This is a genomic window from Paenarthrobacter sp. NPDC018779 (genome assembly GCF_044391085.1).
GTDB lineage: Bacteria > Actinomycetota > Actinomycetes > Actinomycetales > Micrococcaceae > Arthrobacter.
The window spans coordinates 112222-169892 of record NZ_JBIRZS010000005.1; the positions used below are offsets into that span (position 1 = coordinate 112222).

Genomic DNA, 57671 nt, shown 5'->3' on the forward strand with positions numbered 1-57671 from the left:
GAAACCCGAACGCCCGGCGTCTGGCTCACACCATTGCTGACAGACGAGCGAGTTCGGAACACGATCCTTCGTTCCGCGAAAAACGACCTCTTCATTGGGGGTTCCGAGGATGAACTTTGGGACGGCGGCCATAGGGGCGAGTCGAATGGGACATTCCTCGAGGTGGCCGAAGCGGACCATTCTTTGCAGGTCGGAAGCGACTGGCGAGCCTCCCAGGAAGCGCAGGCCAGGGTCTTCGAAAAGATCGAGGAATTCATCTTGGGACTCGGCGACGCTTGAGCCAGCGCCACCTAGACGAATTCAAGCACCACCTAATTTTCGTGAAACAGCACCTAATTTTGCCCGTTTGGGGCCGTGGAGCCCGATTTTCGCCACCTAGAGCCCATTATTGGCGGCATGCTGGGACCGAAGATGCGTCTAGCGATTGGTCTCAACGATGAAAGTCTTGTATCTAAGCGCAGCAGGTTTGCAGGTCCTGGCGGCCGTTATAGCCTTTGCCCATAATTCGCTCGTGGGTGTTCTCAACGTCATCGCGGCAGCGTGCTCGGTAGCCATGTGGGTGCTTGCCAAGAAGCGTGAGGCCAAGTCCCCCAAGACCTCGCCTTCGCTTTAGAGGACGGAACAGAAGTGCCGCGCCTGAAATCCGAGCGGAGTTACTGGCTGGGTCTATCCGCTGCCTATGGCGTTGCACTGGCCCTGCTGACGATGACCGATTTGCCGTGGCCTGGGTCGCTGCCTATCTTTGCCGCCTTGGTTGTTTTCATCGTTGTTCAGGGACTGCTCTACGGACAGTTTGATAAGGCTGTTTTGTACGAGGTGGACCCTAGGAAGGGCACAGCGGGAGCCCTCCTGACGTTTTTCCCTCTCGGAACGTACCTGATTCGAGGATCAGAAATTGCTCTTTGGGCCGGGCCTCTTTACGGTTTGATCGCTTCCGCCGGATCGTACGCGATTCTCAAGAAGTACGGCTACTTCTACCGGCCAGCTGTGCCGGCGACGGAACTAGGGAGTACAAAGTGACTTGCCAGCCGAGTGCCGCCTCCGTGTCTGCCGCGGCGGAGAGAGGCGACGTCCAGAATTAGTTCGTCAGGAATGGACCAGCGGTACCACTGGATAGTGGTGGCCACCGGCGATTGAGGAACTACGGCTGGGCAACCGACGGAGGCCAATACCCGCTGATCACAGGTCACGTCTTCAGAGCAGGACCTTGAGCCCGACTTTTTCAAGCAGCCCGTCAAAAGCGTACCGAAAATGGTACGGTTGAGCCACTGGAGGTATGTATGACCTATCGCAGGAAATTACGTGAACTCGCTTTCGAAACCCACGGAGTCATCACTACCGCTACGGCCGAATCAGTCGGAGTTCCCGCGGTAGAGGTCCGAAAGCTCGCCGCTCGTGGTGCGCTAACTCGTCTCGGGCATGGCGTGTACCGAATGGACGAGGCGCCTTACGGTGAATTTGATGAGTTCGCGCAAGCAGTCGCACTCGTTGGACCCGGAGCCCTTCTGGCAGACGAAACCGTACTGGCGGCGCACCATCTGGCTCACGTCAATCTCCGCCGGATACGGGTCGCTTCTCCGCGGCGCGTGCGTTCCCATCTTCCCGAAACCGTGGAGGTCATACGTCGCACTGTCCCCGCGCACCAACAAGCAAGCATAGAAGGCGTGCCAGCTATGGATGTGGAGAGTGCCATCCTTGGTTCCAGAGGCCGCATCATGACTGACCGGCTCGTTGAGGCCGCTCAGCAAGCTTGCGAAAAGGGCCTCTTGGATCGGAAAGCCGTAACTCGTATCGAAGTGGCTTTGCTTACGCTATGACAGAAGAGCAGACGTCAACCCAAGGTTCAAGACGGTCCGAGCTAAAGGAGCCTGGCGGAGTAACGGTGCTGCAACGGCGTTTAGGCGCTCTGGCCAGCAGCAAAAGGACAACGGTACGCCGTATTCAGTCCTTGGTAGCCAACGTCATTCTCTGCCAGATGCTGCCCGCTTCTGCGGTCAAGGGTGGCACCGGCATCAAACTGCGTCTTGGAGAAAGGCTCACGCGACAAACACCCGACCTGGACACTGCTTTCCGTGGTGGCAGGGAGGAATTCGAAGATGACCTAAGACGAAATCTGATTGAAGGGTGGTCTGATTTCACTGGGGATGTGGTCCGCGGAAAACAACGGCCACCGGGAGGAGTCCCGGTACCATATGTGATGCAGCCGTTCACCGTGAAACTCAAATACCACGGCCGCCCGTTTACGACCGTTGCTTTGGAAGTCGGGTACGACGAGCTTGCTGCGACGGAGGAACCCACGGAATTGGAACTGTCTGAAGAAGTGAAGGAAATCTTCGCCGCTTTGGGTCTTTCCGCGCCCACCCCCGTACCTGTGCTGCCTTTGCACCACCAGATTTCCCAGAAGCTGCACGCATGCACCGAACCCGGCAACCAGCGTGCTCACGATTTAGTTGACCTTCAACTTCTGGAGTCCATGGCCGATGACGCTTTGGTTGCCAGCACGACTCAGCGCTTGTTCGCATTCCGGGGTCAGCACGCGTGGCCAGCCAACGTAATTCCCGCTCTCAACTGGAGGGACCTCTACGCCGAAGCCATCGACGGAATCGAGGGCGTGGTGCGCCCTGGCTTGGATGAAGCTGTTGACTGGATCAACACGGTGTACATTCCACGGCTTGTCGCATCGTCAGAAAGCTGAGGACTAACCCAAAGACGGCAGGCGGGCCGCCTCTGTCTGCGCCCACCTGACCCTTGAGGGAACTACAAACCGACGTCCGCGATAACGACAAGTCCTTCGTCTCCCGGAAGGACAGAACCACGACCACCGCGGACTTAACCCAAGCCACGAGCAGCATCCGTTTCCGTCCGTAACGGTCACTCATGCGGGCACCAGCGGGCAAACCGCCGTGTACACCACGCCAGTGATCATCGATTCAGCCGACGAGTACCCCGAAGTCAACGTCGTGTACCCACTTCCTCTGCGCCGGATGTACTGCTGACCTGAATGAGCTCGAGTGGCCCGGTTTCAACCCCCGTCACCACGCTCCTGTTCCGCGCCGACTCTTCGACGGCGGCCAGCACCCGCTGCACCTGCAGCCCGTCATCGAACGACGGCGACGGCGCCTCACCGGAGCGGATCGCGCACAGGAAGTCCCGGATCTGGTGCGTGAACGTGTGTTCCCAGCCGATGATGTGCCCCTGCGGCCACCACGCCGCAGCGTAGGGGTGCTCGGGCTCATTCACGAGGATCCGCCGGAACCCCTGCTCCCGCACAGGCAGCGTAGCGTCCAGAAAGCCGAGCTCATTCAGGTTCTCCAGATCAAACGTCAGCGAACCCAACGACCCATAGATCTCAATCTTCAACGAGTTCTTCCGCCCGGTGGCAACTCGTGACGCTTCCACCGAGGCACTCACGCCGCCGGTCAGCCCCAAAGTGGCCCACGCGGCGTCGTCCACTGTCACGTTCTCCAGGCCCGACGGACCGGGCCGTTCGGCAACGTAAGTCCGCAGCGTCCCGGTCACTTCGGTCACGGTCTGCCCGGTGAGATGCTGGATCTGGTCAATGGCGTGGGAGGCGATATCGCCCAGGGCCCCGGAGCCGGCGGTCTCCTTCCGGAGCCGCCAGCTCATGGGGGTTTCGACGTCGGAAAGCCAGTCCTGCAGGTACGCGGCACGGACGTGCCGCACAGTTCCGAGACGACCTTCGGCAATCAACTCCCGGGCCAAGGCGAGCGCCGGTACGCGCCGGTAGTTGAACCCGACCATCGACTGCACACCCCGCTCCCGAGCCAAAGCAGCCGCAGTAGCCATCAGCTCCGCCTCACCCAAAGTGTTCGCGAGCGGCTTCTCCACGAGCACATGCTTCCCGGCTTCCAACGCTGCAATGGCGATGTCCGCGTGCATCCAACCCGGAGCGCAGATGTCCACGATGTCGATGTCGTCCCGCGAAATCACCGAGCGCCAGTCAGTGGCTGACTCAGCCCAGCCGTATTTTCCAGCAGCGAAAGCGACGGCAACCGCGTCCCGGCCAACCAGCACTCGCTGCTCGAAGGCCGGGACGTCGAAGAAGCTGCCCACATTCCGCCACGCGTTCGAGTGGGCCTTCCCCATGAACGCGTAGCCGATCGCGGCCACGCCCAAGGGACGGCCCGTGGACAACGGTCGGCAAAGAGGAAGAGAAGCACTCATGGCTAAGCCTCGAACCAACCACGCGCCGGGTTGGAAACCTCGGGCGCCTCGCGGAACACACCCGGCTGCGCCACCCAGCCCACACCGTTGGCGATGACTTTCTGGATCTGCGGCTGGTGGTACACGGGATATTCTTGGTCGCCGGGGCTGAAGTAGAAGATCCGGCCCTTGCCGCGCGAGAACGTTACGCCTGAGCGGAACACCTCTCCCCCGGTGAAGGAGCTGATGAAGATCAGGTCGTCGGGCTCGGGGATGTCGAACAGTTCGCCGTACATTTCCTGCTGCGGAATCACGATAGGGCTTTCAATGCCGGCAGCGATCGGGTGCGACGGCTTGACGGTCCACACCAGCTCACGCTCACCCTCATTGCGCCACTTCAGGGAGCACGTGGTCCCCAACAACCGGGTGAAGATCTTGGCGAAGTGTCCGGAGTGGAGCACCACCAGACCCATGCCGCCGAGCACATGCCGCTGCACGCGCTCAACAACTTCATCGGCGACTTCCTCATGGGCAATGTGTCCCCACCACAGCAACACGTCCGTCTGTGCAAGGACCTCCTCGGACAGCCCATGGTCCGGATCAGCCAACGTAGCTGTGGCGATCTCGGAGTCCGGGTAGAACCCGCGCAACCCTGCGGCGATGGCGCCGTGGATTCCTTCGGGGTACATCCCGCCGATGGTGGCGGGCTCGTTGCGCGCCTCATGGACGCCTTCGTTCCAGACAACAATTTTCAACTTGGACTCGGTCATGTCAGAGGCTCACTTCGCGTTGTTCCAGGGCGGATTTGTAGCAGGCATCGAGCACCAGCGCGCGGCTGAGCGCGAGCGATCCGTCGTGGCTTCCCCACACGGTCTCGCCGCCGCGGACGGCAGCAACAAAATCGTCGACGACGGCCTGGTGCGCCTTTCCGGGTTCGGCCACCACCTCGAAGTCGGCATTCTCGCCGTCCTTCTCGGTGAAGATGTGCACGTCTGCCACGGGGTTCTCGGAGGCGCCGACCGAGCGCAAGTCCGCTCCGCCGTCGGTCCCGTAAACGGTGAAGTCCATCAGGTCCCGTTCGTCACGATAACTGGCCCAGCCCGCTTCGAGAATCAAAGTTCCGCCGCCTTCCAAGCGGATGAACGCGGAGGCGAAGTCTTCCACTTCAAACTTGTGGCTGGAGTTCGACGCCGTATACCGTGCGTTGCCGCCGAGGCCGCGCGGACCAAGTTCGGAGTGGGTCGAGGCCGAAACTGCCAGGACCTTCGGCTCACCCAGCAGGTGCAGCGCATAGTCCAGGACGTGCACGCCGATGTCCGCCAGCGGACCACCGCCGGCGAGAGCAGGGTTGGTGAACCAGCTGCCGAGCATCGGAATGCCTTGGCGGCGCAGCCACGACGCCTTGGCGTAGTACGGACGGCCGAGGGTCCCGTCGTCGATCACTTTCTTGAGCGCCTGGATGTCGCCGCGGCGGCGGTGGTTGAACGCGACGTCCAGGACGCGCCCGGCCTTGCGGGCGGCGTCCACCATCTGTTGACCTTCGACGGCGTTGCGTGCGATCGGCTTCTCGCTCAGCACATGCAGTCCACGTTCAAGCGAAGCGATGGCGATGGGCGCGTGCAGGAAGGTGGGCACGGCGATGCTGACGGCGTCGAGTTCTTCGAGCTCGATCATGTCTTCCCAACGGGGCAGCGCGTGCGGAATGTTGTACTCGTCCTTCAGCTGGGCTAGGAGTTCCGGCTCCATGCCCGCGACGGCGACAATTTCGACGCCGTCAATGTTGCTGTACGCCTTGAGGTGCTGCTGGCCGGCCCAACCGATGCCCACAACTCCCACTTTGAGGGTTGCGGATGGGGCCTGCTGCTGAATGCTCACTTTGTTCCTGTTCTTTCTGGGTTTCTTGATGGTTTTGGTTAGCCCTTGACCGCGCCCGCGGTCATCCCCGACACGATGCGTTTCTGGCACACAAGGACCAGGATCACGAGCGGGACCGTGATGATCACGGAGGCGGCGCTGATGGTGCCGAGCGGTTGATCGAACTCGCTGGTTCCGCTGAAGAACGCGATCGCCACGGGCACCGGACGGGCTTCAGGCGACGTGGTCAGCGTGACGGCCAGGAGGAATTCGTTCCAGACCGAAATGAACACCAGGATCGCAGTGGTCGCGAGGCCGGGGACCGCCAAGGGAAGGATCACCTTGCGGAACGCGGTGAACGGCGTGGCACCGTCCATGTACGCGGATTCCTCGAGCTCCCGCGGGATCTCCTTGAAGAACGACGTCAGCGTGTAAATCGCCAGCGGCAACGCGAACGTCAGCTTCGGGATGATGAGGCCGAGCAACGTGTCGTACAGCCCGATTTCGCGCCAGATGGAGAACATCGGAGCCGCAATCGCGATGGCCGGGAACGTCGTCACCGAAAGGATCAGCGTCAGGATCATCGCCTTGCGACGCATCTTCAGACGCGCCAGCGCATACGCGGCGAAGGACGCGAACACCAGCGCCACGGTGGTAGTTACGACGGCGATAATCACCGAATTGCGCAAGGCTAGGAGAAATTCGGGGTTCTGGAAGACCACGAGGTAGTTCTCCAGGGTCGGCTGGCTCGGGAAGAGCTCGCCCTTGGAAAGGCTCGCGCCCTTCTTAAGGGAAGTGTTGACCAGCCAGTAGAACGGGATGAGCGAAAAGCCCATGACGGCCACCACGAACACCCACACCAGGGGATGGAGTTTCGCTTCCCCACGCACGCGGCGCTTCGGTGCCTTCTGCCCGGTGGCGGGTGCCGCCGTCGGGCGTTCTGCAGTCAGCGTGCTCATTGTTCCTCCTTCGCAACATCCCGGATGTTGCCGCCGCCGAAGCGGATGTAGATGACGGAGACCACCATGACGGTGAGGAAGGTCAGGATGGAGAGGGCCGAGCCTTCGCCCACCAGCCGGTTTTCGCGGAGTTCGCCGTAGGCCAGCATGGACATGGATTCGGTGCCGTTGGCGCCGCGGGTGAGGACGAACGGGAGGTCGAAGACGCGGAGGGCGTCCATGGTGCGGAAGATTGCGGCGAGGACTATAGCCGGACGGAGCAGCGGCAGCGTGATGTGAAGGAAGGTCTGCCATTTGCTGGCGCCGTCGAGTTCGGCGGCCTCGTAGGTTTCGGCGGAGATGACCTGCAGGCCGGCCAGGATGATGAGCGCCGCGAACGGGGTGGTTTTCCAGACGTCGGCCATGACGATCACGGCCATCGCGTAGCCGTGCTCACCGAGCCAGACGACGTCGCCGCCCGGCAGTCCCAGCGCGGAAAGGACGTTGGTGACCAGACCGAGGTTGGGCTGGAACATCGTTTGCCAGGTGATGGCGCTGACCACCGTGATGATCGCGTACGGCAGCAGGACAACGGTGCGCAGGACCGCGCGGCCCTTGAAGGCGAGGTTCAGCAGAAGGGCCATGGCGGTGCCGAGGACAAGCTCCAGGCTGACCGAGAGTCCCGCGAAGAGGAAGGTCTGGCCGAACGCGGCCCACCACTCTTGGCTTGCGAGGGCGCTGATGTAGTTTTCCAGGCCAACGAAGCGGGAGAGGCCTGCGGTGCGGACGCTGTACTGGTTCAGGGAGAGCCAGAGTGCGTAGCCGATCGGGACCGCCGCGACCAGCGCCATGAGGATCAGCGACGGGGCCGTCATGCGGAAGGCGAGGCGGCGTTCGGCCTGGTCGCGGCCGCTTACTCGGCTTGGCGCGATTGTTTTGGTGACCATGTTTTAGAAGCTCGCCTTGGCGGTGGTGATTTCGTCGGCCATCTTCTTTACGGCGTCCTCGGTGGAGGCGGTGCCGGAGAGGACGGCGTAGACGTTCTTGTAGATGGCCTGCGAGATCTGCGGGTAGACCGGCGAGATCGGGCGCGGCTTGGCACCCTTCACCGAGGCGAGGAGCTCGGTAGCGAACGGCATCTTCTGGAGTACGGCCGGGTCCGAGTACGCGGCCTCGTTGACCGGGGCCTGCGAGTAGTCCATGGCCACGTGCTTCTGCCAGTCCGGCGTCGTGGCGAAGTCGATGAACGCGACAGCCCCGGCCTGGTTGGTGGAGTGTGCCGAGATCGCGAGGTTCCAACCGCCGAGCACGCCCGACGCCTTGCCACCTTCCCACGCCGGCAGCGGCGCGACGCCGAAGCTGGAAGCCAGCGGGGTCGCGTTCAGCAGGCGGTACACGTGCGGCCAGTTGCGCTGGTATCCGAAGTTGCCGGACTCGTAGGCGAGGCGGGCCGGGTCCTCGTTGTAGGTGAGGACGGCGCGGTCGGCTGAACCATTCTTGAGGCCGTCGGTCATGAAGTTGAGGACGTCGCGGGTCTCCTGGGAGTCGATCTTGACGTTGCCCTGGTCATCCAGGACTTCGCCGCCCGCGCTGTAGAGCATCTCGAGGAAGTTCACGGTGAGGCCCTCGTACTGCTTGCCTTGGTAGACGAACCCATTGCCCGGTGCCTTGGCCGCCTCGGCATAGAGCTGCTGCCAGGTTTCGGGCTTGGCCACCTTGTCCTTCTGGTAGTAGATCAGGCCGGCGTTGGTGAAGAACGGCGAGGCCCAGTACTTGTCCTGGTACTTGGTGGTTTCCACAGTGGAGGGAATGAGCCGGTCCTTGTTGGCTTCCACCAGCTTGGTCTGGTCCAGCAACCAGCCCTGGGACGCGAACTCCGAGGTCCAGATGACGTCCGAGAGGAAGATGTCGCACTCGGTGGACTTGCCTTCGAGTCGCTGCACAATCTGCGTGCGGGCTTCGTCCGTCGTCGCGCCGATCTCGGTGTACTTGGCCGTGACCTTGCCGTTTGCCTTGGTGAACGCTTCCGCCGTGCCCTTGTAGATGCCGCTCGCGTCCTTCACGCCGCAGATGTTCACGGCACCGCTCGCATTAGCGCCCGACGCCGGATCGGCAACTGCCGCTTGCTCCGCACCTTGGGGAGCTGCTCCCCCGCCGCACGCGCTGAGGAGGAGGGCTGCGGCTATGGCGGTGGCGGCGAGGGTCTTGCGGGGTTTGTTCTGGAGCGGGAGAGCTGGTCGGTTCAAGTCCACAAGTGGCTCCTTTGGTGACTGTGGGGATGGGTGGCTCAGGGCGGGCTTTGGCTGTTGCTGGTCCTGAGTCTGGCTTCATTGCCGGGTGTTGTGCTGAGTGGTGGAATCGATTCCAAAAGATGCTTCGAAAAAAGGCCTTGCGGCCCGTGGAATCGATTCCAAAGTAGTTTTGCAGTGGTTGCTCCGGGCTGTCAACCCTTTTATCTGGTGGAGTCCCTGATGACGAGTTGGTGCGGGAAGAAGGTTCGGCCCTTGCGGTGCGCGCCCTCTACGGTCATCCGCTCCAGGAGCTCGGCGAAGGCCGCTCGGCCCATCTCGTACGCCGGCTGCCTGACCGTGGTCAGCTCCGGGACGCACATTTCCGCTTGGGCAGAGTCATCGAAACCAGCGACTGCGACATCTTGCGGGACTCTTAGCCCGGCGTCGGTCAGCTCGCGGACGCACCCGGCGGCGACGACATCTGTCCCGCAGAAGACGGCGTCGGGGAGGTCTTTGGATTCCAGGAGTTTCTTGGTGAGATTACGGCCGGCGTGGAAACCGAAGTTGCCTTCGCCGAGCAAGACCCGATCAGACTCCAGGCCTGCCTCCTTGAGCGCCTGGCGGAAGCCCTCTTCCCTGAGCCGACCTGAACGGGCACCCCTGTGGGCGAGCATGGCCAACTTCTTGGCGCCTGTGTCGATCAGGTGTTTGGTGATGTCGTAGGCTGCTTGGCGGTCATCGATGGACACCCCGAAGGCCGACTCGGCGTCGACGATTTCACAGACCTGGATGACGCTTTGTTGCTCGGCGACGGTGTTGACGTCCTCGTCCGGCATGGTTGGCGAGAAGATCACTAGGCCGTCCACTGAGCCGTTGCGGAGCATGTCGACGAGCTGCTGCTCGCGGTCACGGTCCCCGTCGGTGGCTGCGATGAGGCTGACGTAGCCGTTGTCCGCGGCTGCGTCTCCTACGCCGCGGAAAACTTCGCTGATGACTAGCGAATCGAGGTTCTTGGCGAGGGCCAGGACGCGCATGGTGCGGTCTCTTCTTAGGTCTCTCGCTGAGGCGAGGGGCCGGTAGCTGAGCTCCTTTATGGCGGCGTTGACCTTTTCCTTGGCCGACGCGCTGACCGCGGAGCTTCCATTCAAAACGCGCGACACCGTCCCCACGGACACGCCAGCAGTCCTGGCGACATCCTGAACTGTCGGCCGAGCCATTAGTTTGTCCTTCCGCGGATGGTTCTTGCGGTCACCTAACCGTCGTCTCCACCGGATCCCCAGCATAGCTGGGGCGGGGAAGAGTAGTTTGCGGGTCTACTGAACCTCCGAGCGGGCGCTCCCAAAGCTAATCGCTTGACGTAACTTGGGTATTGGAAGCATGACCATTTACTACATCAGTAGCCACGACAATACTTTAACAAGACCAACAGCTCGGCGGCGTCCCTGGCGCACCAAGACTAACTATGATAATGAGTCACAGTGGTTCGCCCAGAATTCTCTGGACGTAGCGAAGATCGCTCTTGCCACACATTTCGGACGGTCGCTTGCCCTAGGGTAGACGCCGAAAATCGTAATACGGGTGGGGTACTCGATACCACCCAAGCGCTGGTGTGTGGCCCTAAGGCCGTGCGAGGCGCATCCCTAATATACCTCCTGAACCCGTTTCCGCAACAGTGCGGAATGCAGATCCATGGACGTCCAGTTAGTAAACCAAGACTCTTGGAAATCCACCGCTTTTGCCAAAGCCGCATTACTGGCACCACCATAAAGGGCAAGAATCTTTTTCTTGGTCACAGAAGAGATATATGGTGAAGCCAGAGCATTTAGAACGTAAATAGGCTGTTCAGCAGTTCGTCGAGGAGACGAATCAAGCGTCACAATCCTTTCGAGCAACCACTGCTCAAGAGCGGAACGCAGTAGGGTATAATCCGTCCTGTCAGCCATGTATCGAAATGCCTCGGCAACAATCAGGGGATTGAACCAGTCCGGTATGGCAAGCTGCACACCATTAGTCGACCTGATGGCTAAGTAACGGCAGAGCTCAGCATGGTCTAATAAATAATGTTCTCCAAGTTCATTTAGAACTGAAAGAAGATAAAGGTTCTCAACAGTTGCGTGCTCACTTAGTGGATTGCGGTTCAACTGAATAAGAATGTCGTGATAAATCAGGTCATCAAGTGAGTCTCGCGCGCTAACCGCAAAGTTGGCCTGCTCCAAAAACTTCCGACAGAGAGTGATCAATCGAGCAAGCTTGATGGCAGGTGACACACGAGGTGAGCCGCCATAGACAAAAAAGCCTAATTCAAGCGCGCTGATCAACACTCGCATAATGACCGACTGTAGTTTCATGCGCCGCTCCCGAATCACATCATTGGGAACCTCCACACGTGGGGCAGTAACTGTCGTTCCGAATTTATTCAATACGGCTTCCACTTGTCTTTCAATGTCCGCAAGAGTGAAGTTGACGATATGGACTGGCTCTAGGTTCGTCTCTCGGAGGACAGTCTTGTAGAGCGCTATCATCCTGCGAGTAGACGAGGTGAATTCCAAGTTCAGAACTCTTAGCCCCGTTTCATCCATCTCCATCTCCAATTTGAAACACTTCGTCAACCCACCACGAAGTCGGTCTTTGGCGATCGACATGTCAGAAATGAAGGGAGTGGAGTGCACAGTCTCCTTAGCAGCGTTAAGATGGAACCGGAATGGTCGCAATTGATTTTCCAACTCGCCAACGATGATATCGCGCATGCCGGGGTCACGCATAAAAATAAAATAATCATCTACGTAACGGAGCACTTCATAGTCTTGACGATGAAGCATACCCCTGTTGCGGAGAGACATCTCGACCTCACGATCGATTCGCTGGAGCACCATCTCGGCAAAGATTCTTGACACCTCAGGACCTATGAGGATCCCGTGAGTCTCATTATCATTCATGCGTCTAATTACACCGTCGAAGTCATCCGCAAAGGTAGACGCATGCCCATCCCTATCTAGCTTGACTGACTCCTTGTCGAATAGGGCCCACGAGATTGAGTGCGTGTAGATACTGTCAAAACATCTCGATATGTCCAATCGGAGAATGTTTCCGAAGCGCTTTTCACTGGCGCGATATTCGTCAGACTCATAGAACTTGTGAATATTGTCATAGCGTTTATAGACGAAATATGATCGTATCTCATCATATTCATTTGACGAAGTTTCCACGCTTCCAGGGTTCGAATCACGTCGCTCATCAAATACACTATCGCGGAAGATCGTGTATCGGGTTAGGCGTTCTGGATGCCTGACTGAAAAGGGGCTGCGACTGGCGTGATACAGAATCGAGCTTTTATACTTTTCATAAAAAGGAATACTCGAAATCTGTGACATAGGATGGGGTAATGAAAGTCGTCGCGATCGATCACCGTGGCGTATTTGGAAGTGAAATGGCACAGTGGGGTTATCCAACTGCTTTCGCGGTATTAGATAGCTCCTTCCGCCAGCATTAATTTGCTCCGTAATCTGCACATTCTTCCCAAAGATTATTTTGAGTAGAGTCTTCAGTCCGGCGTCCGATGATCTGAAGGTGACTTCTTTATCCGTGAAGGTGACGTTTGTTTTATTAAGAAACTCATAAAACCCCGAATTACTAAATGTCACCGGTAATTCGTAGGGCAGTAGTTCGGAAAGGACAACCCGTGATGCTTTGTGGCGTATGTGAACTCTACGTTTCGTCACTGTATTTCCAAACTCTCACAATCTGCTGAAGGCGCTTCGGTGAAAAGACTGAGTATTTTCTGTGCTTGAAGCCTTCGGCAAATGAAATAGCGGACATTTCTGCATGCAGGCTCGGCGGTAGGGCTGCTGAGGCGAGAACCTTCTTGTAACAGACATCAAGAGCCAGAATACGCGATGAGGGTGTCGACAGCAGACTGTTGGAGAAGTAAATTCCGACGAGGGCTTGTCGCTTGTTGTTTGAAAGTCGAGTATTTCCTGCCAGAAAGCGCATTCGGTCAATTAGGATTCGATCGGCAGAGGCGTCCCCCTTTACACCGCCATGAGCCGCGAAGGAAGACTCAATTCGTTCCCTATACCTCTTCGCCCTGTTTGCTGATATGTCGACACTTACAGGGAACGCAGAAACGTCGAACTCGTAGCCCAAGTATGAGAGCCGTTTACGCTTAGCAGCGGAGGCTGCGGGGAGCAGGAGATACTGAGTCTTACCGGCGTTTAATGACAGTCCAATCGACTTGATGCATCCTCGCACGACCAATTTCCTCGCATCGCCCGGACCGTGATGGTGGCCGGCTGCGAAGACCAGCACGATGTCATCAACGTATCGGGCGTAGAACGTTACACCTTGCTGATTCGAGAGGACATCGTCAAGCTGGGATAGAAAGGCCTCAGCCAATGCCGTGCTGATGCCCAGGCCTCGAGGAAGGCCGATCGGTGATCCTGTCCAAGTTTCATGCTCAAGTAGCAGCGCATCAACGAACCTGCTAGTAGTCCGCGACAGTCCAGGTGTTCTTCTGAGCAGCTGGCGGAGTTGATCATGGGGAATGCTCTCGAAGAAGGCCTTGATGTCAGTTCGCATGACAAATTTCTGAGTTCTGTCGTTAAGGGCCAAGAAGAGCTGCTCAGCAACGAGGCCCCGATTTGGAGGCTTCAGGTGAAATGCCGACTTTAGATTCTGCTCTACCTGCCTGCAAATGAAGTACGATGCCGGATCGCGGCGATCAATTCTGTAAGTCTGTTTTCCTCTTACAACCTTGCTCGGTTTGAACCCAACGTTAAAGTTCCCTTTGTCTATACGATTGTTGACCTCCAACGCGATCATCGACAACTGATCTCGTAAAACGTCATCTCTCTTAACCTTGGCGAGCTCATACTGATCAACCAACTCATTGGCACCCCGGGATCTAACACCGCCCGTCCCCGACACACTCATGCGGAGCGACCGGCGCGCGTCCTCCAGATCTGCTATGGATGACGCCACGGCTGGAAAGTACCGCGCTAAATCCTCACCACGCCGGATCCTCAGATCCCAGATGCGTCTGAAGTTCTCGCTGGAAAAGCTCTGGTCTAACATGGTCCCCCTGCAGTCGTGAGTCCCATTGTAGGTTCAGCAACTCGGGCCCTGGTGATTAAAGCGACTGGACTATCGCTGAACTGTCTGGCGACTCAGCGCTCGTCAATACGACTCGTGAAGACGGAACCTACACAGCCCTATCCCGAGCAAGGGGCTTCCGGAACGCCTGGTATCCCAAACCCCCACCTCCCAACCCCCTTGACTCTCACCCCGACCTTTCCTAAACTTTTCATAAAGCAGAATCTAAATTCCACAAAGCGGAAACGATAGCCGAACGCCACGGCCGAAACGAAGCACAGCGGAAGGTAGATCAAAGCCCCTCCTCGGAAGGACCTACGATGACGTACACAGTGAACTGCTCCATCCTCCTGACGGAGCTGCCCTTGCTCGAGCGCCCCGCAGCCGCGAAGGCAGCAGGTTTTGACGCCGTCGAGTTCTGGTGGCCCTTCGAAACCTCCGTCCCCACCGACGCACAGGTAACCGAGTTCGAAACCGCCATCAAGGACGCCGGCGTTCAGCTCACGGGCCTCAACTTCAACGCCGGCAACATGCCCGGCGGCGACCGCGGCCTGGTTTCCTGGCCCGCACGTTCCACCGAGTTCCAGGACAACATCGATGTTGTCGCCGGCATCGGTGAGCGCCTGGGCTGCAAGGCCTTCAACGCCCTCTACGGCAACCGCGTCGACGGCGAATCGCCTGAGAAGCAGGACGCCATCGGTGCCGAGAACCTCGCAACCGCGGCGGCCGGCGTCGCACGTATCGGCGGAACTGTCCTCCTCGAGCCGGTGAGCGGCGCACCCAAGTACCCACTCCTCACGGCTGAAGACGCACTCAAGGTCATCGCCCGCGTCAAGGCAGAATCCGGCGCACAGAACGTCAAGCTCCTCGCCGACTTCTACCACCTGGCAGTCAACGGCGACGACGTCGAATCCGTCATCGAGAACCACGCCAAGGACTTCGGCCACATCCAGATCGCCGACAACCCCGGCCGCGGCGCCCCCGGCACCGGCACCCTCCCGCTCGGCGAATGGATCGCCCGCAGCCGCGAGCTCGGCTACGAAGGCTACATCGGCCTCGAGTACAAGGAACCGCAGGAAACGGCGTTCAGCTGGGCTATCCGCCAGCGCGCCAACGCCAACTAAGCACCGCGAACCCAACTAAGTAGCAGCAGAGCGCGTTTAGAAGGCTCAAAACGCGCACAAATGCGACCTAGTTGGGTAAGCACACCTGAGTTAGCGCACTCGGGTTAAAAGACACACACAGACTTTAGACACACAGACTTCCCCAGAAAGAGAACCACAATGAGCAACGTTGCAGTCATCGGCCTCGGAATCATGGGCCTGCCCATGGCCATCAACCTCGTCAAGGCCGGCCACACGGTCACCGGTTTCAACCGCAGCCAGGACAAGATCGACAAGCTCGTCTCCGAGGGCGGCCAGGGCGCCAGCAGCATCGCGGAGGCAGTCAAGGACGCCGACGTCGTCATCACCATGGTCCCGGACTCCCCCGATGTTGAGGGTGTTGTCACCGGCAAGGATGGCGTCTTCGCCAACGCCAAGCAGGGCACCTTGTGGATCGACGCTTCCAGCATCCGCCCGGACGTCGCCAAGCGCCTCTCCGAAGAAGCAGTGGCAGCCGGCATCCGCCCGCTCGACGCCCCGGTCTCCGGCGGCGAACAGGGCGCCATCGACGCCGTCCTGTCCATCATGGTCGGCGGCGAAGCAGCAGACTTCGAGGCAGCACAGGAAGTCCTCAACGCAGTGGGCAAGACCATCGTCCACGTCGGCCCGTCCGGCTCCGGCCAGACCGTCAAGGCAGCCAACCAGCTCATCGTCGCGGTCAACATCCAGGTCCTCGGCGAGGCCATCGCCTTCCTTGAGGCCTACGGCGTAGACACCGACGCAGCACTGAAGGTCCTCGGCGGCGGCTTGGCCGGCTCCAAGGTCCTCGACCAAAAGGGACAGAAGATGCTCGACCGCAACTTCGACCCCGGCTTCCGCCTCGCCCTCCACCACAAGGACCTGGGCATCGTCACCTCCGCAGCCCGCGAAGCCAACGTCGCCGTCCCGCTCGGCGCCGTCGTCGCACAGCTCGTCGCCGCAACCGTCAACCAGGGCGACGGCGGCCTGGACCACTCGGGCCTCTTCAAGCAGGTCCTCCAGCTCAGCGGCCGGAAGTAAGCACCCCGGCTAAAGCCGGAACAAGCACTAAAGCAGGGTACCCGCCGTCGTGAATTACGACGGCGGCTCCCTCACCACACCCAAAAACACCCCAGACTTCGCCCGCAAGGGCACCAAACTAGGAGTACACCATGGCTAAGATGCGCACCGTTGACGCGGCAGTCGCCATCCTGGAAAAGGAAGGCGCCACCGAGGCGTTCGGCCTGCCAGGCGCAGCAATCAACCCCTTCTACTCGGCAATGCGTGCCCACGGCGGCATCCGCCACACGCTGGCCCGCCACGTTGAAGGCGCCAGCCACATGGCCGACGGTTACAGCCGTGCAGCTGATGGCAACATCGGCATCTGCATCGGCACCTCGGGCCCTGCCGGCACGGACATGATCACGGGCCTCTACGCAGCGCAGGCTGACTCGATCCCGATGCTCTGCATCACCGGCCAGGCACCCGTTGCCAAGCTGCACAAGGAAGACTTCCAGGCCGTGGACATCGAGTCCATCGCCAAGCCGGTCACCAAGTTCGCCATGACCATCCTGGAACCGGGCCAGGTTCCCGGTGCGTTCCAGAAGGCCTTCCAGGTAATGCGCTCCGGTCGTCCGGGCCCGGTTCTGCTGGACCTGCCCATCGACGTTCAGATGGCCGAGATCGAGTTCGACATCGACGCCTACGAGCCCCTGCCGGTGGAGAAGCCCAAGGCTTCCCGCAAGCAGCTGGAAAAGGCCCTGGACATGCTGACCGCGGCCCAGCACCCGCTGATCGTTGCCGGCGGCGGCATCATCAACGCCGGCGCTTCGGCCCAGCTGGTTGAGCTGGCCGAGATCCTGAACGTGCCGGTGATCCCCACGCTGATGGGCTGGGGCGCCATCCCGGACGACCACCAGCTGATGGCCGGCATGGTTGGCCTGCAGACCTCGCACCGCTACGGCAACGAGACCTTCCTGCAGAGCGACTTCGTGATCGGCATCGGCAACCGTTGGGCCAACCGCCACACCGGCGGCCTGGAAACCTACACGGCCGGCCGCAAGTTCGTGCACATCGACATCGAGCCGACGCAGATCGGCCGCGTTTTCTCGCCGGACCTGGGCATTGCGTCCGACGCCGGTGCGGCGCTGGACGGTCTGCTGGAGCTGGCCCGCGAACGCCAGGCAGCAAAGACCCTGCCGGACTACTCGGGCTGGGTTGCCGAGTGCCAGGAGCGCAAGGGCTCCCTGCACCGCAAGACCAACTTCGACAACGTGCCCATCAAGCCGCAGCGCGTGTACCAGGAGATGAACAAGGCTTTCGGCCGCGACACCACCTACGTGTCCACCATCGGTCTGTCGCAGATCGCCGGCGCGCAGATGCTGCACGTGTTCGGTGCCCGCAAGTGGATCAACGCAGGCCAGGCCGGCCCGCTGGGCTGGACCGCTCCGGCAGCACTCGGCGTGGTTCGCGGCACCCCGGACGCCACCGTTGTGGCCCTGTCCGGTGACTACGATTTCCAGTTCATGATCGAGGAACTGGCCGTGGGCGCACAGTTCAACCTGCCGTACATCCACGTTGTGGTGAACAACAGCTATCTGGGCCTGATCCGTCAGAGCCAGCGCGGCTTCAACATGGAGCAGAACGTTTCCCTGGCCTTCGAGAACATCAACAGCCCGGAGACCAACGGCTACGGCGTTGACCACATCAAGGTTGCCGAGGGCTTGGGCTGCAAGGCCATCCGCGTTGAGAACCCGAACGACATGCCTGCCGCATTCGACAAGGCCAAGGCACTTATGGGCGAGTTCAAGGTTCCCGTGGTTGTTGAAGTGATCCTGGAAAAGATCACCAACATCTCCATGGGCGTTGAGATCAACGGCGTGAACGAGTTCGAAGAGCTGGCCGAGACGGCTGCGGACGCCCCCACGGCGATCCTGGCCAAGGCCTAACAGCCGCACACGGCCGCAAACGGCCCAAAGGCCGCCACGGCCAAACGAAACACACTAAAGGAGGCACCGGAATGCGTGTGGTCATCGCCCCGGACAAATTCAAGGGCTCGCTGTCCGCGCCCGAGGTCGCCGAGCACCTGGCAACAGGTCTGCTCGCCGGCTTCGGCACCAGCGGCATCGAGACAACACGCATTCCGGTGGCCGACGGCGGCGAAGGAACCATCGACGCCGCCATCGGCTCCGGCTTCACCCGCCGGACCACCACGGTCACCGGCCCGCTCGGCCAAGCTGTCAAAGCGGATTTCGCAGTCAAAAACACAGAAGCCGTGATCGAAATGGCAGCCGCTTCCGGTTTGGCCCTCCTCCCGGAAGGCCCCACGAGCGAAACCGCGAAGACGGCCACCAGCATCGGCACGGGTGAACTCATCCGCGCCGCCCTGGACCTCGGCTGCCGCAAGATCATCCTGGGCGTTGGAGGCAGCGCCAACACCGACGCCGGAGCCGGAGTCCTGCAGGGCCTCGGTGCCGTCTTCCTCGATGGGAACGGCAACGAGCTCCCCGGCGGCGGTGCCGCCCTCGCCCAGCTGAAGAGCATCGACTTCGCCAACTTCGATGTCCGCATCGAGGCAACAGAGTTCGTCTTGGCGTCCGACGTCGACAATCCCCTTTTGGGGGCCAGCGGAGCCCCAGCCATCTTCGGCCCGCAAAAAGGCGCGACGCCGGACGACGTCGCCGAACTGGACAGGGCACTACAAAACTTCGTCGACGTCCTCGCAGCAACCACCGGACCGGACGCCAAATATGCAGCCAAGGCACCGGGCGCAGGCGCTGCCGGCGGCGTCGGCTACATTGCCATCGCGGCCCTGAAGGCAGAGCGGCGGCCGGGCATCGACGTCGTACTTGAATTCACTGAACTCGAACAGAAACTGAAGGGCGCCGACCTGGTGATCACCGGCGAAGGCAGCCTGGACGAACAGAGCCTCCTGGGCAAGACGCCAATGGGCGTCAGCCGGGCGGCAGCAAAAGCCGGGGTACCCGTGATCGCAGTCTGCGGCCGGAGTACCCTGAGCCGGGAACAACTCACGGATGCCGGATTCCACACGGTCCACGCTTTGACCGACCTGGAAGAAGATGTCCAGAAATGTATCGCTGAAGCAGGTCCGTTGCTTGAACAATTAGGAAAGCACATAGGCGTGTACCTGGCAGAACGGACCGAAAACAAGGAGTACCTCAATGTCTGAAGCATTCGGCGCCTATGACCTCGTTATCCGGGGCCAGCGCATCCTCACCACGGCCGGCATCGCACCCCGCGAGGTTGGCATCCGCGACGGCGTCATCGTCGCCATTGAGCCCCTGGGCAACGGCCTGACGGGTACCGAGGTCATCCACCTCGCCGACGACGAGACCCTGATCCCCGGCCTGGTGGACACCCACGTCCACGTCAACGAGCCCGGCCGCACCGAATGGGAAGGCTTCGCATCGGCCACCCGTGCAGCCGCAGCCGGCGGTGTCACCACCATCATTGACATGCCGCTCAACAGCATCCCGCCGACTACCAGCGTGGACGGCCTGGAGCAGAAGCGCGTCGTAGCCAAGGACCAGGCATTCGTCGACGTCGGATTCTGGGGCGGTGCCATCCCGGGCAACAAGAGCGACCTCCGCCCGCTGCACGACGAAGGCGTCTTCGGCTTCAAGTGTTTCCTCCTGCACTCCGGCGTGGACGAGTTCCCGCACCTGGACGCGGATGAGATGGAAGAGGACATGAAGGAACTGAAGTCCTTCGACTCCCTCATGATCGTCCACGCCGAGGACTCCCACGCGATCGACCGCGCCCCGCACCCCGGCGGCGACCACTACGAGACCTTCCTCGCCTCCCGCCCGCGCGGTGCCGAGAACAAGGCCATCGCCGAGGTCATCGAACGCGCCCGCTGGACCGGCGCACGCGCCCACATCCTCCACCTCTCCTCCTCCGACGCGCTGCCCATGATCGCTTCGGCAAAGCGCGACGGCGTCAACCTCACCGTTGAGACGTGCCCGCACTACCTGACGCTCATGGCCGAGGAAATCCCGGATGGCGCTACCGCGTACAAGTGCTGCCCGCCCATCCGCGAAGCCTCCAACCGCGAGCTCCTGTGGAAGGGCCTGCAGGACGGCACCATCGACTGCATCGTCTCGGACCACTCCCCCTCCACCCTTGACCTCAAGGACCTGGAGAACGGCGACTTCGCTGTTGCCTGGGGCGGCGTCTCCTCCCTCCAGCTGGGCCTGTCCCTGATCTGGACCGAGGCACGCCACCGCGGCATCTCCCTGGAACAGGTTGTTGCCTGGATGTCGGAGAAGCCCGCCGCCCTGGCCCGCCTGCACAACAAGGGCCAGCTCGCCCTCGGCTACGACGCCGACTTCTCGATCTTCGCCCACGACGACGCCTACGTGGTGGACGTCAAGAAGCTCAAGCACAAGAACCCGATCACCCCGTACGACGGCCGTCCGCTCTCCGGCGTCGTCCGCAAGACCTACCTGCGGGGCTCGGAAATCGACTTCCAGAACCCCGGCGGCAAGCTGATCCGCCGCGGTAACGTTTAGGACCAACCGCCATGGCAGTCAATGCCTACGGTCCACCGCCGGCACGGTTCCCGGGACGCCAAACACGTCCCGGGGCCGCGCGGCGGCAGGGCCCCACACCACAGGGACTTACCTCCCCGGCTCTCACTGCCCACGGCCTGGCCCTTTGGGTCAATCCGGCCGAGGGCGATCCCGTAGACCCCAAGATTTGGGAACGGGCAGCACGAATGGTGCTCGCCCGGGCCATGAAACTTGCTCCGGAGGCGGAAGTCCGCATCTGGCCCGCCCCCGGAGCAGAGCACTCCGGCGTCGGCGACACTTCCTGGGGCGGCACTCCGCAGGAAACCGCCGACGCCGGTAACCACCTTTCCGGATCACGTTCCGTCTCGCTCGCGGACGCCCTCGCGGACGATTCCGAAGCAAGCGAAGCCAGCGGCAGCACCGCCGTCGAACCCGTAACGTTGGCGGCCCGGCGCAGCCAGCTTGCAATCGACCTCGCCGCTGAAGTAGTCCTGCTGGACGGTGAGCCGGTTGCCTTTACTGGCATGGAATACAAGCTGTTGCGCTACCTCGTGGTGAACTGCTCCCGGGCTATTTCACGTGAAGAATTGCAACGCTTCCTGGAGTCATTTGACCTCCCGGGCGCAGCTTTCCGCTCGATCGACGTTTATGTTGGAAGAGTGCGGCGCAAGCTTGGCAATGCCCGTTACACCGTCTCCACCGTCCGTGGTGGTGGCTACCAGTTCGTGCCCGGCCCTTATGCCACGGTGCGCGGACCCGCGGAATACAGCATCTGATTTTGCTGTTCTACATCTCGATTCCGCTTTTTTGTATGACCAAACGCCGGTGCACACCGGTTGAACGTAAAGGATCGCCATGACCCAGAAACTCCTCGTCGGAACGCAAGCCCCTGACTTCGCGCTTCTCGACGCCGACGGCACCAAGGTCTCGCTGTCCGACTACCGCGGACGCAACGTGATTGTGTACTTCTACCCGCAGGCCGCCACCCCCGGCTGCACCACGGAGGCCTGCGACTTCCGTGACAACCTGGCCACCCTGCAGGGCAAGGGCTACGACGTCATCGGCATCTCCCCCGACGCCCCCGAGGCACTGGCCTCCTTCACCGGCGACTTCGCGCTGACGTTCCCGCTGCTCTCCGACGAAGACCACGCTGTTGCGCTGGCCTACGGCGCTTGGGGCGAAAAGCTGGTCAACGGCGAGATCGTCGAGGGCCTGGTCCGCTCCACGGTGGTCCTGGACGGCGAAGGCAAGGTCACACACACCCAGTACCAGGTCAAGGCCCAGGGCCACGTCCAGGCCCTCCGCGAAGAACTCGGCGTCTAACCCTCTCTCACCGAACCCCCCTCCCAACCCGACGCTCTCTCACGGAACCCCCGTTTTGGGGGATCCCTCTCTCACGGAACCCCCGTTTTGGGAGATCCCTCTCTCACGGAACCGCCCTTCCTGGGCATCCCTCTCTCACGAAATCACCCCTTTCGGAGAGCCCTCTCGCACCTGACTGAACAACATTTGTAACGCCCGCTCGCGCAATGTGAGCGGGCGTTCATGTTGGTTGACTAAACGTGACAAAATCCACTGGACATTAGTTAATGGAGCCATGGTCTCAACCTCGCCCCAACGCCATGCCGTAGTCGTCGAAGATGACGAAGACATCCGTGGCCTCCTCGTGGTGGTCCTCGAGCAACTCGACTTCATCGTCACCGAAGCCCCGGACGGATTGACCGGCGTCGAGGCCGTGAAGAACACCAACGCCGAGCTGATCACCCTGGACATCAACCTCCCGGACATCGACGGCATGGAGGTCTGCCGCAGGGTCCGTGAATTCTCCGACGCCTACGTCCTGATGCTCACCGCCCGCGCCGACGAACTGGACCGCCTCACCGGCCTGGACACCGGCGCCGACGACTACCTCACCAAGCCCTTCAGCCCCAAGGAACTCCAGGCCCGCATCAGGGCCCTTTTCCGCCGCGCACGCACGCCCGCCCAGCCCACGGAAGACCCCCGCCAAACCGACGAACTGGCGCGCGCCGCCGTCGTACAGAAGAGCCTCCTGCCGCAGGAGAAGGTGCGGCTGGATGATTACGACGTCGCCGGGTCCTTCCGCCCATCGCGCAGCGTGGGTGGGGACTTCTACGACTGGTACCAAACCGCCGACGGCATGCACCTCACGTTCGCCGACGCCATGGGCAAAGGCATGGGCGCAGCACTCATCGCCGCTACGGTGCGCGCTGTGATGCGCTCCGTGGCAGACAACCCCGCGATCGATTCCGCTTTCGCCTCCGCAGGAGCCACCATCGCCTCGGACCTGGACCAGTCGGGCTCGTTCGTGACCATGTTCCACGCGCGGCTGGACAGCGCTTCCGGCCGGCTTAGCTATATCGACGCCGGTCATGGACTTGGGCTGCACATCCCCGCCCAGGGTGCCGCCCGCCGCTTGGTTTCAGCGGGTCCGCCGGTGGGAATCCTCGAAGACGAAGTCTGGCCCGCAGCCCAACTCACCCTGGAGCCAGGGGACTCGCTGGTGATCGTCAGTGACGGAATCCTGGACGCCCACGCTTCGCTGGAGGACTTCATCCGGAACGTGGAGAAGGCAGCCCGCAACGAGGGAAGCTCGGAGGAAATCTGTGCCGCCCTTCTGGAACTGGCACCGGCCGCCACGGCGGAAGACGACGTGACCGCCGTCGTGGTTCGACGGAAACCAACCGGACAGTAAGCCACCAAAGGGGGATCGTGACTCGTTTCTGGACTCGTTTGATCGTTGTCCTCACCGTCATTCTCGGCGTGAACTACGTTGCCTGGCGGTGGCTGGCCTCGCTCAACTGGGAGGCGTGGTGGATTGCCGTCCCGCTGGTCATCGCGGAGACGTACAGCCTCATTGACGTGATGCTGTTCGGGCTGACGGTGTGGAACCTCAAGATCCGCAAGCCGCCTCCCCCTGCCCCGGCCGATGCCACCGTGGACGTATTCATCACCACGTACAACGAGCCCTTCGACCTGGTGATGACCACGGCATTGGCTGCCAAGGAGATCCGCTGGCCGCACAGCACCTGGATCCTCGACGACGGAAACCGGCCGGAAATGCGCGAACTCGCCGAAGCCAACGGGATCGGCTACGTCACGCGCACCGCCGACTGGACACCGGACATGCCGCGCCACGCCAAAGCCGGGAACCTGAACAACGCGCTCATGCTCACCTCGGGCGAGTACCTACTGATTCTCGACGCCGACCAGATCCCCGAGCCGGACATCCTGGACAAGACGCTGGGCTACTTCAACGACGACCGCGTTGCCTTGGTCCAGACACCCCAGTACTTCATCAACGTGCCCGCCGACGATCCCCTCGGCAGCCAGGCCCCCCTGTTCTACGGACCCATCCAGCAAGGCAAGGACGGCTGGAACGCGGCGTTCTTCTGCGGCTCCAACGCCATCCTGCGCCGCGAAGCCCTCATGCAGCTGGGCCTGGTGGGCTACGTGAAAGCCACGGAACAGAGCATCAAGCGGGCGTTGGCTGCGTCCAAACAGGCCATCAAGAAAGCCCGCCGCTCCCCTGAGGCCGGGAACCCGCTCGTGGAGCAGATGCTGAACGAAGTTGAGGCCGCCACCAACACGGCCCAGCAGGAGCTCGAAGCACGGGTATCCCTCAGCGAGATCACGTACCGGGTCCGCCGCAAAGTCGACGAAGCCGTGCGGACCCTCGTGGCCGCGGACTTCTCCGCGCTGCAGGCCGACCTTGAGGAAATCGCCGCGATGGAACTCGCGCACGTCGGCGAGGGTGGCGTAACCACGGTGGCAAGTGACGCCGTCGACCGTATGTCCGGACGCGACTGGTCACCGCTGGGTGCGCTGGAATCCGTCCACGCGGTCCTCGACGCCATCTCCGTGGAACGCACCGACGAGGCGCAGCCCATCATGCCGCTGGCCACCATCTCCGTCACGGAGGACATGGCCACCGCAATGCGCCTGCACGGACTGGGATGGAAGAGCGTGTACCACCACGAGATCCTCGCCAACGGACTGGCTCCGGAAGACCTCAAAACCATGCTCACCCAGCGCCTCCGTTGGGCCCAGGGCACCATGCAGGTGCTCCTCCGCGAAAACCCGCTGGTGCAACGCGGTCTCTCCTGGGGTCAGCGGCTTATGTACTTTTCCACCATGTGGACCTACCTGAGCGGCTTCGCGGCCGTCGTGTACTTCGCGGCGCCCATCATCTACCTCACCCTGGGCATCCTCCCCGTCACCAGCCTCAGCTTCGACTTCTTTGTCCGCTTCATCCCGTTCATGGTGGTGAACCAGTTGCTGTTCCTCGTGGCCGGGCACGGCATCCCCACGTGGCGCGGCCAGCAATACAGCCTCGCGTTGTTCCCCACCTGGATCCAGTCATGCACGACGGCGGCACGCAACGTTTGGTTCGGCCGCCCCCTTGGGTTTGCGGTCACCCCGAAGGCGCGACAGAGCGGCGGGCCGAGTTGGAGCCTCATCCGGCCGCAGATCATCGTTGCCGTACTCCTGGCTATTGCCCTGGTGGTGGGTATGGCCCGACTATTCACCGGTCTCTCTGAGCCGCTGGGAACGCTGGTCAACGTGGCGTGGGTGGCCTTCGATCTGGTGGTCCTGAGCGTGCTGGTGAAAGCAGTTTTGTATAAGGGATTCGTCCCCGAAGATGTTGGGTCCGCTGGGCCCGGAAGCCCCGAGGAGAGGAATGGCGATGCAGTTCAGCTATGAGGTCAAAGACAAGTACGCGGAAGTGAAGAGTGTTGGCCGCCTGAACATGGTGGCCGCGCCGAAGCTCCGCGAAGTGGTCAACGAGGTTGTCGCAGCCGGATCAAGCCGCGTGGTGGTCAACCTGGCGGAGACCGACTTCATGGATTCGTCGGGCCTCGGAGCCTTGATCGGTTGCCTCAAGGCTGCACGCCAGGCCGGCGGGGACCTCCGCATCGCCGCAGTCCAGCCGCAGGTGAAGATGGTGCTGGAACTGACCAATATGGACCGGGTCCTCACCGCCTACCCCACGGCAGAGGCTGCGTTCGGCGATGACTGACGTCATTGCCCGCCGGGGCTATCACGGTCCGTCCAACGACGAAGCGATCGAGGCCATCCACAACGAACTCGATGCCCTGTGGGACGATGCGTCCTTCGTGCCGGACATGGACCGGATGACGTTCGCTACCGCCGTGATCGAATCGGCCGCGAACATCGTGCAACACGCCGAACCCGTGGCCGAGGAGCCCGTGGAGATCGACGTTGAGATCGGCGTGTGGCCGGCCCGGCTGGTTGCCCGGGTCAGCGCCCATCATGCCCGCGAACCGTTCGCCGACCACATGCAGGCCTCCATGCCCGATTCGGAAGCGGAATCAGGACGTGGGCTCGCGCTCATCGAGGCCCTGGTGACCACGGTAACGTTCGAACGCCAGGACGGCACCAACACCTGGATCCTGACCCGCAACACCTGACCCCCTCCCCCAACCCTCTCTCACCGAATCGCCCCTTCCCACCAACCCTCCCTCACCGAATCGCCCCTTCCCACCAACCCTCCCTCACCCGGGTGCGTGGGCCTTTCTCCCCATGGCGACGCGTACGGCGGGTATGAAAGCATGCGGTGATGGCCGCCGTCGTGCCTTTATCCGAACTGGGGAAACCATGCGCCGCACTTCACCAGGAGCGTTGTTCCTGACCGTCGTCCTGACTAGCGTCACGTTGGCCGGATGCACGGCGGCCACGGACGGACCCACCCGCACACCGAGCAGCGCCCCGCCCATCACGGCGGGCCCCGAGCCGGTTGACCAGAGCCTGGCAAAGTACGATTCCCTGCGCGCTGACCTGATTGCGGCATTGGAGGAGAAATTGTCCGGCATCACTTGGAGCGTGGACAAAGGAGCCAGTTTGGCGAAGTCCACGGATGGTCGCTGCATCCTCCAAATTGCCAGCATGAAGAGCAGCGCGGACATCGTCAAAGCGTCCAACAACTTCGAGGATGTTTTCGCCGCAGGCGACCCCGTCCTGGCCCAGCACGGCTTCCCGGCTTTCGGCGGAACGGACGATGTACCGGGTGGCTGGGTGGTCGCCCGTAGTACAAACGGATCGGGGTCCACGGTGACCATCGAGTCGAAGAGCCCGGCTTACCTCTCGGTCACTGTGCCGGTGGACTCGCCGAACTGTGATTCCGCGGAGATTCCCGCAGGCTGACAGGGAACGTCTAAGCATCGCCTCGGCACTGAGGGGGGATAGGGTGACCCTGGCGACAGCTAAGCAAGGCATGCAGCCGTGGTTCAATGGCGTCAAAGTAGGCGTGGTCAAGATCGGCCTATCGGAGGGCGCACCCGGCATCCAGGTGTGGATCCGCACGACCGGTCACGCCCGGAAACAGGCTTTCCGCGAAGGCCAGTGGGTGGTCCTACCCCTACCGGGTGCGGGAATCCTGCGGATTAAATCATCAACCCCACCGCCGTGAACACGCCTGTGGTCGCGATTTTAGCGTACGACGGCGGTCAGCGCAGCCATTGACGGTCGGCACCGTCAGGGTCTTTCCGTAAGACAGAACTACGATTGTGCACGTATTGCTTTGAGCAAGTCGGCGGCCAGAATCGACACTGACATGGACACGAGTTCTGGATCCCCCAATCCTTCTTCAGCACGGCCCGCCATCAGGGACCCAATGGCCTCCGGACCCGGAGCAAAAACCATCTGAAGGTACTCGATGGCCTCCCTGGTAGCCTCCACACTGACGGAGTCTGCCAAGAGCCGATTAAAACCGTCGGCCAGGTCGCCAGTGTCAATGGCACGAAGGATGCGGTATGCGTCGTGGGCGTCCTTGTCCAGCAGGCGGTGCGGGGTGTCGATCCGCTCAGCAATCTTGTGCAGCTTCGCTACAAGGAGAGCGGCCGCACTTGCCACCTTTACTTTTGCGACACGACTATCTTCGGCAGCAAGCGCTGGGACATCGAGAAAACCATGGTCCACAAGCGCCGCCTCGAGTCCACGGGCTCGACGAGTCGCGCGCCTGTCATGTGGAGGTATCCTGGCACCGCGTGTGCCTGCTCCTGCAAAACTTTCCGGAACCATAAGGTCAACGGGAATGCCGTCCAGGCTTATCCAGGCACCCGGTTGACCAGTCGCCGACGGTACAAAACCTGCGAGCCTCATGGCATTTTCGAGAAGTGGATCGTCCCCGAGCAGCCGGGGGTCAACTGCAACGTCGCTGTCCTTCGTAGCTTCCGCCAAAGCTACATCAATGCCTCCAGTCCTCAGATAAACGGCCTGGGCACCGATAACGATGACCGCATCACTGTGCTCATGCAGCGCCTCGAGCGCATCCAAAAGCACCGAACGAGCGCGGATCAGCAAATCTTCGCCGCTACCTCCAGAACTGTTCATTGCGCACCATCCAATCAATGAGCTCTTCCGCCTCTGAGGGAGCCCGCCCTGGCCCTGTAATGAGGTCAACAGCGACCTGTGCAGGTGCCGCCAGCCTGAGCCCGTCTTGTCGGATTCTGGCCCCCTTCAGTGCAACAGCGTATGCCGGTTTAGCCAGTAGGACGTTCACACCCGATTCTGTTGGGCGGAGCCCCCACTCCTCCGCTGCTCTCTGGGGATCAACTGTGTAAATCATGGCCGATCGGGCTGGCGCGTTAGCCGCCCAATGCGCAGCAGCTATGGAGCCTGTCACAGCGTAATCCTGTACGGTGCTTGTACGCGCTCGGTTTAGCAGGTCTTCCAGCCCGCGTGGTGCTATCCAGCGCGTTATCATGTTGGATTTCTGAAATTGATAATCGAGGCTCCACCTCCGAAGCAGGGCAGGCCAGTCCGGGCAACTCAAGAAACCATTCGGGGTTCTCTGGACGAGTTCTTCGGCCTCAAGAAACTCGATCACCCGATATACGGAACCAGTTGATGCTCCGGATTCAGAGACAAGTTCACGAATCTTCCAGGGCCCACTTCTGTCCAGCATCGCGCGGACTACTTTTGCTGCAGGCTCCCCCTTCAAAGTTCCTCGTGGTCGGCCCCTTCCCCTCCACGGATCCGCATTATCGCCTTTATCCGACACGAACAGAGCAGGTGACTCCGTGCGCAACAGAATGTTGCCTGTTGCGTCAGCATAGGAGAGGTCGGACTGAGCCAGTCGGTCGCGAACCGATGGGGGCAAGTATCGCGCAACTACCATTCCAATTGACTCACCAAGTTTCAGGTACCGTTCGAGATGTTCCTCAAACGGCGATATATCCCGGACGTCCACCAAGCGCTTAGCGTGAACAAGAATCTTTGTCTGCGTACCGTCTGGGGCACGAAGAAGAAAATAGGAGTCCGGACGCCGGCCGTCGGACAGGACTTGCAGTTCCAATGACCAGCTTCGCGGGATACGCTCACGAAGAAGAGCCTCCGCTATCGTGGGCAGTTCAGCCTCGGTGGGAGGTGCGTCCAACGCCTTCACTGCATGCATGTTCAGATAATATGCCTTTTCCGCTGGCGGCGGAAGAGTCTATATTCCTGAACATCCCATGAGCCTATCTAGCCCAGAAGTTTGCGATCGCCTCTTTCAGCGCGCCCAACACCAGGGTAACTGACGCACTGTTCGCGTTCGGGCCCATCATGCCGATCCGCCAGACAGTGTCCGTATACTCACCCACTCCGGCACCGATCTCCATGCTGAAGTGCTCCAAAAGGTAAGCGCGAACGGCGGCCGAGTTGACGCCGTCGGGCACTTTGACCGTGGTGAGGCTTGGCAGGCGGGCGCCTTCGGCGGCGAACAGCTCCAGGCCCATTTCCTGCAGGCCGTCCTGCAGGGCAGCGCCGGCGGCGCGGTGGCGGGCCTGGACGACGTCGAGACCCTCCGCCAGGATGCGGCCCAGCGCAGCGTCAAGGCCCGCGATCATCGTGACCGGCGCCGTGTGGTGGTACGTCCGCGCGCCCGAGGCAGCCCCCACGTACCCACCGAGAAGCCCTATATCGAGGTACCAAGAACGAGGGTCCTTCACTCTCCGTTCGAAGGCCCTGTCCGAAACCGTGAAGGGTGAGAGCCCCGGCGGCACGCCCAAGCACTTCTGGGTTCCGGCATATCCGACGTCGATCCCCCAGTCGTCTGCCAAAAGTTCCAGTCCGCCGATGGACGTCACGGCGTCGGTGATCAGGAGCGCATCGCCTTTGCCGGCGCCGAGGGCGGCGATATCGGACAGCACGCCCACGGAGGTCTCGGCGTGGACCGCAGCGATCACCTTGGGGTTCGGATGCGCGGACAGGACGCGGTCAGCATCAACGGGTTGGCCCCACTCGTGATCCACCCGGATGACGGTGGCACCGCAGCGTCGGGCGACCTCGCACATGCGGGCGCCGAACAGGCCGTTGACGGCGATCACGGCAACGTCGCCCTCGGCAACCGTGTTGACGAAGGCTGCTTCCATGCCGCCGGAGCCCGTGGCACTCAAGGGCAAGGTCCGGGCGTTGGCAGTTCCCCACACCGAACGGAGTCCGTCACACACCCGATCCAGCCGCTCAATGAACACCGGGTCCAGGTGTCCCAGAACGGGCCAGGACAGGGCGGCCATGGCTTCCGGGTAGCAATTGCTCGGTCCGGGACCGAACAGGAATCTGGAGGTCAGGATGTCTGGCATGGGGCGAACTCCTTCAACGCAGTTGATGGTCATTCTGCCGCACACTGCGCTGCGAGGCCCGCTCTGCGCGCCAAAACCCAAACAGAGGGAGCAGAGCGGGCCTCACAGCGACCTCTTAGCGGCAACTGCTAAGGTTACTCACCATTATTGAGGCCGCCACGATAGGGGACGAGAGTGACGACTGAAGGAAACGGGCAGCCCGGACAAGGCGTCCGCGGGGAAGTGCAACAGGATCGATACGTGGCGGGCCAAGACCTCACCCGCTGGAAATCCCCGGTGGGCCGTGCCCTGGCCGCGGGCGTGCAATGGATTACCAATCTCCTGGGCCCGTACGCCGCGTTGGTCATCACGCTCGGAATTGGCCTGCTTGTTGCCGTCGCCTTGGCCATAGCCTTCGGCGAAGTCTACGAATCGGTGATTGAGGCTGATGGGGTAGCTGGGCTGGATCATCCCGCCTTAAGCGCAGCCAAATCCATGCGCTCCCCCGCCCTGGACGTAGCAACCACGGCCTATACCAACATCGGCGGCACGGTGGGCATGCCCATCATCGCCGTGGGGATCATGGTCTTCCTGGCCTTGCGGCGGAAGTCGTGGACCCCGGTGATCCTGATGCTGGCCGCAGGACTGGGCTCACTGCTCATGACGGTGCTCGGGAAGCCGCTCTTCGGACGTACCCGGCCGGACCTCAGCGATGCCATTCCTCCCTTTGAACACTCCCCCTCGTTCCCCAGCGGGCACTCGTTGAACGCGATCGTCATAGCCGGCATCGTGGCCTATTTGGTGATCCTCCGTGTCAAGACCATCAGGGGCCGGGTCACAACCATTGCCATAGCCTCGGTCTTCTCTTTGACCATGGGCCTGAGCCGGGTCTACCTGGGCCACCACTGGCTGACTGATGTGCTGGCGGCGTGGGCCCTGGGCATTGCGTGGCTCGCCCTGGTTATCACTGCCCATCGCCTTTATCTGACGGTGCGCACAAGGCACCACAAGGAGGTAGTCTCTTGACACACCCCCGACACCTCAGCTTCACTTATTACGTATGCTGAAATAACAGTTCCATGATGCGGAAGCTAGAAGCGCACGCTTCCTCCGGCCCACACAACCGGGGTTCCGCATAGCCCACACCATGGATGCCAGCATTTGCACGAGGATGAAACAAGCATGGAGCTTGCAGTATTCAACAGTGTTGACCGTGACGAAGCCATCAAGGTCCTGACCCCTTGCCTGGACATCGCCCGCTGGGTGGAAACCATCGTCGATGCCCGCCCCTTCACCAGCGTGGACGAGTTGCTGGCCCAGGCCAACAACGCCGCCGACCCGTTCACCCCGGAAGAGGTGGAGTCCGCAATGGCCCACCACCCCCGGATTGGCGAACGCCCCAAAGCCCAGACCACCGAAGCCGCAATGTCCCGCTCGGAGCAGGCCGGCGTGGATGTCAGCGACGCAACCGCAGCGGCCCTGGCTGACGGCAACCGCGCCTACGAAGAGAAGTTCAACAGGGTCTTCCTGATCCGCGCCGCCGGCCGCAGCGCGCAGGAAATCCTGGCCACACTCCAGGAACGCCTCACCCACACCCCCGAACAAGAAGACACGATCGTGGCTGAGCAGCTCCGCGAGATCGCACTGTTGCGCCTCTCCGGCCTGGTCAGCGAAGGAGCCCACGCATGAGCGTTTCACAAGTCACCACCCATGTCCTCGACACTGGTTCCGGCCGCCCGGCGACGGGTGTCGCCGTCGTGCTTTACGTGCGCGAAGGCGAGAACTGGACACTGGTGGGCAAGGGCGAAACCGACGCCGACGGCCGCATCAAGAACCTCGGCCCCGAGCGGATTCCCGGCGGCGCCTACCGCCTCAACTTCGCCACCGGCGCCTACTACGAGGGCCTGGGCACCGAGACGTTCTTCCCCGAAGTGGACCTGAACTTCACGGTTTCGGACGCTGGCGAGCACTACCACGTGCCGCTCCTCCTGAGCCCGTTCGCGTTCTCCACCTACCGCGGCAGCTGACCAAGCCTGCCGCCCGTAACGCCCTTCGGCCAGTGCCGGAGGGCGTTACTTGTACCCAAACCCGGAACGGTAGGCTGGAAGGCATGGCTTCCGAGGACACCCCCACCCCCGCACCGAACAACGAATCGCCCGCACGCCGCGACATCACCGTGCGCCGCGCGCCCAAGTTCGTGCCGTTCATGATCCTCGGAGCAATCGTCGGCGCGATCGTGGCCGCCATCATCGCCTACGGCCGTCCCGCCGATCCCGAATTCGACGCCAGCACTGTCTTCGGCTTCTTCCTGGTGGCGTGCGCAGCCGGCGGAGTCATCCTCTTCTCCATCCTCGCCCTGGTCCTGGACCGCATCAGCGTCAGGCGCACCCGGCGCGCAGTGGTGGAAGCGGTGCCGGATTCGGTTCCGGACGAGGGTCCAGAGCACGACGGCGGCCGCTGACTTTCGCTCTGTTCTCCCCTTTTCGGCGGGTACCACTGTGAGACGCGCCGCATTTTGCGCGTGTGGCGCTTGATACCGGGGTCACAAAACCGGAGCGGGAACTTACCACGGCCACAACATGAGACAATCGACCAGTGGCACGTGGCGACGGAAAACTTTCACATGATCTTCTCCCCGGCGAAAAAGGCCCCCAGGACGCTTGTGGCGTCTTCGGGGTTTGGGCTCCCGGTGAAGAAGTAGCAAAACTCACCTATTACGGGCTGTATGCGCTGCAGCACCGCGGACAAGAGTCGGCTGGTATCGCTACCAGTGACGGCAAGCGCATCAACGTCTACAAGGACATGGGCCTCGTTTCCCAGGTCTTTGATGAGACCACCCTGAACACCCTCACCGGGCACCTGGCCGTTGGCCACTGCCGGTACTCCACCACCGGTGCAAGCCACTGGGCCAACGCGCAGCCCACCCTGGGCGCCACCGCAACAGGCACCGTGGCCTTGGCCCACAACGGCAACCTGACCAACACCGCCGAGCTGCGCGAGATGATCCTGCAGCGCAACAACGGCCAGCTCACCGGTGAAATGAAGCAGGGCAACACCTCGGACACCGCGCTGGTGACCGCGCTCCTGGAGGGCGAAGAAGGCAAGACCCTGGAGCAGACCGCGCTGGAGCTGCTGCCCAAGATCAAGGGTGGCTTCTGCTTCGTCTTCATGGACGAAGGAACCCTCTACGCCGCCCGCGACACGTACGGCATCCGCCCGCTCTGCCTGGGCCGCCTTGACCGTGGTTGGGTAGTCGCCTCCGAGCAGGCCGGCCTGGCCACCGTTGGCGCCAGCTTCATCCGCGAGATCGAACCCGGCGAATTCATTGCCATCGACGAAGAGGGCGTCCGCTCTCAGCGCTTCGCCGACGCCACCCCGGCCGGCTGCGTCTTCGAGTACGTCTACCTGGCCCGTCCGGACGCTGCCATCGCAGGCCGTTCCGTGTACGAGTCCCGCGTGGAGATGGGCCGCCAGTTGGCCCGCGAAAACACCCACGAGGCGGACCTCGTCATTCCCGTGCCGGAGTCCGGTACGCCTGCAGCTGTCGGTTACGCCGAACAGTCCGGGATTCCGTTCGCGCACGGCTTCGTCAAGAACGCCTACGTCGGCCGTACCTTCATCCAGCCCTCGCAAACGCTGCGGCAACTCGGTATCCGCCTCAAGCTCAACGCACTGGAATCCGTGATCCGCGGCAAGCGCATTGTGGTGGTGGACGACTCGATCGTCCGCGGCAACACCCAGCGCGCCATCGTCCGGATGCTCCGCGAAGCCGGCGCCAAGGAAGTCCACGTCAAGATCTCCTCGCCGCCCGTCCAGTGGCCTTGCTTCTACGGCATCGACTTCGCCTCGCGTGCGGAGCTCATCGCCAACGGAGCCACCATCGAGGAAATCTCCCAGGCCATCGGTGCCGACTCACTGGCCTACATTTCCGAGGACGGCATGATCGGGGCAACCCAGCAGCCGCGCGAACGCCTTTGCACGGCCTGCTTCACTGGCAAGTACCCCATCGAACTGCCGCACGCGGACAAGCTGGGCAAGAACCTGCTGGAACGCACGGACCTGGGCGGCCTGCCCTCCGCCGAGGCACTCAACGACGCCTCTGCCTCCGATTCCGAGGACCCGGCGGACAAGCCCGGCGCTACTGGCTGTGATCCGGGACCCGACGCCGAGTTCGAGAACCTCCTGACCGACGCTGATCGTTTGACCGACGCCGACAAGAAAGAGTCTGTATGACCTCCGCAACCCCAGCCGCCGATAACAACACCGGCATCACCTACGCTTCGGCGGGTGTCGATGTTGAAGCAGGCGACCGCGCCGTCGAACTCATGAAGGACGCCGTCAAGGCGACCCACAACGCCTCGGTGATTGGCGGCGTCGGCGGTTTCGCAGGCCTGTACGACGTCTCCAAGCTGCTGACCTACAAGAAGCCGCTGCTTGCCACGTCCACCGACGGTGTGGGCACCAAGGTAGCCATCGCCCAGGCCATGGACATCCACGACACCATCGGTTTCGACCTGGTGGGCATGGTTGTGGACGACATTGTGGTTGTTGGCGCCGAGCCGCTCTACATGACCGACTACATCGCCTGCGGCAAGGTTGTTCCCGAGCGCATCGCGGACATCGTCCGTGGCATCGCTTCCGCTTGCTCCGTGGCCGGTACGGCCCTGGTGGGTGGCGAAACCGCGGAGCACCCGGGCCTCCTGGGCGAGCACGAGTACGACGTCGCAGGTGCCGCAACGGGTGTGGTGGAAGCCGACGCCCTCCTGGGCCCGGACCGCGTCCGCGCCGGCGACGTTGTGATCGGCATGGCCTCCTCCGGCCTGCACTCCAACGGCTACTCGCTGGTCCGCCGCGTCATCAACCACGCGGGCTGGGCCCTGGACCGCCAGGTTTCCGAGCTCGGACGCACGCTGGGCGAGGAACTCCTTGAGCCCACGCGCGTCTACGCCGCCGACTGCCTGGACCTGGCCCGGACCTTCCCCGTTTCCGCGGGTGCGGCCGTGCACGGCTTCAGCCACGTCACCGGCGGCGGGCTCGCAGCCAACCTGGCCCGCGTCCTCCCGCAGGGCCTCGTCGCCACCGTTGACCGCGCCACATGGGAACTCCCCGCGATCTTCAAGCTGGTCTCCGAGCTGGGCAACGTCCCGCTGGCCGACCTGGAGCGCACGCTGAACCTCGGCGTGGGCATGGTTGCGATCGTCTCCCCCGAGGCCGCAGACGCAGCTGTGACCCGCCTCAACGAGCGCGGCCTGCCGTCGTGGGTCATGGGTACGGTTGCCGCCGACTCGGACTCGATCGACAAGACCGGCCCGGACTACGTCCAGGGTGCCAAGGGCGTCGACGGCGGCGCGGTCCGTTTGGTGAACGCCTACGCCTAAGCGCATATCGCCTTTGCGCTAATCTTCGCAGCGGAACGGCCCGGCAGTTGTAAACCAGCTGCCGGGCCGTTCTGCATCTCCCGCTTTCCCAAGTAGGGGACAGCACGTGTCGCTGTGGAGCCTCATAGCGACATGTGCTGTCCCCTACTTGGGTGAAACGATCTGGATGAGGCTGAGAACTCCGCCTTGGGGATCCCGGATGGTGGCCAGCGAGCCTTCCTCGGGACGGTCCTCGGGTTCCACCAGCAGCTCACCGCCCGCGGCTACAGCGGCGTCGGCGGCCGCTCGGAGATCGGCCACACCGAAGTAAACCTGCCAGCCGGCCTCGTCCCCGTCTTCGGCAGGAACAATCCCGGCCACCTCGTCACCGCGGACCATCAGCGTGGAGTAGCTGCCGCCGTCGTCCTGGGGATATTCGGTGACCTCGTACCCGAAAAGTTGTTGGAAGAACGCCACCGCGGCCTGCGGCTCGGGAGTCAGCAGCTCGGCCCATGCCAAGGCGCCGGCCTCGTTGAAGCGGTGGCTTCCCGTGTGGGTTCCGGCCTGCCAGATGCCGGTGGTTCCACCGCCCGGCGGCGCGACGAAGGCCAGTGTCCCCGTATCCGCCACTTGCTCGGGGCCGAACTCGAGCTTTCCGCCAACGTGCGCGGCATCCTCGGCGACTTCCTCGGCGTCGGTAGCAGCGAGGTAGATGTTCCACTGACCGTGGGTTCCCGCGGCTTCCTGGAGCGGGTTCTGCGGAGCGATCACAGCCACCAGGTCCTTGTCGATGAAGGCTTGGGAGTAACTGCGACCATCCGGGGTAGGCAGGTCCTTGAAGTTCCACCCGAACAATGCCCCGTAAAAGTCCTTGGCCGCGGCAACGTCCCTCGTCTGCAGGTCCGCCCAGCACGGCTCACCACTGGCGTAATGGGTCCGCGTGGTCATGCGCTGAGGCCTGTCATGATGCTGAACGCGGCGCCGGCAGGGTCCATCAGCACCGCCATCCGTCCGATCCCGGGCACGTCGAAGGCCGGAGCGATCACGTGGCTGCCGAGTTCCACGGCGTGAGCTACGCTCCGGTCAACGTCCTCAACAGCGAAGTACGTCATCCAGAACGGCGAGAGCCCCTCGATGGGCAGCTTCAGCGCGCCGGCAACAGCGCGGCCGTCGACCACCAACTCCGTGTACTCCTGCAGGTCACCCGCGGGCCGGATGTTGCTGGTGATGCCAGTGACTTCCTCGTAAAACTTCACGGCACTGGGGACATCGTTGGTCTGCAGTTCGTTCCAGATCATGGTGCCGGGTTCATTCACCAGCCCCGAACCGTGGTGGTTCCCGGCTTCCCAGAAACCGATCTGGGCGCCGGTGGGGTCCGCGGCGAAGAACATGCGGCCGCCTCCATTGGCCACGGCGTCCGGCGGGAAAAGAACGGTTCCCCCTGCGGCGACGGCCCGCTCGGCAGCCTCGTCAACAGAATCCACGGCGAGGTAGTTCGCCCAATAGGAAGGCATCCCTTCCGGGGCGTCCGGCATCTGCTGCATCATGCCCGCGACGTACCGGCCCTTCAACTTGGCCATGAAGTAGGTCATGCCTTGGCCCGCGTCCATGGCGTCCAACTCCCAACCGAAGAGCTCGCCGTAGAACTTCCTGGAAACCTCGATGTCAGTGGAGGACAGGTCCACCCAACACGGTGTTCCTTGCTTGTACTGATCGACCTCCGGCATGGCTTTCCTTTCGCTGAACCTCGTCCCCCATCAACCCCCGCCCCCATCAACTTAGTACCGGGGTCTGACAAGGACAACGCACCGGCCTGACCCATCAGGGATGCGCAACGTTGCGAGGCCCGCTCTGCGCGCTAATTCCCGATTTTGGGGCGCAAAGCGGGCCCTGCAACATGCTGGGATCGCAAGCAAAAGAAGGCCCGCTGGGTACGCCAATGGCTGGCGTGCCCTGCGGGCCTTCTTCAGAGATTTCCGGCATCACTTGATGCACGAACAAACCTTGATGTACGACGGCGGTACGCAACTCAGTGCCCAAAGGCACCTGTTGGTTGCGACAGCTATCCGAGACGGCGGGTGTCTACCTCGTCGTCGTCGTCTTCCGCGTACTTGTCCTCGTAAGCCGAGTAGTCCGGCTCCGGGGGATCTTCGGGGAAGTGGCTCTTTGCACGACTGGATGGGCCCGTGAGCTCACGCTCAAGTGCCGAATAGTCAGTGTTCGGGGAGTAGTACTTGATATCCCGAGCCTGCTTGGTAGCTTTTGCCTTTTGACGGCCGCGCCCCATGGCGTGACCCCCTTTTGTACTTGGACCGGAGGTGGTCACCTTGGCTATCGGTGAGGCCCCGGAATGTTTGGTCAATTTGTCGTATGTCTAGATTACATGGTTTCCGGGGTGCCTGCGTGCCACCTGGGGGCCGCGCCGGGCCATTCAACACCCGAAAGCAGCTCAGGGCACCTCCCATGCACACGAAAATTGGGTAGAGTCTGCCTCAATGCGGCGTCAGAGCAGGAAGGCACACCACTGGAATGAGTCAGGACAACACTCCACCCCGTGACGGTTCATCCCACGAGCCGGGCGAAGAACAGGTCCCGCCTGCCTCGAAGGTGCCGCCAGAACCCCAACAACCCAACCAGCCACCGGTTCCGCCCCAGCCCCTCTCGCCGCCGCACTCCTATCCCCCACCGGGCGGCTACCCGCAGCAGGGTCAGCCTCCCCAGCAGGGAACCTTCGGCCAGCCGGTCTACCCGAACCTACCAAGTGGCCCGAACCAGCCAAGTGGCCCTGGCCAGCCGCCGTACGCCGGACAAGAACCCACTTACCAGCAGGAGCCCGAGCACCCGGACGCGGTCAAACGACAGCGGTTGGTCATTGGCGGGATCGTCCTGGGCGTCCTGGTGCTTATCGGTGTTGTGATCTGGGTACTCCTGAGCCTCCTGGGCACCCGTCCGGAAGCCGTGGCCCCGTCACCCTCCCCGACAGCAACCTTGGGCCCGCTCCCACGGGATACGGACTCCAGGGACTTCCAGGTGGGCGACTGCTTCGCGGAGTTCGATCCCAACGCCACCAAAGCCAAGGCCGTTGCGTGCGATACCGAGCACACTGCCCAGCTGGGCGCCATCCATACCTATGCCCAGGATGATTCCTTCCCCGGCACCAACGCCCTCCGGGACAAGGGCCGGGAGGTATGCAAGAGCATCAAGTTCAACGACGCCGTGGACAACTACACCAATCTGCTCCAGCAGAACGTCTATCCGAGCCAGAGCAGTTGGGACCGTGGCGATCGCCGGGTTGACTGCTTCATCGTGGTGAACACGGGCAGCACCCTCAAGGAAGACCTGCTCCGGAAGTAGCAGCCCGGCTGCTCCCGGAGCAGGCGACTACCTACTTCCGGCGGACAGAAAGCCCCGTGCCCGCCGGCATGCCGCCGTCGAGGTCCAGGGACTCAAGCCCCGCAATGGTGAGTTCGTCGACGTCGGCCGCCGTGTCCACCAGGACTGTATCGCCGTCGCTGATGTCGCCGGCAAGGATCTCCTTGGCCAGACGGTCGCCGATCTCGCGCTGCACCAAGCGGCGCAACGGCCGGGCACCGTACGCGGGATCGTAGCCGGACATGGCGAGCCAGGCCCGGGCTCCGTCGGTCACTTCGAGGGTGAGCCGGCGGTCGCGCAGGCGCTTGGTCAGTTCGGCGACGTGCAGTTCCACAATCCGGGCGAGCTCCTCCACCGAGAGGGGATCGAACAGGACGATCTCATCGAGGCGGTTCAGGAACTCCGGCTTGAAGGATGCCCGGACCACGGCCATGACGGCTTCGCGCTTGGCCTTGGCATCGAGGGTGGTGTCCACCAGGAACTGGCTGCCCGAGTTGGATGTCAGCACAAGGATGGTATTGCGGAAGTCCACGGTGCGGCCCTGGCCGTCGGTGAGGCGGCCGTCGTCGAGCACTTGCAGGAGGATGTCGAACACCTCGGGGTGGGCCTTCTCAACCTCGTCCAACAGCACCACTGAGTACGGCCTGCGCCGAACCGCCTCGGTGAGCTGGCCGCCCTCTTCGTAGCCGACGTATCCCGGAGGGGCACCAACCAGGCGGGCCACCGAGTGCTTCTCGCCGTACTCGGACATGTCAATCCGGATCATGGCGCGCTCGTCGTCGAAGAGGAAGTCGGCCAGCGCCTTGGCCAGCTCCGTCTTGCCGACGCCCGTCGGGCCGAGGAACAGGAACGAACCCGTGGGGCGGTTGGGGTCGCTGATGCCGGCGCGGGCGCGGCGAACAGCGTCGGACACAGCCTGGACGGCCTTGGACTGGCCGATCAGGCGCTTCCCGAGCTCGGCTTCCATGTGCAGCAGCTTCTGGGACTCCCCTTGCAGCATGCGGCCCGCGGGGATCCCCGTCCAGGCCGAAATGACCTCGGCAATGTCGTCGGCGGTGACCTCTTCTGCGACCATCAGCTCCGGCTCCGAATCGCTGCGTGCCGATTCTTCCTCGGCAGCAGCGTTGAGCTCACGTTCCAGCGCGGGCAACTCACCGTACAGAATGCGCGACGCCGATTCGAGGTCACCTTCGCGCTGGTGCTTCTCGGCGGCTGAACGCAGCTCGTCGATCTTGGCCTTGAGGTCACCCACGCGGTTCAGTCCGGCCTTCTCCGCTTCCCAGCGCGCATTGAGCGCCGCGAGGCTCTCCTTCTTGTCCGCCATATCCGCGCGCAGGGCGGCCAGCCGCTCCACTGAGGCAGGATCGGTCTCGCCTTGGAGTGCCAGTTCCTCCATGGTCAGGCGGTCCACGGCGCGGCGGAGCTGGTCGATCTCCTCGGGCGCGGAGTCGATCTCCATGCGAAGGCGCGATGCGGCTTCGTCCACCAGGTCAATGGCTTTGTCCGGGAGTTGGCGGCCGGAAATGTAGCGGTTGGACAGCGTGGCTGCCGCAACCAGGGCAGAGTCGGCGATGGCCACTTTGTGGTGTGCCTCGTAGCGTTCCTTGAGTCCACGGAGGATGCCAATGGTGTCTTCCACGCTCGGCTCGCCCACGTAGACCTGCTGGAAACGACGTTCCAGGGCCGGGTCCTTCTCGATGTTCTCGCGGTACTCGTCCAAGGTGGTGGCACCGATCAGGCGGAGCTCGCCACGGGCCAGCATCGGCTTGAGCATGTTGCCGGCGTCCATGGCACTCTCGCCAGTTGCGCCCGCGCCCACCACCGTGTGGATCTCGTCGATGAAGGTGACGATCTGCCCGTTGGAGTTCTTGATCTCCTCCAGGACTGCCTTCAGGCGTTCCTCGAATTCACCGCGGTATTTGGCGCCCGCCACCATGGAAGCGAGATCCAGGGCAATGAGGGTCTTCCCGCGCAGGCTTTCGGGGACGTCGCCGGCCACCATGCGTTGCGCCAGGCCTTCGACGACGGCCGTCTTGCCAACGCCGGGCTCACCAATCAGCACGGGGTTGTTCTTGGTGCGGCGGCTCAGCACCTGGACCACGCGCCGGATCTCACTGTCGCGGCCGATCACCGGGTCCAGCTTTCCGGAACGGGCAACTGCGGTCAGGTCGGTTCCGAACTTCTCCAGGGCCTGGAACGTGTTTTCCGGGTCAGGAGAATTGACCTTTCGGTCGCCGCGGACACCCGGCAGGGCGGCGAGAAGCGCCTCATGGGAGGCGCCGGCGTCGCGCAGTAACTTCCCGACGGCGTCGCTTCCGGCCGAGAGTCCCAACAGCAGGTGCTCGGTGGAGACAAAGGAATCGCCGAGCTTGTCGGCGTCGGCTTGGGCGGCCTGGATGGCCAGCATGGACTGGCGCGACAACTGCGCCTGCTGGACGGAACTGCCCGACGACGACGGCAGCGCCTTGATGGCGGAACTTGCCTGCACGCTCACGGCGTCCGGATCGGCACCCGTTGCCCGGAGGAGGGCTACCGCGACGCCCTCCCGCTGGTCCATGAGGGCTTTCAAGAGGTGTGCGGGCTCCACCTGCGGGTTGCCGGCGGTGGAGGCATTCATGGCGGCCGCAGAAAGGGCCTCCTGGCTTTTGGTGGTGAATTTGACGTCCAAAGAGAGCTCCCTTTCTGGAGTAGAACCAAGGATTACAGAGTTGAGTCTACTACGCTCAACTTTGGATTTGGCCCGACTGTGTTCCATGTTTGCCCACGGCGAAACTGCTGTCCAGCACCGGTTTGCGGATTACCGGGGCGGCCCTCGCTGACGAACCCCGCATGCTTGGCCGCCGGGCGCCCCCGTTCCAGCAAACCCCCGCGCCCCGGCGCACCCGCTACAGCAAGCCATCGCGCCCGAACGCGCCCAGCGCACCCGTTCCAGCAAACCCCCGCGCCCGCTCCCGCCGAGCGCACCCGTTCCAGCAAACCCCCGCACCCATACCCGCCGAGCGCTCCCGTGCTTACGGCCGCGAATGGCGGGAAATGGTGCGCCCCCGTTTCACAAGATCCGGAATGCCACAGGGAAAGTAGGCTGGGCCCCATGGAACCCATCGCTTCGGTGCACGAGTTGGAAGAACTGATCGGCCTCCCCCTCGAACGCGTTCGACGCAAAGTGCGGACTTCGCTCAGCGACTTTGATCGGCAATGGCTCGCGGCCAGCCCCTTTTGCGTGATCTCGACGGCGGACGCCCACGGTCGCGTCGACGCCTCACCCAAGGGTGACCCCGCTGGATTCATCCACGTCCTGGACGACTTCACCATCGCCATCCCGGAAAGGCCCGGCAACAAGCTCGCCTTCGGATTCCGCAACATCCTGGAGAACCCGAACGTTGGCATCCTCTCCGTGGTTCCAGGACGAACCGACACCCTGCGCATCAACGGGACGGCCCAGCTTGTCCGGGATGCGGACTTCTTCGATCACATGGTGGTCAAAGGCCACCGTCCGCGGGTTGCCATCGTGGTCGGTGTGGACGAGGTCTTCACCCATTGTGGCAAAGCCTTCATGCGCAGCGGATTGTGGGAACCGGACTCCTGGGACAGCGAAGGACTGCCGTCCATAGCCACGCTTTCCAAGACCTACGTCCAGCCGGAAACGCCATTGGAGGATCTCGAAGCCTATTACGGGCCGGCGTACGCGCAACGCATGTATCGGGAGTAGATCCGCGTTCCGCCCTGCGCACCCCTTACGTCGCGGCATCGCATCCGTTGACGCCGAGGGCTACCGCTACTACGGGAGCGCCGGGCGTGAAGTGGCGCGAGGGCACCACGTGGCGCGCACCGCCGACGTCGCGGCATCGCATCCGTTGGCGCCGAGGGCTACGCTACTACGGCAGCGCACGGCGTGAAGAGGTGCGAGGGCACCAAAGTGGCGCGCACCGCCGTCGTGAGCGCACCGCCGTCGTACGCATCCGGAAGGAAGCGAAAGCGATCCGTAAGCATTACCCATGGCCCGCCGGGAGCGCCCGCCGTAACCTGTTCTAGGGAGAGAGTCTCAGGCGCGAAGGAGCGTCCCATGGAATGGATCCGTCCGGACAATCCGGACTATGACGAAACCCGGAAACTCTTCAATGCAATGATCGACCGCAGGCCGGCCGTCATCGCCAGATGCTCCAGCCCTGGCGAGGTGGCAGAGACGTTGAAGTATGCCCGCAACCACAATCTGGAGGTGGCGGTCAGATCGGGCGGGCACTCGGTGGCCGGTATGTCCACCAACGAGGGCGGGCTGGTGATCGACGTCCGTCCCATGAAGTCCGTTAGCGTGGACCCGGAAGCCAGGACGGTGACGGCCGGCGGAGGGCTCACGTGGGGCGAATTTGACCGGACCACGCAGCAGCACGGATTGGCGGTCACGGGTGGCCGGGCATCGACCACCGGCGTCTCCGGCTTTACGCTCGGCGGCGGCTCGGGGTGGCTGGAGCGCGCCTATGGCTTCGCCTGCGACAACCTCCTCTCCGTAGACCTGGTTACCGCTTCCGGTGATTTGGTGACGGCGAGCGAACACGAGAATCCGGAACTCTTCTGGGCCTTGCACGGTGGCGGAGGCAACTTCGGTGTGGCTACGTCCTTCACGTTCCAGTTGCACGATCTGGGCCCGACAGTCATGGCGGGATTGACACTGTTCCCCGGCGAGGCCGCGACGGAGCTGTCCAGGGCCTACCGACAACTGGCACTGGACGCACCGGATGAGGTTGGCACAGCGCTCGTGTATCTGACGGCTCCGCCTGAAGAGTTCGTTCCGGAGGACATGGTGGGCAAGCTGGCCGTGGGCATGGCCTATGTGTACGCCGGGAACGTGGAGGCGGGCGAAGAGCACGCGAAGCCCTTCAAGGAACTGGGCCCGTCGGTGGACCTGATAGGTCCCATGGGCTACGCCGATTTCCAGTGCATGATCGACGATCCTCCGGATCACTACAACTACTGGAGCGCCGATTACCACGACCAACTCAGCGACGAGGCGCTGGACATCCTGGTGGACTCCGCCCGAAGGCTCCCGGGTGCGCATTCACAGCAGCTCATCGGTCGCTGGGGAGGTGCGGTGGCCGGTCCTGCGGCGGCGAACACCCCGCTGCTGAACCGTGGAGCCGCCTGGGTCAGCCATCCATTCGGCCTTGCGGAAACCCCGGAGGGCGGACAGGAAGCCAAGGCGTGGGTGAAGCAGTTCAGGCAGGACATCGCTCCCCATACGAGCGGCGGGGTATGGCTGAACTTCATCGGCGACGAGGGCCAGGACCGCATCATCGCAGCCTACGGCGAGCAAAACTACCGGCGGCTCTCCAAGGTCAAGGCACAGTTCGATCCCGACAACACGTTCAGGGGGAACCAGAACATCCTTCCGGCAGAGCACTGACACTCCTTCCCAGTTGCCGTGAACCCCACCGGCAAAGTTGCCTGTGGTCCGGGGCGGTGGTTGGCGGTAGACACGCCCCGATGGCCGGCAACTGGGAAGGATCGTCCGGGTTTGGCCTGGGACCCGGCTCTGGCCTGCGACGGCGCCGGGCCTCGGCCGCCGCGCTACCCGGCCTCAGCCGGCGCGCTCACCCTCACCCTCAGCCGCCGGATATCCGGGACTACACTTTGGCCATGGCCATCTACGTCGACCCTCCCCTTTGGCCCGCGCACGGCACCGTCTTCTCGCACCTGATCTCGGACAAGTCGCTGGATGAGCTGCATGCGTTCGCTGCGGCGGCAGGGGTTCCGGAGCGGGCTTTCGACGGCGACCATTACGATGTGCCCGAGCGCCGGTACGACGACTTGGTCAAGGCAGGTGCCATTCCCGTCGAAGCCCGGATCCTGGTCCGCAAACTCATCGCCAGCGGTCTGCGCATCCCGGCCCGCGAACGCAGCAAGGCCCTCACTGTGCCGCTGATGGAGCGCTGGAACAGCACGTATCCCGGCCACGAGGAACTCGGCTTGGAGTTGTTGGAACGTTGGGGCGAGGCCACCAGGAAGTACCACGGCCGCACGCATCTCCTGGCTGTCCTTGAAGCCTTGGACACCTTGACCGACCCAGCGTTACCCGCGCGCACTGTTGCCCTTGCTGCGTGGTTCCACGATGCCGTCTATGAGGGGGTTGCCGGGCAGGACGAGGAGGAGTCCGCCCGGCTCGCCGAAGACCGCCTGACCGCCGCCGGCTTGGCCCCCGGCGACGTGGCCGAGGTAGCGCGCCTGGTCCGGCTGACGGACAAGCACAGTCCCGAGCCGGGCGACCACGCCGGAGCCCTCCTCTGCGATGCGGACTTGTCCGTGCTCGGTGGCGACGATCAGTCCTATGCCAGGTATGTGGCGGCCGTCCGCGAAGACTACGCCCACGTCAGCGACGCCGATTTCGCGAAGGGGCGTGCCGCCGTCGTGCGTCACCTGCTGGGCCTGGACCCGCTGTTCCATGGCGACCGCGCAAAGGCCCTGTGGCTGGACGCGGCCCGTCGTAACCTCGCCGCGGAACTGGCCTGAGCGAACCCCGAAGACCGGACCGGGAGCGCCGCAACGGCAACCGTCGTCTTCGGTGCGAGCGTTGCTTCGGGCTATTGGATCAGCCCTACACTAAGAGGTGTGACCTCCTACCTCCATGTGCCACAGGCCCGCCCATCCATTGAACACGTCCTCGCAGTCCGCGGCGTCGGAGGCTACCGGCAGTACCGAATCCCTGCACTGGCCGTCAGCACGGCGGGGACTGTCCTGGCGGCATATGACGGCAGGCCCAATCTGGACGACCTGCCCAACACCATCGATTTGCTGCTCCGCCGCAGTAGGGACAGCGGCGCCACATGGGGCGAACAGCAAGTGGTCCGCACCGGCACGGGGCTGAACGGCTACGGCGATCCCAGCCTCCTGGTTGATGCGGACACAGGACGGATCTTCATGTTCCACGCCGCCGGAACGCACGCCGGATTCTTCGAAGCGGTCGCCGGACTCGAGCCGGACGACGACGTCCAACATGCCGACGTCAGCTATTCAGACGACGACGGCGGGACCTGGCATCACCGGCGGCTCACCTCATCGCTCAAGCCGGTTCACCGTGGTACCACCGGGTTGTTCGCCGCGGCCGGCCAAGGCATCCAGATACACACCGGACCGTTCAAAGGACGCTTGGTACAGCAGTACGTCCTCTTGGTGGACGGGGAAATCATGGCCGCCTCCGCCCTCAGCGACGATCATGGAGAAACCTGGACGCTCGGTGCGCTGATCGGCACGGGTCCAGCCGGAATCGGGCCCAACGAGAACAAGGTGGTATGCCTTGCCGACGGGCGCTTGCTGCTGCACTCCCGGGCCACACCATGCCGCCTCGCCGCAATCTCGGAGGACGGCGGACTGACTTGGGGACCCTTGACGCCGGTGCCGGACCTGCCCGACCCGAGCGACAACGGATCCCTCACCAGGTTCGACGGCATGCCTCTCGTCCAGTTGCCGTCCGAGCCCGATACCTCGCATTGGCTCATCGCCACCAACAACCAGGACCCCCATCTTCGTCGCAACACCGTGCTCAGCCTCTCCCCGGACAATGGGGCCACGTGGCCGGCCAAGCTGGTGCTGTGCGAGGGCAGTTCCGCATACTCCACGGCCACGCGGCTTCCCGATGGCACCATCGGCATCCTCTACGAGCGCCAGGGATACCGCGAGATTGTGTTCGCTTCGATTCCTGCGGAACAGCTGGTCTCCCAACTCGCGTCCGCTCCGGATACCCTGCCCTGCGCAGAGAATCCGCTCAACTTCCGCATGGAACTCCGCTCCATCACCCCGGGCAGGCCCGAAAACTGGCAGAACGCCGGTGCCTTCCACGTCATACCGTCAAACAGCGACGGCGAGTGGGACGTCCAGACGTGGAAGGAAATCGGCCAAGGCTACGCCGGCCAGGACCAGGTACTGGGCACGCGCGAAGCACAGGACCTCAACTACGGCGCCATCATTCCCGGGTACAAGGCCGGGGACATCCTGGCCTTCACCGGACGCGTCCGCAACAGCGGCACTGAGCCGCTTGCCGACGTCGTACTTCTCGGACCGCACCTGGGCAATTTCCCGGCCACCCGCCTGGAGCCGGGCGAGCATTCCCTCTACTTCACGCCGAGTTACACCATCACGGAATCGGACCTGCTGGCGGACACGCTGGAGCTCACGTTCGCGGTGGAGTCCGACGGCGGGAGGTTCCGTTCGGAGCGACGCTTCCGGTTCGGGCTGCGCACCGGAAGCGTTGATGCCTCGTAGGGCCTGTCGCCTCAGCGGTAGGTGCTGACGAACGGACGGTTGGTGGGCACGATCTGCTTGCCGAGCGGCATCAAGGAAACCGGGATCAGCTTCAGGTTCGCGATGGCCAGCGGGATTCCGATGATCGTCAGGGCCATGGCCACCGCGGTGACCACGTGCCCGATCGCAATCCAGATGCCCGCCACCAACAACCAGATGACGTTGCCCAGCAAGGCGAACACTCCGCTGCCGCCGGGCTTTTCCACCACCATCTGGCCGAACGGCCACAGGCAGTACGCACCGATGCGGAATGAGGCAATGCCCCACGGAATGGTCACGATGAGGACGCAGCAGATGATGCCCGCGGCGAAATAACCGAGTGCCAGCCAGAAGCCGCCAAAAACCAGCCAAATGATGTTGAGCAGAGTTTTCATAGTCACCATTCTCTCGTGCCGGACCGTCCAATAGCCTAGGGGTCTGCCCTGACTCGCCCCTGACTTTCCTCTCTCACCAAACACCCCCTCCCCCCGGACCCTCTCTCACCAAACACCCCCTCCCGGCGGACCCTCTCTCACCAAACACCCCTCCCCCGTGGACGCTCTCTCTGTGCTCACTGCGGAGCGGCCAAGATGACAGAGCGTTCCGAGTTTCGGGCGATTTGGTGATAGCGCGTCGGTTTTGGCCGGGCTTCGACCTAGACTCGGTCCCATCGGCGCCGCCTGTGATGCGCCGCTGTATCCATGAACCACCCACGGAGGACCACCATGAGCACAGCACAGCACACCCTCAGTCTGTCCCGCGATTTCGACGCCCCGCGGGAGAAGGTGTTCCAGGCTTGGATGGAACCGGACCAGCTCACGAAATGGTTTGGACCCGTGGAAGTAGATGCTCCGAGGGAAAAGATCATCGTCGAACCGAGAGTCGGTGGAGTCTGGCAGGTTGTCATGGCATGGACGGATGAGAACGGTCCCCAAGAGGCCCCCATTGAGGCCATCATTACGCAACTGGACGAACCGGGCTTGCTGGTCGCAACGGCCAAAGCCGCCCCGGACGCCGACCACGAATACGAAGAGATGCATCTCGAATTCGAAGATCTGGGCGGCAGCCGCACCCGCATGCACCTGACCCAGGGGCCCTTTGCATCGGAAGAGTGGGTGGAAATGACGCGAGACGGCTGGGGCACCTCATTCGACAAGTTGGATGCAACGCTGGGATAACCGCGAGAGCGCCCTCCAAAACGGGCGACTCGGTGAGAGAGCGTCCCGAAAAACGGGCGACTCGGTGAGAGAGCGTGCCGAAAAACAGGCGATTCGGTGAGAGAGCGTCCTCAAAAACAGGCGATTCGGTGAGAGAGCGTCCTCAAAAACGGGCGGTTCGGTGAGAGAGCGTCGGAGGGGACGGGGAGAGGGGGCGGGGGGAGAGAGGGGGGTTAGGCCTTGGCGGCTTCGACGAAGGCTCGCACTTTGGCCAGGTCCTTCACCCCGCGGGAGGACTCGACGCCCGAGGACACGTCCACCCCCCAGGCACCGGCCGCGGAAGCAGCGGCGGCAACGTTGCCGGGTTCCAGTCCACCGGCAAGCAGCCAGGAACGGCCTTCCAGACCCTTTCCACGCACGGAGGCGTAATTCCAGGCCTCCCCCGAACCAGGCACGGCGGCGTCGATCAGGAAAAGCTCCTCGCCCAGATCACCGAACTCTTCCGGGGAGGCACCCATGGTGACTGCCCGGATGAGCCGCAACCCGGCGTCGTGCACTGCCTCAACGTCGGCCGCAGTCCGGTGACCGTGCAGTTGAACCCATGACAGGCCTGCCGCCTGTGCGAGGGCAATGGCATGGGCAGCGGTCTCGTGGCGGAAGACGCCGACAGCCGCAATGTCGGAGGGCACCAACGGCAGCAACGAACGGACGGTCTCCGGGCTGACTTCGCGGGGGCTGGCGGTGAGGACGAAACCCACCGCGTCGGCGCCGGCGGAGACGGCTTCGCGAACGGATTCGGGCGTGCTCAAACCACACACTTTAACGAACATTCCGTGCCTCCAGCCGCTACGCGCCCAACAATCCTCTTATGACGTTAGCAAGTCACATGGTCCATTGTTGAACCGCGCCGGACCACTACGCTGGTCGGATGGAGATCATCCGCTTTGCCGACATCCATCCCGAACCGTGGCGCAACGGGGGCGGTGTGACCCGCGAGATCGCGAGCCACCCGAAGGCCGCGTCGGCGCAGGATGGCGCGTGGGACTGGCGGCTCAGCATCGCCGACGTCTCCAAAGCCGGCGACTTCTCCAATTTCCCGGCCATGGAACGGGTCCTGACCATCATTGATGGCGACTTGATGCTCCTGACCGTCGACGGCACCGAGCACCCCTTGGAGAAGTACCGGCCGTTCCGTTTCTCGGGCGAAGCCCCGTCCTCGGCAACGCTGCCCACCGGCGACATCCGGGACCTCAACATCATTGCCCGCGCCGACAAGTTCAAGGGCTTCGCGTCGATCGTCGAGCTTTCCAAGAAGCGCCCGCATCCCGTCTTTGAGGGCCAGTTCGCGGTTCTGCTGGAGGGCAAAGCCAGCGTTGTGCCCGGCGCGGCAGCAGAGGAAACGCCCGACGACGGCGCCGAGCCGGCTGCCGTCGTGGAGGAACCGGTGGATCTCTCCCGCTACGACACAGTGGTTGGCTCCGATGTCCGGAGCCCCGAAATCTCCGGCCGCGGGTTCGTGGCCGTCATATCCATCGACCACGTCTGAGTGGTGACTTTTGCCACCAGAGGTGGCCACCCCGTGGGTGAGTTGCTAGCCTAGGGATCAAGGTTCCGCTCTGGGACCTCCGGACGACGGTTCAGTACCCGGCACGCGACAAGACTGGCCAAAGGAAAAGTCATGTCGTGGTTGATCCTCATTCTTTCCGGAGCGCTTGAGGCCGTCTGGGCCGCAGCCCTCCACCGTTCCAAGGGCTTCCGCAAGCCCGTTCCCACCATCGTTTTCCTGGTTTCGGTCATCGCCAGCACCGGCGGTCTCGCGATCGCCATGCAATCCATTCCCACGGGCACGGCTTATGCGGTGTGGGTGGGCGTCGGTGTGGTGTTGACCTCCGCTTACGCCATGGTCACCAAGGTTGAACGTCCGACGGCGGCCCGCCTCCTGCTGCTCGCAGGCATCGGCGCGTGCGTGGTTGGCCTGAAGGTGGTGGCGTAGCCATGACCGCGAACACGAATCGTGACACTGCAGCTACTCCGGAGACGGGAGCGGCGAAGTCCGAGCAGGCGAAGTCCGAGCAGGCGAAGTCCGGCATTTTCTGGATCATCCTGCTTGCATCGGCCATCCTCGAGGCCGTGTGGGCAACTGCGTTGGGGCTCTCCAACGGTTTTACCCAGCTTGTTCCAACACTAGTCTTCGCTGTGACAGCAACACTGAGCATGATCGGTCTGGGCATTGCTGTGAAACGCATTCCCCTGGGCACGGCCTACGCCGTGTGGGTGGGCATCGGCGCAGCGCTGACTGTTGGCTGGGCCATGATTACCGGTGTTGAACCGGCCAGCCCGTTGAAGCTGCTGTTCATCGCGGGAATCGTTGGCTGTGCTGCGGGTTTGAAGGCGCTGCCGGCAGAGAAACCTGTAGCCAAGGCCGAATAGCGGCCACTCCCTGCGCTCCATTTCGATGGCTCGCTGCGCATCATGCCGCTCGCACGGCACAGTGCGCAGCGGGCCATCGAATCGGCCCGGCGAGAGCGGGCGAGGCCCGGCGAGAGCGGGCGGTGCTCACATGAGACGCAGGAATACCCCAGCGCGCCCTCGGGTTCACGCCTTCAAGAGCACACGAACGCATTGGAGACCTTCATGAACGCAGTTCAACTCGGCGGCGGCCTCACCGTCAGCCCACTCGGGTTTGGCGGGATGGCACTCACCCCGGTTTACGGCGGCATCGAGCCCGGGGAAGGCTTGAAAACCCTCCGGCACGCGGTGGATGCCGGTATCACGTTCATCGACACCGCCGATGTCTATGGCGCGGGAAGCAATGAAGAACTCGTAGGCAAGCTCCTCAAGGAACGCCGCGACGAGATCCAACTGGCCACCAAATTCGGAATTGAGGGCAACCCCGCGGACGGGTACACGGGCGTCCGCGGGGATGCTCCCTACGTCAAGCAGGCGGCCGAGGCGAGCCTCCGCCGCCTGGATACTGACGTGATTGACCTCTACTACCTGCACCGCCGCGACCTCCGCGTTCCGATTGTGGAAACCGTGGAGGCCATGGCGGAGCTGGTCCGTGAGGGCAAGGTCCGGCACCTGGGACTGTCCGAAGTGACAGCCGAGGAACTCCGGCAAGCACATGCCGTGCATCCCATTGCCGCGGTCCAGAGCGAATGGTCCATCTGGAGCCGGGATGTTGAACAGCACGTTGTTCCTGCAGCCAAGGAACTGGGGGTTGGCTTCGTGCCGTATTCACCACTGGGCCGCGGCTTCCTCACCGGAACCGTGAACGCAAGCGACCTGGGCGAGAACGACTTCCGCCACAAGATCCCACGCTTCGGCGAAGGTGCCCTTGATGCCAACCAAGCCGTGGTGGCAGCGGTCCGCCACGTAGCCGGAGAATTGGACGCAACTCCCGCCCAGGTGGCGTTGGCTTGGCTGCTCGCACAAGGCGAACGCCTCGGCATCCCCGTGGTTCCCATCCCCGGCACGCGCAAAACGCAGCGGATCGACGAGAACCTGGGTGCACTGTCGCTTAACTTGGGCGAAGCGCACCTTGAGGTGCTCGACCAAGCCGCGAACGCCGTCGTGGGTTCACGCTCCGCCGACCCCAAGTGGGTGTCGCAAGGCCGCGAAGCCAACAACGTAGGCTGAATCCATGGACTCGCTTATTCACTCACTGCGTGAGGTCACCATCCGGAGCATTTCGGTCAGCGAAATGAACAATAATGTGTACCTGCTGACGTCCAAGTCGACCGGGGCGCAGTTGTTGATCGACGCCGCCGACGACCTTCCGGCCATCCAGCAACTGCTGGCCGAATCGGCTGACGACGCGTCCGAGCCCACCAAGCTGCTCCGGATCGCCACTACCCACCAGCACTGGGACCACGTGAGGGCACTCCCGGAACTGGTGAAGGTTGCCGGGGCAACCACCTCTGCAGGAGCGGACGACGCCGATGCGTTGCCCGTTCCGGTGGATGTCCGCCTTGGTCACGGGGACGTTGAGCGGTTCGACGACTTCGAGATCCGGGCGGTCCACCTGCGCGGGCACACGCCTGGTTCGATCGCGTTCGTTTATCAGGATCCGGAAGGGCCGGCCCACATCTTCAGTGGCGACTCGTTGTTTCCAGGCGGCGTCGGCAACACACAGAACGATTCCGCACGCTTCACGTCACTGTTGAACGACGTAACGGAACGGCTGTTCGACGCCTACCCGGATGACACGGTAGTCCACCCTGGACATGGGCTGCCCACCACGCTCGGCGCTGAGCGGCCACACCTTGAGGAGTGGCGCGCCCGGGGCTGGTGATCCCCACACTTGCGGGGCCTGCTCTACGCGCTATTCCTCGCGGATAGAGCGTTGAGCGGGCCTCACAACGTTGGGACCTGAACTTGCGCGGCCTGCTCTGCGCGCCATTCCTAACGGATAGCGCGCAAAGCGGGCCTTCCAAAGCAGGGCCCACGCAGGCAGGGTTCCCTGGCCGAGCTTGCGAGTCGAGGGAGCCTGCGGGGACCTAGCGGCCGCGGCGTTCGTTCGACGCCGGAGCCGAGGCACGGCGCGGACCACTGCGGGCCGGACGACCCGAGCCGGATCCCCCACGACCCGAGTTTCCGGAGTTCCCCGAACCGTACGAGCCACCCGAAGTACCGCCAGTGTTCGACGACCACACGGCCTTGTTTCCGCTGCTGCGCGTCGTTGTGGTCGATGCGGAACGCGGAGCCGAAGCCGAACGCTGTCCACCGGTTGCACGCTGGCCCGTTGCCGGACGCCCGCTGCGGCCGTTCTGCCCCTGCGAGCCGGGAACGTCGTTGCGGTGCGTGGCACCCGACTTGCCGCGACCGCGTGAGTTGCGGGCGACGTCGTCGTTCATTGCTGCGCGGCGCTCGGCACGCGGGAGGTCCGTGCGCACCGGCTCGGCCGCAACCTTGCCGCGTCCACCACGGCCGCCACGGCCACCAGCGGTGGGTGCAGCCTGGCCGGAACGGCGGGCGCGCTTGCGCTGGGCGTTGGCGCCGGTGGACGTTCCGCCGCCCTGCTGCGGGAGCTTGGCCGCGAGCAGCGCGGCGCGGGTGCGGGGATCCACCTTGTCCGCAACCTCACCCACGAGCTCGGCGACCAGCGGGGAGCTGGCGGTAACGCGTTCGAACGACACATCCACACCCGCTGCGCGCATGAGCTTCTTGACGTCCTGCTGCTGGTCCGGGAGGGTCAGCGTGACCACGGTGCCGTCGGAACCTGCGCGGGCCGTACGGCCGGAGCGGTGCAGGTAAGCCTTGTGCTCTGTGGGCGGGTCCACGTGGATGACGAGTTCGACGTCGTCAACGTGCACACCGCGGGCTGCGACATCGGTGGCCACCAGGACGCGCACGTCGCCGCTGGAGAACTCGGCAAGGTTGCGGTCGCGGGCGTTCTGCGACAGGTTGCCGTGCAGGTCAACGGCGGGGATACCGGCATCCGTGAGGGTCTTTGCGAGCTTCCGGGCGTGGTGCTTGGTGCGCATGAAGAGCACGCGGCGGCCTGCGCCGGAGGCCAGTTCGACGATGAGCTGCTTCTTGACGGTCTGGTCATTGACCACGAACACGTGGTGTTCCATGGTGGTCACCGCGGCCTGCGGATCGTCCACGGAGTGGGTCAGCGGGTTGGACAGGTAACGGCTGACCAGCTTGTCAACGCCGTTGTCCAGCGTTGCCGAGAACAGGAGTCGCTGGCCCTGCTTGGGGGTCATGTCCATGAGCTTCTTGACCACGGGGAGGAAGCCCAGGTCCGCCATGTGGTCGGCCTCGTCCAGCACGGTCACCTCGACGGCTTCGAGGGTCAGGATGCGCTGGCGGATCAGGTCTTCGAGGCGGCCGGGGCAGGCGATGACGATGTCCACGCCGGCACGCAAGGCCTTCTCCTGGCGAGCCTGGGAGATGCCGCCGTAGATCACCGTGGTGTTCAGGCCCATGGCCTTGGCCAGCGGCTCAACCGTGGCGTTGATCTGGGTTGCCAGCTCACGGGTCGGCGCGAGGACCAGGCCCATGGGGCGGCCCGGCTTGCGGAAGTAGCCGGCTTCCCGCTCGGCAAGGCGTGCCACCAGCGGGATGGCGAAAGCGATGGTCTTGCCGGAGCCGGTGCGGCCACGGCCCAGGACGTCGCGGCCTGCCAGCGTGTCCGGCAGGGTCTTGACCTGGATGGGGAATGCCTCTTCGATGCCGTTTGCAGCGAGGGATTCGACGATTGCCTTGGGCGTGCCAAGGGCAGCAAAAGTAGTCATGTACTTCATGTCTTTCGGGCGGTGTCCAGTGACGGACATCGGCCCCCGACGCCGGTTGGGCCAGGGGTTCGCCGAGGAAAAGTCAGGTGGTCTACCGGTTCGCTGCAGCAGCGTTGGCCGGGACCAAATGGAACGCGTTCATCGACGCAGGATGTGCCTCTCACATGAAAAATGCCCTGCATTTGCGCTCTTTCGAGCCAACATTCAGGGCGTCACCGCACATCAAGTGATCCCATTCTAGCAGTGTTTGAGGGTCACTCCTTGCAGCGGGCACCCAACTGGGGGACAGCAAACGTTCTTCTGAGCCCTCAGTGCAACGTTTGCTGTCCCTTAGTTGGGCTGGGTGAGGGAGAGCTCGGGTTCGCCGTCCCGGGCACCGGATGACACCGTGCGGGCGGCGACCCGCGGGGCCACCACAACCCCGACGACGGCGATGATCGCCGTCAGTGCGAAGACCGCCGCAAACGAGTCCGTCGTCGTAAATGCCGCGAAGACCAGTCCCGTGGTGGCGAGCGACAGGGCCCCACCGAGGGAATCTGAGATGGACATCGCAGCACTGTTGAAGCCTTGGTTGGCCGGGGTGGAGAGGGCAAGGGTCATGACGCTCAGCCGCGGGTACATGAGGCCCATGCCAAAACCGGCGAACAGCCAGCCGGCAATGGCGATTACGGGCGTGAGGCTCAGTGCGGCCGTAACGAAGGCAAGCGCAATGGCCGCCAACACCAGGATGGCGCCCGCCCTCACAGCAAACGCGTCAGCCAACCGGGAACCAAGGCGGCCCTGCAAAGCAGAGGCGCTCGCCCATGCCAGCGCCGCACCCGTGAGGGTCAACCCGGCGAAAGTTGGCGTGAAGGCGTACCGCTCGGTCAGCAGGTACGGCAGGTAAACCTCGGCGCCAAAGAACGCCGCTGACGCGAGCCCACGGGACAGGATGACGCTGGGAAGCCCCCGCCGTGCCGTCAGGGTCCCGCGCGGAACCAGCGGACGCACGGCGATCAGCGCGAGGACAAGCGCGACGGCGGCAATCGCCACGCCGAATCCTGGAACCTCCGCGGACAGGTTCAGTGCCAGGACAGTCAGGGCGGCCAACGCAGCCCACCCAATGCGTCCGAAAGCCCACGGCACGGGTTCCTTGGCGTCGACCGACGCCATGCCCCGCATGGCCGGCACCACCATGGCCAGCGCGGGAATGACCAGTCCCACCACGCCCAGGAACACCCAGTGCCAGCTGCTCAACTGCGCCACCACACCCGCCGCGAAGGGCCCGACGAGCGAGGGAACCACCCAGGACGCGGCGAAGGCGGCAAAGATCTTGGCGTGCAGGGCAGGAGGGTAGATCCGTGCCACCAGGACATAGAGGGCCACGGTCATGGCACCTCCGCCAAGGCCCTGGACCAGCCTGCCGAGGACCAGCATCGGCATGGTGCTTGCCATGCCCGCGATCAGCAGGCCCACCACGAACAACCCTACGGAGGCGTAAAGCGGCGCCCGGGGACCCCGGCGGTCGGACCAATTGCCCGCACCCACCATGCCCATCACGCCCGTAGCCAAGGGACCGGCGAAAGCCAACGCGTACAGGCTGGCACCATCCAGATCCCTGCTGACCACCGGCATGACAGTGGTCACCGCAAGGGATTCGAAGGCACTCAGGAAGACGAGCGCGCACGTGCCCACGGTGGCCAAAAGGTAGGGACGGCGCAGAATACCGGCCGTTGAAGTGTCAGGGGTCATGCACGCTACCCTAGAACCTAAACTATTGTTGAGGTCAATTCACACGCCGCTGGAGGTTGGATCATGCCGCAGGTATCCGGCGACGCGCACCGGGCCCTCACCGTAGGCGAGCTGTCCGAGCGCAGTGGAGTCTCTGCGTCGGCCCTTCATTTCTACGAACGCAACGGACTCATCAGCGCCGAACGCACCCCGGGCAACCAGCGCCGTTATGCCCGCGAGACGCTCCGACGGGTGGCGTTCATCAAGACATCGCAGCGGGTGGGCCTGCCGCTGAAGGACATCCGTGAGGCCCTGGATTCCTTGCCCAACAGCCGGACGCCCACCAAACGCGACTGGACCAGGCTGTCCCTGCGCTGGCGGAAAGAACTCGACGAACGGATCGCCGCGCTGCAGCACCTGCGGAACGATCTCGATGGCTGCATCGGCTGCGGATGCCTGAGCCTGAAATCGTGCACGCTGCAGAATCCCTCGGACGAACTCGGGGTAGGCGGTGCGGGCGCCCAGCGCTGGAACGCACCCAACTGACTGGCAGTTGTGGTTGTTCCCAGCTGAGAACAACAACAACCGCCAGTCAGATTTTGCCAGAACAGCAACAGGTGTTGCGCACCCTTGCCGGCGACCGGCACGCTTGGGTCATGGCTGAACACACTCACGACGGCGGCACCCACCAACACGCGCACACTCACGACGGCGGAACCCACCAACACGGCGACCAGCAGGGTCGCTTGAACCTCCACGAGGACGCGGACAACGCCGTGGACATGTGGGACGGCATGTACCGCGAGCGCCCGAAGATCTGGAGCGGCAACCCCAACGCCCAATTGGTGACAGAAACCAACGGCCTGGAACCGGGCACGGCGTTGGACCTTGGCTGTGGCGAGGGCGGCGACGCCATTTGGCTCGCGAAGCAGGGGTGGCAGGTCACGGCCATGGACGTTTCCACCGTGGCCCTGGAACGCGGAGCCGGGCACGCAGTGGACAACGGCCAGCAGGACCGGATCACCTGGCAGCAGCAGGACCTGGCTGACTGGACTCC

General features: G+C 63.1%; 53 protein-coding genes, 1 pseudogene and 1 riboswitch (2 of these 55 only partly in view). Of the genes and pseudogenes, 35 read left to right on the plus strand and 19 right to left on the minus strand.

Going from position 1 to position 57671, the window contains the following annotated elements; all coding sequences use genetic code 11:
• The 4 genes from ACH488_RS08300 to ACH488_RS08315 all read left to right on the plus strand — a co-directional run.
• A protein-coding gene (locus tag ACH488_RS08300) for a hypothetical protein (RefSeq protein ID WP_397323459.1) crosses the window boundary here: on the plus strand, positions 1-279 show its final stretch. It extends 300 nt beyond the left edge of the window; only the last 279 of its 579 coding nucleotides appear in the window; its start codon lies off the left edge, out of view; the stop codon is at positions 277-279.
• Between the two features lie 348 nt (positions 280-627).
• Positions 628-1020, plus strand: a complete 393-nt coding sequence (locus ACH488_RS08305; protein ID WP_397323460.1) for a hypothetical protein — start codon at positions 628-630, stop codon at positions 1018-1020.
• A gap of 260 nt (positions 1021-1280) precedes the next feature.
• A complete protein-coding gene (locus ACH488_RS08310) occupies positions 1281-1817 on the plus strand; it encodes a type IV toxin-antitoxin system AbiEi family antitoxin domain-containing protein (RefSeq protein ID WP_397323461.1) in 537 nt (178 codons plus the stop codon).
• Positions 1814-2695, plus strand: a complete 882-nt coding sequence (locus ACH488_RS08315; RefSeq protein ID WP_397323463.1) for a nucleotidyl transferase AbiEii/AbiGii toxin family protein — start codon at positions 1814-1816, stop codon at positions 2693-2695. Before ACH488_RS08310 ends, ACH488_RS08315 begins: the two co-directional genes overlap by 4 nt.
• A gap of 257 nt (positions 2696-2952) precedes the next feature.
• Here ACH488_RS08315 and ACH488_RS08320 read toward each other — a convergent pair whose 3' ends face one another.
• The 9 genes from ACH488_RS08320 to drt3a form a co-directional block, all read right to left on the minus strand.
• Positions 2953-4185, minus strand: coding sequence for a Gfo/Idh/MocA family protein (locus ACH488_RS08320; RefSeq protein WP_397323464.1), 1233 nt, complete (start codon positions 4183-4185; stop codon positions 2953-2955).
• 2 nt (positions 4186-4187) lie between these two features.
• The gene (locus tag ACH488_RS08325) at positions 4188-4934 is read right to left on the minus strand and encodes a ThuA domain-containing protein (RefSeq protein WP_397323465.1); all 747 of its coding nucleotides are present in this window, start codon (positions 4932-4934) and stop codon (positions 4188-4190) included.
• Position 4935: 1 nt separating this feature from the next.
• Complete coding sequence (locus tag ACH488_RS08330) at positions 4936-6039, minus strand: Gfo/Idh/MocA family protein (protein WP_397323466.1); 1104 nt, start codon at positions 6037-6039, stop codon at positions 4936-4938.
• Between the two features lie 38 nt (positions 6040-6077).
• The gene (locus ACH488_RS08335) at positions 6078-6977 is read right to left on the minus strand and encodes a carbohydrate ABC transporter permease (RefSeq protein ID WP_397323467.1); all 900 of its coding nucleotides are present in this window, start codon (positions 6975-6977) and stop codon (positions 6078-6080) included.
• Positions 6974-7903: a carbohydrate ABC transporter permease gene (locus ACH488_RS08340; RefSeq protein WP_397323468.1), complete on the minus strand. Its 930-nt coding sequence runs from the start codon at positions 7901-7903 to the stop codon at positions 6974-6976. The genes ACH488_RS08335 and ACH488_RS08340 overlap by 4 nt, the downstream gene beginning before the upstream one ends.
• 3 nt (positions 7904-7906) lie before the next feature.
• On the minus strand, positions 7907-9208 hold the full coding sequence (locus ACH488_RS08345; RefSeq protein ID WP_397323469.1) for an ABC transporter substrate-binding protein: 1302 nt from the start codon (positions 9206-9208) through the stop codon (positions 7907-7909).
• 200 nt (positions 9209-9408) lie between these two features.
• Complete coding sequence (locus ACH488_RS08350; protein ID WP_397323470.1) at positions 9409-10404, minus strand: LacI family DNA-binding transcriptional regulator; 996 nt, start codon at positions 10402-10404, stop codon at positions 9409-9411.
• A gap of 423 nt (positions 10405-10827) precedes the next feature.
• A complete protein-coding gene (gene drt3b / locus ACH488_RS08355; protein ID WP_397323471.1) occupies positions 10828-12906 on the minus strand; it encodes an antiviral reverse transcriptase Drt3b in 2079 nt (692 codons plus the stop codon).
• Complete coding sequence (gene drt3a / locus ACH488_RS08360; protein WP_397323473.1) at positions 12893-14257, minus strand: antiviral reverse transcriptase Drt3a; 1365 nt, start codon at positions 14255-14257, stop codon at positions 12893-12895. Before drt3a ends, drt3b begins: the two co-directional genes overlap by 14 nt.
• 338 nt (positions 14258-14595) lie before the next feature.
• Between drt3a and ACH488_RS08365 the strand changes: the two genes are divergently transcribed.
• From ACH488_RS08365 to ACH488_RS08420, 12 genes and pseudogenes are all read left to right on the plus strand, one after another.
• Positions 14596-15399 (plus strand): hydroxypyruvate isomerase family protein, encoded by an 804-nt coding sequence (locus ACH488_RS08365; protein WP_397323475.1) that lies wholly within the window; start codon positions 14596-14598, stop codon positions 15397-15399.
• 141 nt (positions 15400-15540) lie between these two features.
• Positions 15541-16437, plus strand: a pseudogene (locus ACH488_RS08370) (2-hydroxy-3-oxopropionate reductase); the annotation flags it as partial.
• A 131-nt stretch (positions 16438-16568) separates the two neighbouring features.
• Positions 16569-18344 (plus strand): glyoxylate carboligase, encoded by a 1776-nt coding sequence (gene gcl / locus ACH488_RS08375; RefSeq protein WP_397323476.1) that lies wholly within the window; start codon positions 16569-16571, stop codon positions 18342-18344.
• A gap of 71 nt (positions 18345-18415) precedes the next feature.
• A complete protein-coding gene (locus ACH488_RS08380; RefSeq protein ID WP_397323478.1) occupies positions 18416-19585 on the plus strand; it encodes a glycerate kinase in 1170 nt (389 codons plus the stop codon).
• Positions 19578-20927 (plus strand): allantoinase AllB, encoded by a 1350-nt coding sequence (gene allB / locus ACH488_RS08385; RefSeq protein ID WP_397323480.1) that lies wholly within the window; start codon positions 19578-19580, stop codon positions 20925-20927. The genes ACH488_RS08380 and allB overlap by 8 nt, the downstream gene beginning before the upstream one ends.
• An 11-nt stretch (positions 20928-20938) precedes the next feature.
• Complete coding sequence (locus ACH488_RS08390; protein ID WP_397323481.1) at positions 20939-21703, plus strand: winged helix-turn-helix domain-containing protein; 765 nt, start codon at positions 20939-20941, stop codon at positions 21701-21703.
• Positions 21704-21782: 79 nt separating this feature from the next.
• Positions 21783-22250 carry a thioredoxin-dependent thiol peroxidase gene (gene bcp / locus ACH488_RS08395; RefSeq protein WP_397323482.1) on the plus strand — a complete coding sequence of 156 codons (468 nt, stop codon included), beginning with the start codon at positions 21783-21785 and terminating at the stop codon, positions 22248-22250.
• 274 nt (positions 22251-22524) lie between these two features.
• Positions 22525-23640, plus strand: a complete 1116-nt coding sequence (locus ACH488_RS08400; protein ID WP_397323483.1) for a PP2C family protein-serine/threonine phosphatase — start codon at positions 22525-22527, stop codon at positions 23638-23640.
• A 17-nt stretch (positions 23641-23657) separates the two neighbouring features.
• Positions 23658-25649: a glycosyltransferase family 2 protein gene (locus ACH488_RS08405; RefSeq protein WP_397323484.1), complete on the plus strand. Its 1992-nt coding sequence runs from the start codon at positions 23658-23660 to the stop codon at positions 25647-25649.
• Positions 25633-25965 carry an STAS domain-containing protein gene (locus tag ACH488_RS08410; protein ID WP_397323606.1) on the plus strand — a complete coding sequence of 111 codons (333 nt, stop codon included), beginning with the start codon at positions 25633-25635 and terminating at the stop codon, positions 25963-25965. Before ACH488_RS08405 ends, ACH488_RS08410 begins: the two co-directional genes overlap by 17 nt.
• Positions 25958-26377 carry an ATP-binding protein gene (locus ACH488_RS08415; protein ID WP_397323485.1) on the plus strand — a complete coding sequence of 140 codons (420 nt, stop codon included), beginning with the start codon at positions 25958-25960 and terminating at the stop codon, positions 26375-26377. Before ACH488_RS08410 ends, ACH488_RS08415 begins: the two co-directional genes overlap by 8 nt.
• 187 nt (positions 26378-26564) lie before the next feature.
• Positions 26565-27110 carry a hypothetical protein gene (locus ACH488_RS08420; RefSeq protein ID WP_397323486.1) on the plus strand — a complete coding sequence of 182 codons (546 nt, stop codon included), beginning with the start codon at positions 26565-26567 and terminating at the stop codon, positions 27108-27110.
• Between the two features lie 354 nt (positions 27111-27464).
• Here ACH488_RS08420 and ACH488_RS08425 read toward each other — a convergent pair whose 3' ends face one another.
• Positions 27465-28298, minus strand: a complete 834-nt coding sequence (locus ACH488_RS08425; protein ID WP_397323488.1) for a hypothetical protein — start codon at positions 28296-28298, stop codon at positions 27465-27467.
• A gap of 1127 nt (positions 28299-29425) precedes the next feature.
• Positions 29426-30529, minus strand: a complete 1104-nt coding sequence (locus tag ACH488_RS08430; RefSeq protein WP_397323490.1) for a pyridoxal-phosphate-dependent aminotransferase family protein — start codon at positions 30527-30529, stop codon at positions 29426-29428.
• A 174-nt stretch (positions 30530-30703) separates the two neighbouring features.
• On the opposite strand from ACH488_RS08430, the gene ACH488_RS08435 reads away from it, so the two are divergent.
• From ACH488_RS08435 to purM, 6 genes are all read left to right on the plus strand, one after another.
• The gene (locus ACH488_RS08435) at positions 30704-31534 is read left to right on the plus strand and encodes a phosphatase PAP2 family protein (protein WP_397323492.1); all 831 of its coding nucleotides are present in this window, start codon (positions 30704-30706) and stop codon (positions 31532-31534) included.
• A 156-nt stretch (positions 31535-31690) separates the two neighbouring features.
• On the plus strand, positions 31691-32197 hold the full coding sequence (gene uraD, locus ACH488_RS08440) for a 2-oxo-4-hydroxy-4-carboxy-5-ureidoimidazoline decarboxylase (RefSeq protein WP_397323493.1): 507 nt from the start codon (positions 31691-31693) through the stop codon (positions 32195-32197).
• A complete protein-coding gene (gene uraH / locus ACH488_RS08445; protein ID WP_397323495.1) occupies positions 32194-32535 on the plus strand; it encodes a hydroxyisourate hydrolase in 342 nt (113 codons plus the stop codon). The genes uraD and uraH overlap by 4 nt, the downstream gene beginning before the upstream one ends.
• An 83-nt stretch (positions 32536-32618) precedes the next feature.
• Complete coding sequence (locus tag ACH488_RS08450; protein WP_397323496.1) at positions 32619-32969, plus strand: hypothetical protein; 351 nt, start codon at positions 32619-32621, stop codon at positions 32967-32969.
• Positions 32970-33103: 134 nt separating this feature from the next.
• Positions 33104-34741, plus strand: a complete 1638-nt coding sequence (gene purF / locus ACH488_RS08455) for an amidophosphoribosyltransferase (RefSeq protein ID WP_397323498.1) — start codon at positions 33104-33106, stop codon at positions 34739-34741.
• Positions 34738-35886, plus strand: a complete 1149-nt coding sequence (gene purM / locus ACH488_RS08460) for a phosphoribosylformylglycinamidine cyclo-ligase (RefSeq protein WP_397323500.1) — start codon at positions 34738-34740, stop codon at positions 35884-35886. The genes purF and purM overlap by 4 nt, the downstream gene beginning before the upstream one ends.
• Before the next feature lie 144 nt (positions 35887-36030).
• Here purM and ACH488_RS08465 read toward each other — a convergent pair whose 3' ends face one another.
• The 3 genes from ACH488_RS08465 to ACH488_RS08475 all read right to left on the minus strand — a co-directional run bounded on the left by ACH488_RS08465 (position 36031) and on the right by ACH488_RS08475 (position 38152).
• Complete coding sequence (locus tag ACH488_RS08465; RefSeq protein ID WP_397323502.1) at positions 36031-36813, minus strand: VOC family protein; 783 nt, start codon at positions 36811-36813, stop codon at positions 36031-36033.
• Positions 36810-37592 (minus strand): VOC family protein, encoded by a 783-nt coding sequence (locus tag ACH488_RS08470; RefSeq protein WP_397323504.1) that lies wholly within the window; start codon positions 37590-37592, stop codon positions 36810-36812. The genes ACH488_RS08465 and ACH488_RS08470 overlap by 4 nt, the downstream gene beginning before the upstream one ends.
• A 335-nt stretch (positions 37593-37927) precedes the next feature.
• Entirely contained in the window at positions 37928-38152 is a 225-nt protein-coding gene (locus ACH488_RS08475; protein ID WP_347108543.1) for a DUF3073 domain-containing protein, read from the minus strand.
• 242 nt (positions 38153-38394) lie between these two features.
• Here ACH488_RS08475 and ACH488_RS08480 point away from each other — a divergent pair, with 242 nt between their 5' ends.
• Positions 38395-39219 (plus strand): septum formation family protein, encoded by an 825-nt coding sequence (locus ACH488_RS08480; RefSeq protein WP_397323506.1) that lies wholly within the window; start codon positions 38395-38397, stop codon positions 39217-39219.
• Between the two features lie 31 nt (positions 39220-39250).
• On the opposite strand, the gene clpB is transcribed toward ACH488_RS08480, so the two are convergent.
• Positions 39251-41905, minus strand: a complete 2655-nt coding sequence (gene clpB, locus ACH488_RS08485; protein ID WP_397323508.1) for an ATP-dependent chaperone ClpB — start codon at positions 41903-41905, stop codon at positions 39251-39253.
• 423 nt (positions 41906-42328) lie between these two features.
• Between clpB and ACH488_RS08490 the strand changes: the two genes are divergently transcribed.
• From ACH488_RS08490 to ACH488_RS08505, 4 genes are all read left to right on the plus strand, one after another.
• Positions 42329-42946, plus strand: a complete 618-nt coding sequence (locus ACH488_RS08490) for a pyridoxamine 5'-phosphate oxidase family protein (RefSeq protein ID WP_397323510.1) — start codon at positions 42329-42331, stop codon at positions 42944-42946.
• A 354-nt stretch (positions 42947-43300) separates the two neighbouring features.
• Positions 43301-44635, plus strand: a complete 1335-nt coding sequence (locus tag ACH488_RS08495; RefSeq protein WP_397323512.1) for an FAD-binding oxidoreductase — start codon at positions 43301-43303, stop codon at positions 44633-44635.
• A gap of 233 nt (positions 44636-44868) precedes the next feature.
• Positions 44869-45738 (plus strand): DUF4031 domain-containing protein, encoded by an 870-nt coding sequence (locus tag ACH488_RS08500; protein ID WP_397323514.1) that lies wholly within the window; start codon positions 44869-44871, stop codon positions 45736-45738.
• A gap of 99 nt (positions 45739-45837) precedes the next feature.
• Positions 45838-47487, plus strand: coding sequence for an exo-alpha-sialidase (locus ACH488_RS08505; RefSeq protein WP_397323516.1), 1650 nt, complete (start codon positions 45838-45840; stop codon positions 47485-47487).
• A gap of 11 nt (positions 47488-47498) precedes the next feature.
• Here ACH488_RS08505 and ACH488_RS08510 read toward each other — a convergent pair whose 3' ends face one another.
• Entirely contained in the window at positions 47499-47900 is a 402-nt protein-coding gene (locus tag ACH488_RS08510) for a YccF domain-containing protein (protein WP_397323517.1), read from the minus strand.
• A gap of 330 nt (positions 47901-48230) precedes the next feature.
• Here ACH488_RS08510 and ACH488_RS08515 point away from each other — a divergent pair, with 330 nt between their 5' ends.
• Positions 48231-48683: an SRPBCC domain-containing protein gene (locus ACH488_RS08515; RefSeq protein ID WP_397323519.1), complete on the plus strand. Its 453-nt coding sequence runs from the start codon at positions 48231-48233 to the stop codon at positions 48681-48683.
• 212 nt (positions 48684-48895) lie between these two features.
• On the opposite strand, the gene ACH488_RS08520 is transcribed toward ACH488_RS08515, so the two are convergent.
• A complete protein-coding gene (locus ACH488_RS08520) occupies positions 48896-49492 on the minus strand; it encodes a phosphoribosylanthranilate isomerase (RefSeq protein ID WP_397323521.1) in 597 nt (198 codons plus the stop codon).
• Positions 49493-49590: 98 nt separating this feature from the next.
• Between ACH488_RS08520 and ACH488_RS08525 the strand changes: the two genes are divergently transcribed.
• The 5 genes from ACH488_RS08525 (at position 49591) to ACH488_RS08545 (ending at position 52956) form a co-directional block, all read left to right on the plus strand.
• Positions 49591-50208, plus strand: coding sequence for a HutD family protein (locus ACH488_RS08525; protein ID WP_397323522.1), 618 nt, complete (start codon positions 49591-49593; stop codon positions 50206-50208).
• A gap of 57 nt (positions 50209-50265) precedes the next feature.
• Positions 50266-50331: riboswitch (guanidine-III (ykkC-III) riboswitch) on the plus strand.
• A 9-nt stretch (positions 50332-50340) separates the two neighbouring features.
• Positions 50341-50655 carry a DMT family transporter gene (locus tag ACH488_RS08530; protein ID WP_387439598.1) on the plus strand — a complete coding sequence of 105 codons (315 nt, stop codon included), beginning with the start codon at positions 50341-50343 and terminating at the stop codon, positions 50653-50655.
• A gap of 2 nt (positions 50656-50657) precedes the next feature.
• Complete coding sequence (locus tag ACH488_RS08535; RefSeq protein WP_397323523.1) at positions 50658-51092, plus strand: DMT family transporter; 435 nt, start codon at positions 50658-50660, stop codon at positions 51090-51092.
• Between the two features lie 204 nt (positions 51093-51296).
• On the plus strand, positions 51297-52301 hold the full coding sequence (locus tag ACH488_RS08540) for an aldo/keto reductase (protein WP_397323524.1): 1005 nt from the start codon (positions 51297-51299) through the stop codon (positions 52299-52301).
• 4 nt (positions 52302-52305) lie between these two features.
• Entirely contained in the window at positions 52306-52956 is a 651-nt protein-coding gene (locus ACH488_RS08545) for an MBL fold metallo-hydrolase (protein ID WP_397323525.1), read from the plus strand.
• 205 nt (positions 52957-53161) lie between these two features.
• Here the strand turns inward: ACH488_RS08545 and ACH488_RS08550 are convergent, their stop codons facing one another.
• Both ACH488_RS08550 and ACH488_RS08555 read right to left on the minus strand, forming a co-directional pair.
• Positions 53162-54904, minus strand: a complete 1743-nt coding sequence (locus ACH488_RS08550; protein WP_397323526.1) for a DEAD/DEAH box helicase — start codon at positions 54902-54904, stop codon at positions 53162-53164.
• Positions 54905-55234: 330 nt separating this feature from the next.
• Entirely contained in the window at positions 55235-56635 is a 1401-nt protein-coding gene (locus ACH488_RS08555; RefSeq protein WP_397323527.1) for an MFS transporter, read from the minus strand.
• 63 nt (positions 56636-56698) lie between these two features.
• Between ACH488_RS08555 and soxR the strand changes: the two genes are divergently transcribed.
• Together soxR and ACH488_RS08565 are read left to right on the plus strand one after the other, a co-directional pair.
• Positions 56699-57160 carry a redox-sensitive transcriptional activator SoxR gene (gene soxR, locus ACH488_RS08560; RefSeq protein ID WP_397323528.1) on the plus strand — a complete coding sequence of 154 codons (462 nt, stop codon included), beginning with the start codon at positions 56699-56701 and terminating at the stop codon, positions 57158-57160.
• 110 nt (positions 57161-57270) lie between these two features.
• Positions 57271-57671: the 5' portion of an SAM-dependent methyltransferase gene (locus ACH488_RS08565; RefSeq protein WP_397323530.1), read on the plus strand. The gene runs 328 nt beyond the window's last position; only the first 401 of its 729 coding nucleotides appear in the window; it begins with the start codon at positions 57271-57273; its stop codon lies off the right edge, out of view.

Coding starts and splice junctions, on each gene's coding strand:
- ACH488_RS08480 (WP_397323506.1), top strand. CDS start 38,395: ATGAGTCAGGACAACACTCCACCCCGTGACGGTTCATCCCACGAGCCG.
- ACH488_RS08555 (WP_397323527.1), bottom strand. CDS start 56,635: ATGACCCCTGACACTTCAACGGCCGGTATTCTGCGCCGTCCCTACCTT.
- soxR (WP_397323528.1), top strand. CDS start 56,699: ATGCCGCAGGTATCCGGCGACGCGCACCGGGCCCTCACCGTAGGCGAG.
- ACH488_RS08500 (WP_397323514.1), top strand. CDS start 44,869: ATGGCCATCTACGTCGACCCTCCCCTTTGGCCCGCGCACGGCACCGTC.
- drt3a (WP_397323473.1), bottom strand. CDS start 14,257: ATGTTAGACCAGAGCTTTTCCAGCGAGAACTTCAGACGCATCTGGGAT.
- gcl (WP_397323476.1), top strand. CDS start 16,569: ATGGCTAAGATGCGCACCGTTGACGCGGCAGTCGCCATCCTGGAAAAG.
- ACH488_RS08335 (WP_397323467.1), bottom strand. CDS start 6,977: ATGAGCACGCTGACTGCAGAACGCCCGACGGCGGCACCCGCCACCGGG.
- ACH488_RS08365 (WP_397323475.1), top strand. CDS start 14,596: ATGACGTACACAGTGAACTGCTCCATCCTCCTGACGGAGCTGCCCTTG.
- ACH488_RS08415 (WP_397323485.1), top strand. CDS start 25,958: ATGACTGACGTCATTGCCCGCCGGGGCTATCACGGTCCGTCCAACGAC.
- bcp (WP_397323482.1), top strand. CDS start 21,783: ATGACCCAGAAACTCCTCGTCGGAACGCAAGCCCCTGACTTCGCGCTT.
- ACH488_RS08525 (WP_397323522.1), top strand. CDS start 49,591: ATGGAGATCATCCGCTTTGCCGACATCCATCCCGAACCGTGGCGCAAC.
- ACH488_RS08535 (WP_397323523.1), top strand. CDS start 50,658: ATGACCGCGAACACGAATCGTGACACTGCAGCTACTCCGGAGACGGGA.
- ACH488_RS08320 (WP_397323464.1), bottom strand. CDS start 4,185: ATGAGTGCTTCTCTTCCTCTTTGCCGACCGTTGTCCACGGGCCGTCCC.
- ACH488_RS08420 (WP_397323486.1), top strand. CDS start 26,565: ATGCGCCGCACTTCACCAGGAGCGTTGTTCCTGACCGTCGTCCTGACT.
- ACH488_RS08540 (WP_397323524.1), top strand. CDS start 51,297: ATGAACGCAGTTCAACTCGGCGGCGGCCTCACCGTCAGCCCACTCGGG.
- ACH488_RS08310 (WP_397323461.1), top strand. CDS start 1,281: ATGACCTATCGCAGGAAATTACGTGAACTCGCTTTCGAAACCCACGGA.
- ACH488_RS08390 (WP_397323481.1), top strand. CDS start 20,939: ATGGCAGTCAATGCCTACGGTCCACCGCCGGCACGGTTCCCGGGACGC.
- ACH488_RS08340 (WP_397323468.1), bottom strand. CDS start 7,903: ATGGTCACCAAAACAATCGCGCCAAGCCGAGTAAGCGGCCGCGACCAG.
- ACH488_RS08315 (WP_397323463.1), top strand. CDS start 1,814: ATGACAGAAGAGCAGACGTCAACCCAAGGTTCAAGACGGTCCGAGCTA.
- ACH488_RS08450 (WP_397323496.1), top strand. CDS start 32,619: ATGGCTTCCGAGGACACCCCCACCCCCGCACCGAACAACGAATCGCCC.
- ACH488_RS08465 (WP_397323502.1), bottom strand. CDS start 36,813: ATGACCACGCGGACCCATTACGCCAGTGGTGAGCCGTGCTGGGCGGAC.
- ACH488_RS08475 (WP_347108543.1), bottom strand. CDS start 38,152: ATGGGGCGCGGCCGTCAAAAGGCAAAAGCTACCAAGCAGGCTCGGGAT.
- ACH488_RS08400 (WP_397323483.1), top strand. CDS start 22,525: ATGGTCTCAACCTCGCCCCAACGCCATGCCGTAGTCGTCGAAGATGAC.
- ACH488_RS08520 (WP_397323521.1), bottom strand. CDS start 49,492: ATGTTCGTTAAAGTGTGTGGTTTGAGCACGCCCGAATCCGTTCGCGAA.
- ACH488_RS08490 (WP_397323510.1), top strand. CDS start 42,329: ATGGAACCCATCGCTTCGGTGCACGAGTTGGAAGAACTGATCGGCCTC.
- ACH488_RS08545 (WP_397323525.1), top strand. CDS start 52,306: ATGGACTCGCTTATTCACTCACTGCGTGAGGTCACCATCCGGAGCATT.
- ACH488_RS08430 (WP_397323490.1), bottom strand. CDS start 30,529: ATGCCAGACATCCTGACCTCCAGATTCCTGTTCGGTCCCGGACCGAGC.
- ACH488_RS08380 (WP_397323478.1), top strand. CDS start 18,416: ATGCGTGTGGTCATCGCCCCGGACAAATTCAAGGGCTCGCTGTCCGCG.
- uraH (WP_397323495.1), top strand. CDS start 32,194: ATGAGCGTTTCACAAGTCACCACCCATGTCCTCGACACTGGTTCCGGC.
- ACH488_RS08350 (WP_397323470.1), bottom strand. CDS start 10,404: ATGGCTCGGCCGACAGTTCAGGATGTCGCCAGGACTGCTGGCGTGTCC.
- ACH488_RS08425 (WP_397323488.1), bottom strand. CDS start 28,298: ATGAACAGTTCTGGAGGTAGCGGCGAAGATTTGCTGATCCGCGCTCGT.
- ACH488_RS08550 (WP_397323526.1), bottom strand. CDS start 54,904: ATGACTACTTTTGCTGCCCTTGGCACGCCCAAGGCAATCGTCGAATCC.
- ACH488_RS08470 (WP_397323504.1), bottom strand. CDS start 37,592: ATGCCGGAGGTCGATCAGTACAAGCAAGGAACACCGTGTTGGGTGGAC.
- uraD (WP_397323493.1), top strand. CDS start 31,691: ATGGAGCTTGCAGTATTCAACAGTGTTGACCGTGACGAAGCCATCAAG.
- purM (WP_397323500.1), top strand. CDS start 34,738: ATGACCTCCGCAACCCCAGCCGCCGATAACAACACCGGCATCACCTAC.
- ACH488_RS08515 (WP_397323519.1), top strand. CDS start 48,231: ATGAGCACAGCACAGCACACCCTCAGTCTGTCCCGCGATTTCGACGCC.
- ACH488_RS08530 (WP_387439598.1), top strand. CDS start 50,341: ATGTCGTGGTTGATCCTCATTCTTTCCGGAGCGCTTGAGGCCGTCTGG.
- allB (WP_397323480.1), top strand. CDS start 19,578: ATGTCTGAAGCATTCGGCGCCTATGACCTCGTTATCCGGGGCCAGCGC.
- ACH488_RS08510 (WP_397323517.1), bottom strand. CDS start 47,900: ATGAAAACTCTGCTCAACATCATTTGGCTGGTTTTTGGCGGCTTCTGG.
- ACH488_RS08410 (WP_397323606.1), top strand. CDS start 25,633: ATGCAGTTCAGCTATGAGGTCAAAGACAAGTACGCGGAAGTGAAGAGT.
- ACH488_RS08495 (WP_397323512.1), top strand. CDS start 43,301: ATGGAATGGATCCGTCCGGACAATCCGGACTATGACGAAACCCGGAAA.
- ACH488_RS08325 (WP_397323465.1), bottom strand. CDS start 4,934: ATGACCGAGTCCAAGTTGAAAATTGTTGTCTGGAACGAAGGCGTCCAT.